Annotated in this window: 56 protein-coding genes (2 of these 56 cut by a window edge); 30 read left to right on the top strand and 26 right to left on the bottom strand. The window is 70.0% G+C overall.

Annotated elements, in window-relative coordinates; genetic code table 11:
- Positions 1–770, top strand: the 3' portion of a protein-coding gene (locus tag PCQ86_RS01320) for an ABC transporter ATP-binding protein (RefSeq protein ID WP_270174688.1). Its footprint begins 10 nt before the window's first position; only the last 770 of its 780 coding nucleotides appear in the window; the start codon falls outside the window, past its left edge; the stop codon is at positions 768–770.
- A 30-nt stretch (positions 771–800) separates the two neighbouring features.
- Here the strand turns inward: PCQ86_RS01320 and PCQ86_RS01325 are convergent, their stop codons facing one another.
- The gene (locus PCQ86_RS01325; RefSeq protein WP_196994608.1) at positions 801–1,718 is read right to left on the bottom strand and encodes a LysR family transcriptional regulator; all 918 of its coding nucleotides are present in this window, start codon (positions 1,716–1,718) and stop codon (positions 801–803) included.
- A 108-nt stretch (positions 1,719–1,826) separates the two neighbouring features.
- Here PCQ86_RS01325 and PCQ86_RS01330 point away from each other — a divergent pair, with 108 nt between their 5' ends.
- Complete coding sequence (locus PCQ86_RS01330; protein WP_270174689.1) at positions 1,827–2,636, top strand: SDR family NAD(P)-dependent oxidoreductase; 810 nt, start codon at positions 1,827–1,829, stop codon at positions 2,634–2,636.
- A 128-nt stretch (positions 2,637–2,764) separates the two neighbouring features.
- Here the strand turns inward: PCQ86_RS01330 and PCQ86_RS01335 are convergent, their stop codons facing one another.
- Together PCQ86_RS01335 and PCQ86_RS01340 are read right to left on the bottom strand one after the other, a co-directional pair.
- Positions 2,765–4,495 carry a methyl-accepting chemotaxis protein gene (locus PCQ86_RS01335; RefSeq protein WP_270174690.1) on the bottom strand — a complete coding sequence of 577 codons (1,731 nt, stop codon included), beginning with the start codon at positions 4,493–4,495 and terminating at the stop codon, positions 2,765–2,767.
- A 45-nt stretch (positions 4,496–4,540) separates the two neighbouring features.
- The gene (locus PCQ86_RS01340) at positions 4,541–6,079 is read right to left on the bottom strand and encodes a YifB family Mg chelatase-like AAA ATPase (protein WP_123675325.1); all 1,539 of its coding nucleotides are present in this window, start codon (positions 6,077–6,079) and stop codon (positions 4,541–4,543) included.
- Between the two features lie 218 nt (positions 6,080–6,297).
- On the opposite strand from PCQ86_RS01340, the gene PCQ86_RS01345 reads away from it, so the two are divergent.
- The 11 genes from PCQ86_RS01345 (at position 6,298) to PCQ86_RS01395 (ending at position 16,018) form a co-directional block, all read left to right on the top strand.
- Entirely contained in the window at positions 6,298–7,029 is a 732-nt protein-coding gene (locus PCQ86_RS01345; RefSeq protein ID WP_088887901.1) for a TorF family putative porin, read from the top strand.
- Between the two features lie 20 nt (positions 7,030–7,049).
- Positions 7,050–7,388, top strand: coding sequence for a P-II family nitrogen regulator (gene glnK, locus PCQ86_RS01350; protein ID WP_011803632.1), 339 nt, complete (start codon positions 7,050–7,052; stop codon positions 7,386–7,388).
- Between the two features lie 46 nt (positions 7,389–7,434).
- Complete coding sequence (locus PCQ86_RS01355; protein WP_270174691.1) at positions 7,435–8,862, top strand: ammonium transporter; 1,428 nt, start codon at positions 7,435–7,437, stop codon at positions 8,860–8,862.
- Positions 8,863–9,001: 139 nt separating this feature from the next.
- The gene (locus PCQ86_RS01360; RefSeq protein WP_270174692.1) at positions 9,002–9,952 is read left to right on the top strand and encodes an SMP-30/gluconolactonase/LRE family protein; all 951 of its coding nucleotides are present in this window, start codon (positions 9,002–9,004) and stop codon (positions 9,950–9,952) included.
- Positions 9,953–10,055: 103 nt separating this feature from the next.
- Complete coding sequence (glcE, locus tag PCQ86_RS01365) at positions 10,056–11,165, top strand: glycolate oxidase subunit GlcE (RefSeq protein WP_012655287.1); 1,110 nt, start codon at positions 10,056–10,058, stop codon at positions 11,163–11,165.
- Between the two features lie 2 nt (positions 11,166–11,167).
- The gene (locus PCQ86_RS01370) at positions 11,168–11,965 is read left to right on the top strand and encodes a YoaK family protein (protein WP_270174693.1); all 798 of its coding nucleotides are present in this window, start codon (positions 11,168–11,170) and stop codon (positions 11,963–11,965) included.
- A gap of 25 nt (positions 11,966–11,990) precedes the next feature.
- On the top strand, positions 11,991–13,229 hold the full coding sequence (gene glcF / locus PCQ86_RS01375) for a glycolate oxidase subunit GlcF (protein WP_270174694.1): 1,239 nt from the start codon (positions 11,991–11,993) through the stop codon (positions 13,227–13,229).
- Between the two features lie 61 nt (positions 13,230–13,290).
- On the top strand, positions 13,291–14,160 hold the full coding sequence (locus PCQ86_RS01380) for a ProQ/FINO family protein (protein WP_220638327.1): 870 nt from the start codon (positions 13,291–13,293) through the stop codon (positions 14,158–14,160).
- A gap of 99 nt (positions 14,161–14,259) precedes the next feature.
- Positions 14,260–14,649 (top strand): VOC family protein, encoded by a 390-nt coding sequence (locus tag PCQ86_RS01385; protein WP_270174695.1) that lies wholly within the window; start codon positions 14,260–14,262, stop codon positions 14,647–14,649.
- 92 nt (positions 14,650–14,741) lie between these two features.
- Positions 14,742–15,212 carry a GyrI-like domain-containing protein gene (locus PCQ86_RS01390; protein WP_270174696.1) on the top strand — a complete coding sequence of 157 codons (471 nt, stop codon included), beginning with the start codon at positions 14,742–14,744 and terminating at the stop codon, positions 15,210–15,212.
- Between the two features lie 77 nt (positions 15,213–15,289).
- Positions 15,290–16,018: a helix-turn-helix transcriptional regulator gene (locus PCQ86_RS01395; RefSeq protein WP_270174697.1), complete on the top strand. Its 729-nt coding sequence runs from the start codon at positions 15,290–15,292 to the stop codon at positions 16,016–16,018.
- 268 nt (positions 16,019–16,286) lie between these two features.
- Here PCQ86_RS01395 and PCQ86_RS01400 read toward each other — a convergent pair whose 3' ends face one another.
- The 3 genes from PCQ86_RS01400 to lplT form a co-directional block, all read right to left on the bottom strand.
- Positions 16,287–16,772 (bottom strand): glutathione peroxidase, encoded by a 486-nt coding sequence (locus PCQ86_RS01400; protein WP_103736854.1) that lies wholly within the window; start codon positions 16,770–16,772, stop codon positions 16,287–16,289.
- Positions 16,769–17,710 (bottom strand): DMT family transporter, encoded by a 942-nt coding sequence (locus tag PCQ86_RS01405; RefSeq protein ID WP_270174698.1) that lies wholly within the window; start codon positions 17,708–17,710, stop codon positions 16,769–16,771. Before PCQ86_RS01405 ends, PCQ86_RS01400 begins: the two co-directional genes overlap by 4 nt.
- Before the next feature lie 151 nt (positions 17,711–17,861).
- Complete coding sequence (gene lplT / locus PCQ86_RS01410; RefSeq protein WP_088887891.1) at positions 17,862–19,139, bottom strand: lysophospholipid transporter LplT; 1,278 nt, start codon at positions 19,137–19,139, stop codon at positions 17,862–17,864.
- Positions 19,140–19,279: 140 nt separating this feature from the next.
- Here lplT and alr point away from each other — a divergent pair, with 140 nt between their 5' ends.
- The 3 genes from alr to PCQ86_RS01425 all read left to right on the top strand — a co-directional run bounded on the left by alr (position 19,280) and on the right by PCQ86_RS01425 (position 22,476).
- Positions 19,280–20,377, top strand: a complete 1,098-nt coding sequence (gene alr / locus PCQ86_RS01415; RefSeq protein ID WP_103736852.1) for an alanine racemase — start codon at positions 19,280–19,282, stop codon at positions 20,375–20,377.
- 8 nt (positions 20,378–20,385) lie between these two features.
- Positions 20,386–21,219, top strand: a complete 834-nt coding sequence (locus PCQ86_RS01420) for a hypothetical protein (RefSeq protein WP_270174699.1) — start codon at positions 20,386–20,388, stop codon at positions 21,217–21,219.
- 237 nt (positions 21,220–21,456) lie between these two features.
- Complete coding sequence (locus PCQ86_RS01425) at positions 21,457–22,476, top strand: cytochrome-c peroxidase (RefSeq protein WP_270174700.1); 1,020 nt, start codon at positions 21,457–21,459, stop codon at positions 22,474–22,476.
- A gap of 95 nt (positions 22,477–22,571) precedes the next feature.
- Here the strand turns inward: PCQ86_RS01425 and PCQ86_RS01430 are convergent, their stop codons facing one another.
- Positions 22,572–23,186, bottom strand: coding sequence for a glutathione S-transferase family protein (locus PCQ86_RS01430; protein ID WP_270174701.1), 615 nt, complete (start codon positions 23,184–23,186; stop codon positions 22,572–22,574).
- Positions 23,187–23,334: 148 nt separating this feature from the next.
- On the bottom strand, positions 23,335–23,517 hold the full coding sequence (locus PCQ86_RS01435) for a hypothetical protein (protein WP_012655300.1): 183 nt from the start codon (positions 23,515–23,517) through the stop codon (positions 23,335–23,337).
- Between the two features lie 109 nt (positions 23,518–23,626).
- On the opposite strand from PCQ86_RS01435, the gene radA reads away from it, so the two are divergent.
- The 8 genes from radA to PCQ86_RS01475 all read left to right on the top strand — a co-directional run bounded on the left by radA (position 23,627) and on the right by PCQ86_RS01475 (position 31,363).
- On the top strand, positions 23,627–25,009 hold the full coding sequence (radA, locus tag PCQ86_RS01440; protein ID WP_011803649.1) for a DNA repair protein RadA: 1,383 nt from the start codon (positions 23,627–23,629) through the stop codon (positions 25,007–25,009).
- Positions 25,010–25,078: 69 nt separating this feature from the next.
- On the top strand, positions 25,079–25,519 hold the full coding sequence (locus PCQ86_RS01445; protein ID WP_270174702.1) for a glycerate kinase: 441 nt from the start codon (positions 25,079–25,081) through the stop codon (positions 25,517–25,519).
- A gap of 46 nt (positions 25,520–25,565) precedes the next feature.
- Complete coding sequence (locus PCQ86_RS01450; RefSeq protein WP_047350207.1) at positions 25,566–26,504, top strand: branched-chain amino acid transaminase; 939 nt, start codon at positions 25,566–25,568, stop codon at positions 26,502–26,504.
- A 4-nt stretch (positions 26,505–26,508) separates the two neighbouring features.
- Positions 26,509–26,715, top strand: a complete 207-nt coding sequence (locus PCQ86_RS01455; protein ID WP_123675308.1) for a zinc-finger domain-containing protein — start codon at positions 26,509–26,511, stop codon at positions 26,713–26,715.
- A gap of 108 nt (positions 26,716–26,823) precedes the next feature.
- Positions 26,824–28,131, top strand: a complete 1,308-nt coding sequence (locus PCQ86_RS01460; protein ID WP_270174703.1) for an O-antigen ligase family protein — start codon at positions 26,824–26,826, stop codon at positions 28,129–28,131.
- Positions 28,132–28,193: 62 nt separating this feature from the next.
- Positions 28,194–29,297 (top strand): glycosyltransferase, encoded by a 1,104-nt coding sequence (locus tag PCQ86_RS01465; protein ID WP_270174704.1) that lies wholly within the window; start codon positions 28,194–28,196, stop codon positions 29,295–29,297.
- A complete protein-coding gene (locus PCQ86_RS01470; protein ID WP_442874502.1) occupies positions 29,294–30,373 on the top strand; it encodes a glycosyltransferase family 2 protein in 1,080 nt (359 codons plus the stop codon). Before PCQ86_RS01465 ends, PCQ86_RS01470 begins: the two co-directional genes overlap by 4 nt.
- A 3-nt stretch (positions 30,374–30,376) precedes the next feature.
- Complete coding sequence (locus PCQ86_RS01475; RefSeq protein WP_270174705.1) at positions 30,377–31,363, top strand: glycosyltransferase family 32 protein; 987 nt, start codon at positions 30,377–30,379, stop codon at positions 31,361–31,363.
- Positions 31,364–31,431: 68 nt separating this feature from the next.
- Here PCQ86_RS01475 and PCQ86_RS01480 read toward each other — a convergent pair whose 3' ends face one another.
- Together PCQ86_RS01480 and PCQ86_RS01485 are read right to left on the bottom strand one after the other, a co-directional pair.
- Complete coding sequence (locus tag PCQ86_RS01480) at positions 31,432–32,496, bottom strand: NAD(P)H-dependent flavin oxidoreductase (protein ID WP_270174706.1); 1,065 nt, start codon at positions 32,494–32,496, stop codon at positions 31,432–31,434.
- Positions 32,497–32,500: 4 nt separating this feature from the next.
- On the bottom strand, positions 32,501–33,403 hold the full coding sequence (locus tag PCQ86_RS01485) for a LysR family transcriptional regulator (protein ID WP_270174707.1): 903 nt from the start codon (positions 33,401–33,403) through the stop codon (positions 32,501–32,503).
- Positions 33,404–33,482: 79 nt separating this feature from the next.
- On the opposite strand from PCQ86_RS01485, the gene PCQ86_RS01490 reads away from it, so the two are divergent.
- Positions 33,483–34,751: a YbfB/YjiJ family MFS transporter gene (locus PCQ86_RS01490; protein WP_270174708.1), complete on the top strand. Its 1,269-nt coding sequence runs from the start codon at positions 33,483–33,485 to the stop codon at positions 34,749–34,751.
- 7 nt (positions 34,752–34,758) lie between these two features.
- Here the strand turns inward: PCQ86_RS01490 and PCQ86_RS01495 are convergent, their stop codons facing one another.
- The 5 genes from PCQ86_RS01495 to PCQ86_RS01515 form a co-directional block, all read right to left on the bottom strand.
- On the bottom strand, positions 34,759–35,487 hold the full coding sequence (locus PCQ86_RS01495) for an MOSC domain-containing protein (protein WP_196994589.1): 729 nt from the start codon (positions 35,485–35,487) through the stop codon (positions 34,759–34,761).
- Positions 35,484–36,047, bottom strand: a complete 564-nt coding sequence (locus tag PCQ86_RS01500) for a redoxin domain-containing protein (RefSeq protein ID WP_270174709.1) — start codon at positions 36,045–36,047, stop codon at positions 35,484–35,486. Before PCQ86_RS01500 ends, PCQ86_RS01495 begins: the two co-directional genes overlap by 4 nt.
- Positions 36,048–36,131: 84 nt before the next feature.
- Positions 36,132–37,358 carry an ATP-binding protein gene (locus PCQ86_RS01505; protein ID WP_270174710.1) on the bottom strand — a complete coding sequence of 409 codons (1,227 nt, stop codon included), beginning with the start codon at positions 37,356–37,358 and terminating at the stop codon, positions 36,132–36,134.
- A gap of 28 nt (positions 37,359–37,386) precedes the next feature.
- Positions 37,387–38,103, bottom strand: a complete 717-nt coding sequence (locus tag PCQ86_RS01510) for a response regulator transcription factor (protein ID WP_047350236.1) — start codon at positions 38,101–38,103, stop codon at positions 37,387–37,389.
- Between the two features lie 120 nt (positions 38,104–38,223).
- Complete coding sequence (locus PCQ86_RS01515; RefSeq protein WP_270174711.1) at positions 38,224–39,558, bottom strand: AmpG family muropeptide MFS transporter; 1,335 nt, start codon at positions 39,556–39,558, stop codon at positions 38,224–38,226.
- A gap of 61 nt (positions 39,559–39,619) precedes the next feature.
- Between PCQ86_RS01515 and PCQ86_RS01520 the strand changes: the two genes are divergently transcribed.
- The 4 genes from PCQ86_RS01520 to PCQ86_RS01535 all read left to right on the top strand — a co-directional run bounded on the left by PCQ86_RS01520 (position 39,620) and on the right by PCQ86_RS01535 (position 42,735).
- Positions 39,620–40,297: a helix-turn-helix domain-containing protein gene (locus PCQ86_RS01520; protein WP_270174712.1), complete on the top strand. Its 678-nt coding sequence runs from the start codon at positions 39,620–39,622 to the stop codon at positions 40,295–40,297.
- 122 nt (positions 40,298–40,419) lie between these two features.
- The gene (locus PCQ86_RS01525) at positions 40,420–41,325 is read left to right on the top strand and encodes a DMT family transporter (protein ID WP_270174713.1); all 906 of its coding nucleotides are present in this window, start codon (positions 40,420–40,422) and stop codon (positions 41,323–41,325) included.
- A gap of 114 nt (positions 41,326–41,439) precedes the next feature.
- Positions 41,440–41,775 carry a hypothetical protein gene (locus PCQ86_RS01530; RefSeq protein ID WP_012655318.1) on the top strand — a complete coding sequence of 112 codons (336 nt, stop codon included), beginning with the start codon at positions 41,440–41,442 and terminating at the stop codon, positions 41,773–41,775.
- A gap of 84 nt (positions 41,776–41,859) precedes the next feature.
- Positions 41,860–42,735, top strand: coding sequence for a M48 family metallopeptidase (locus tag PCQ86_RS01535; RefSeq protein WP_270174714.1), 876 nt, complete (start codon positions 41,860–41,862; stop codon positions 42,733–42,735).
- Between the two features lie 54 nt (positions 42,736–42,789).
- Here the strand turns inward: PCQ86_RS01535 and PCQ86_RS01540 are convergent, their stop codons facing one another.
- The 9 genes from PCQ86_RS01540 to PCQ86_RS01580 form a co-directional block, all read right to left on the bottom strand.
- Positions 42,790–44,421 (bottom strand): PepSY-associated TM helix domain-containing protein, encoded by a 1,632-nt coding sequence (locus PCQ86_RS01540; protein ID WP_270174715.1) that lies wholly within the window; start codon positions 44,419–44,421, stop codon positions 42,790–42,792.
- Positions 44,418–44,717: a hypothetical protein gene (locus PCQ86_RS01545; RefSeq protein ID WP_252101675.1), complete on the bottom strand. Its 300-nt coding sequence runs from the start codon at positions 44,715–44,717 to the stop codon at positions 44,418–44,420. Before PCQ86_RS01545 ends, PCQ86_RS01540 begins: the two co-directional genes overlap by 4 nt.
- On the bottom strand, positions 44,698–44,970 hold the full coding sequence (locus tag PCQ86_RS01550) for a hypothetical protein (RefSeq protein WP_088887867.1): 273 nt from the start codon (positions 44,968–44,970) through the stop codon (positions 44,698–44,700). Before PCQ86_RS01550 ends, PCQ86_RS01545 begins: the two co-directional genes overlap by 20 nt.
- Positions 44,971–45,039: 69 nt before the next feature.
- Positions 45,040–47,190, bottom strand: coding sequence for a TonB-dependent receptor (locus PCQ86_RS01555; protein WP_270174716.1), 2,151 nt, complete (start codon positions 47,188–47,190; stop codon positions 45,040–45,042).
- Between the two features lie 45 nt (positions 47,191–47,235).
- Complete coding sequence (locus PCQ86_RS01560; RefSeq protein ID WP_270174717.1) at positions 47,236–47,544, bottom strand: DUF2218 domain-containing protein; 309 nt, start codon at positions 47,542–47,544, stop codon at positions 47,236–47,238.
- On the bottom strand, positions 47,541–48,350 hold the full coding sequence (locus PCQ86_RS01565; RefSeq protein WP_270174718.1) for an ABC transporter ATP-binding protein: 810 nt from the start codon (positions 48,348–48,350) through the stop codon (positions 47,541–47,543). The genes PCQ86_RS01560 and PCQ86_RS01565 overlap by 4 nt, the downstream gene beginning before the upstream one ends.
- The gene (locus tag PCQ86_RS01570; protein ID WP_088887863.1) at positions 48,347–49,384 is read right to left on the bottom strand and encodes a FecCD family ABC transporter permease; all 1,038 of its coding nucleotides are present in this window, start codon (positions 49,382–49,384) and stop codon (positions 48,347–48,349) included. The genes PCQ86_RS01565 and PCQ86_RS01570 overlap by 4 nt, the downstream gene beginning before the upstream one ends.
- A complete protein-coding gene (locus tag PCQ86_RS01575) occupies positions 49,381–50,349 on the bottom strand; it encodes an alpha/beta hydrolase (protein WP_270174719.1) in 969 nt (322 codons plus the stop codon). The genes PCQ86_RS01570 and PCQ86_RS01575 overlap by 4 nt, the downstream gene beginning before the upstream one ends.
- On the bottom strand, positions 50,346–51,491 hold the full coding sequence (locus tag PCQ86_RS01580; protein WP_442874506.1) for an ABC transporter substrate-binding protein: 1,146 nt from the start codon (positions 51,489–51,491) through the stop codon (positions 50,346–50,348). The genes PCQ86_RS01575 and PCQ86_RS01580 overlap by 4 nt, the downstream gene beginning before the upstream one ends.
- Positions 51,492–51,752: 261 nt before the next feature.
- Between PCQ86_RS01580 and PCQ86_RS01585 the strand changes: the two genes are divergently transcribed.
- A complete protein-coding gene (locus tag PCQ86_RS01585; RefSeq protein ID WP_270174720.1) occupies positions 51,753–52,658 on the top strand; it encodes a helix-turn-helix transcriptional regulator in 906 nt (301 codons plus the stop codon).
- Positions 52,659–52,819: 161 nt separating this feature from the next.
- Here PCQ86_RS01585 and PCQ86_RS01590 read toward each other — a convergent pair whose 3' ends face one another.
- Both PCQ86_RS01590 and PCQ86_RS01595 read right to left on the bottom strand, forming a co-directional pair.
- On the bottom strand, positions 52,820–53,458 hold the full coding sequence (locus tag PCQ86_RS01590) for an MBL fold metallo-hydrolase (protein ID WP_270174721.1): 639 nt from the start codon (positions 53,456–53,458) through the stop codon (positions 52,820–52,822).
- Between the two features lie 202 nt (positions 53,459–53,660).
- On the bottom strand, positions 53,661–54,178 hold the 3' portion of the coding sequence (locus PCQ86_RS01595; RefSeq protein WP_270174722.1) for a GntR family transcriptional regulator. Its footprint extends 184 nt past the window's final position; 518 of the gene's 702 nt are visible here — the last part of the coding sequence; its start codon lies beyond the right edge, outside the window; it ends in the stop codon at positions 53,661–53,663.

Genomic DNA, 54,178 nt, shown 5'->3' on the forward strand with positions numbered 1-54,178 from the left:
AAAACGATAGCGCCTTGCGCTTGCCCAGCAAGGCTTTGGCAGCAAAAACACCCTTGCTGGAGGTGGCAGACCTGCACGCCTGGTACGGCGCGGCCCACATCCTGCACGGCGTATCGCTGAGCGTGGGGCATGGCGAGGTGGTGGCCCTGATGGGGCGCAACGGCGCGGGCAAGTCCACCACGCTCAAGGGCATTGCCGGCCTGCTGGAGCGGCGCAGCGGGCGCATCGAGTTCCTGGGCCAGCGTATCGACCGCCAGCCGCCGCACGCCATCGCGCGGCGCGGCCTGGGCTACGTGCCGGAGGATCGGCGCATCTTCACCGACCTCACAGTGCTGGAGAACCTGGAGGTGGGCCGCCAAAAACCCCGCCACTGGCCGGACGGCACGCCCGCGCCGCTGTGGACGCCCGAGCGGCTGTTCACGCTGTTCCCCAACCTGGGCGAAATGCCCGACCGCCCCGGCGGGCGCATGAGCGGCGGAGAGCAGCAGATGCTGACCGTGGCGCGCACCCTCATGGGCCAGCCGCTGCTGGTGCTGCTGGACGAGCCCTCGGAGGGCGTGGCGCCGGTCATCGTGCAGCAGATGGCGCGCACCATCCGCGCGCTGAAGGCGCAGGGCATCGGCATCCTGCTGAGCGAACAGAACCTGCCCTTCGCCGAGGCCGTGGCCGACCGCGCCTGCGTGCTGGAGCAGGGCCGCATCGTGTACAGCGCCGGGATGGCGCAGCTGGCGGGCGACGCCGCGGCGCGGCGGCAGTACCTGGGCGTCTAGCGGCCCAGGGACACGTGGGGGCCAGGCCGTTCAGGCGGCGGCCACCTGCGCCAGATGCTCCGCCACCACCTGCGCCAGCCAGTCCATCACCGTGCGCACGCGCCGCGGCAGGTTGCGGCGGTTGGCGTACATCAGCGTGAGCGGCATCGGCGGGGCGGCCAGTTGCGGCAGCACTTCGACCAGATCGCCGCGCGCCAGCAGGTCCACCACGCCCAGATGCGGCACCTGGATCAGGCCCAGCCCCGCCAGGCAGCCGGCCATGTAGGCCTCGGCATTGTTCACCGTGAGGGCGCCCTGCATGGGGGTGAGCACGAGTGCGCCATCCACCACGGCCTCGAAGCCTGCAGAGCGGGCGCCCAGCGTGTTCACGAAATGCACCAGCCGGTGGCCCGGTAGGTCGGCGAGCGAGCGTGGCGTGCCATGCGCGCGCAGATAGGCCGGGCTGGCGCAGTTGACCAGCCGCGCCAGCCCCAGCGGGCGCGCGACCAGGCTGCTGTCCACCACGGCGCCCGTGCGCAGCACGCAGTCGAAGCCCTCGCGCACCACGTCCACGCGGCGCTCGGTGCTGCTCAGCTCCACCTCCAGACCGGGGTGGCGCGCCAGCAGTTCGGGCAGGCGGGGCACCACCACGTTGCGCGCCATGCCGGTGGACATGTCGATGCGCACGCGTCCTTTCAGGCCGGCGCCGTCGGCCTGCTGGAACATGGACTGCAGCTCGTCCACGTCGGCCAGCAGATCCTTGCACCGCTCGTAATAGGCCTGCCCGTCCTGCGTGAGCTGGACGCGCCGGGTGGTGCGGTGCAGCAGGCGCGTGCCAAGCTGGGTTTCGAGCTGCTGCACGGCGGTGGAGGCGCTGGCCTTGGGAATGCCCAGCGCTTCGGCGGCCTGCGTGAAGCTGGCCAGCTCGGCCACGCGGACGAAGATGTGCATGCGGTCAAACGGGCTCATTGTTCGTATCCAAAGAACGATGCGATCAATTTTCAGTGATTTATGGATGCAGCGCGGATCAATAGAGTCCGTTCACTGCTTCTCACTCCTCACTGAAAGGTCCCCGCCATGACCCACGCCGCATCTTCTTCCTCCTCTACGGCCACCGCCGGCATGGCCGCCCGTCCGGCCATCGCCCTCATCACCGGCGGCAGCCGGGGACTGGGCCGCAATGCCGCGTTGCATGTGGCGCGGTCCGGCACCGATGTGATCCTGACCTACCGCAACCAGGCCGCCGAGGCGCAGGCCGTCGTCGCCGAGATCGAGGCCCTCGGCCGCCGCGCCGTGGCGCTGCCCCTGGACGTGGCGGCCAGCGCCACCTTCACCGCTTTCGCAGGCCAGATGCGCGACGTGCTGGCGCGGCACTGGCAGCGCGAGCGTTTCGACTTCCTCGTGAACAACGCCGGCGTGGGCGTGTATGCCAGCTTCATGGAGACCACCGAGGCGCAGTTCGACGACATGGTCAACATCCACCTCAAGGGCGTGTTTTTCCTCACACAGAAGCTGCTGCCGCTGATGAACGACGGCGGGCGCATCCTGAACGTGTCGTCGGGCCTGGCGCGGTTCGCGCTACCGGGCTACGCGGCCTATGCGGCGATGAAGGGCGGGGTGGAGGTGCTGACGCGCTACCTGGCCAAGGAACTGGGCGCGCGCGGCATTGCCGTGAACGTGGTGGCGCCTGGCGCGATCGAGACGGATTTTGGCGGCGGCGCCGTGCGCGACAACGCGCAGCTCAACGCCTTCATCGCCGGCCAGACCGCGCTGGGCCGCGTGGGCCTGCCGGACGACATCGGTGGCGTGATCGCTGCGCTGCTGCAGCCGGGCACGGGCTGGGTGAACGCACAGCGCATCGAGGCATCGGGCGGCATGTTCGTTTGACGCCCGGCAGCGGGGCTGCGCCTGTTTGCTTTACTGCATTTTTGGGCTGTAGCGCTTGTTAAATCAGCGCTAACAGCTATAAATAACGTAGCAAAACGCGGCGGGTGAGGCATTCCCGCCCGGGGCGCTCAGAAGGCTTCCCAATCGTCGTCGCTGTGGCGCGCGGCGGCCGGGGCCGCCTTGGCCGCTGCCGGCGGGCGGGCGGGCGCCGCCAGCGTGCGCGCTGCTACGGGGGGCTTGGTCGTTGTGGCCGGTGCGGGCCGGCGGAAGGGGGCGGGCGCTGCCGCTGCCGCTGCCGTTGCCGTCTGGGCGGCCTGCAGGCCTTCCACGCGGAACACGCTCACTGCCTGGGCCAACTGGCCAGCCTGGGCCTTGAGCGAGCCCGTGGCGGCGGTGGCTTCCTCCACCAGTGCGGCGTTCTGCTGCGTGACCTGGTCCATCTGCGTGATGGCCTGGTGCACCTGCTCGATGCCCGCGCTCTGCTCTTGACTCGCGGCGGTGATCTCGGCCACCAGGTCGCTCACGCGCTGCACGCTCTGCACGATGGCGTCCATGGTGCGGCCGGCTTCCTCGACCTGGTGGGAGCCTTCCTCTACTTTGGCGACCGAGTCGCCGATCAGGCCCTTGATGTCCTTGGCGGCAGCCGCGCTGCGCTGTGCCAGTGCGCGCACCTCGCCGGCCACCACGGCAAAGCCGCGACCCTGCTCGCCGGCGCGCGCGGCCTCCACCGCGGCGTTCAGCGCCAGGATGTTGGTCTGGAAGGCGATCGAGTCGATCACGCCGATGATGTCGCTGATCTTGCGGCTGCTGGCGTTGATGGCGCCCATGGTCTGCACCACGCCGGCCACCACCTGGCCGCCCTGCGTGGCCGTCTGCGCGGCGGAGGAGGCCAACTGGTTGGCCTGACGCGCGTTGTCGGCGTTCTGGCGCACGGTGCTGGTCAGCTGCTCCATCGAGGCGGCGGTTTCCTGCAGCGAGCTGGCCTGCTCCTCGGTGCGCGAGGACAGGTCTTGGTTGCCTGCGTCGAGCTGGCTGGACGCCGTGGCGATGCCGTCGGTGCCCGAGCGCACGCGCGCCACCACCTGCGACAGGCTGGCGTTCATCTCCTGCAGCGCCTGCAGCAGCTGGCCGGTCTCGTCGCGCGAGTCGACCTGCACGCGGCTGGTGAGGTCGTTGGCCGCCACGGCGCGCGCCACCTGCACGGCCTGCGCCAGCGGCCGCGTGATGCCGCGTGTGAGCCACCATGCGCACAGGGCGCCTGCGCCCAGGCCGAGCACGCCCAGCACGATCAGCCACAGCCGGCTTTGCCCATAGGTGACATTGATCCCCTGCGCCGTGGCGTCGATGCGGGCGCGTTGCATGTCCAGCAGGCGCTGGATCAGCGCCACGTACTGGTCGGTGGCGGGCAGGTACACCTGGGTGAGCAGGCGTTCGGCCTCCTCCAGCTGGCCCTCGGCCTTGGCCTTCACGGCCTGGTCGCGCGAGGACAGGTAGGTCACGCGCGCCTTCTGGATGTCGGCCCACAGGGCCTTTTCCTCGTCGCTGGTGAGCAGTGTTTCGATACGCTTTTGCAGCTCGGCCGATTCGCGCGTGGAGGTGGCGGTGTCCGCCGCGAAGAACTGGCCGAGCGAGGGGTCCGTGCTCTTGACGATGGCCGAGGTACGGCGTGCCGCGCTGTACACGTAGCGGTACCAGTCGCTGATCATGCGCTCTACCGCCAAGGGTTGCTGCGTCATCTCGTTGGTGGCTTGCGCCACGGTCTGCAGGCGCCATACGCCAAAGGCCGTCATCAGGGCCATCAGCAGCAGGACAAGGGCGAAGCCGCCTCCCAGGCGGGTGCCGATGCTGAGGTTTTTCATAGGATCTTCAGGAGGATTCAAACAAGGAAGGGCAGCGGTGGAGCGTCACGCCGGTGCGCGCAGGGCGCGCCGGTATTGCACGGCTTCGGCCACATGGGCGGCGCCCACGGTCCCGCAGCCCGATAGATCGGCAATAGTACGTGCAACCTTGAGGGCCCGGTGCGTGCTGCGCGCCGACCACGCCAGACGCGCCGCCGCAGCCTGCAGGAACCGCGCGGCCGCGGTGTCCAGCGCCGCCATCTGTTCCAGCTCCTGGCCCTGCAATGCCTGGTTGGCCTTGCCCTGGCGCTGGAGCGCTCGTTCGTGCGCGCGGGCCACGCGTTCGCGCACGGCGCCGCTGGGTTCGCCGGGCGGGGCGCCCAGCAGTTCCTCGGGCGGCAGCGCGGGCACCTCCACATGCAGGTCGATGCGGTCCAGCAGCGGGCCGCTGAGCTTGCCCTGGTAGCGCGCGATCTGGTCGGGTGTGCAGCGGCAGGCGCGCTGGTGCGAGCCCGCAAAACCACAGGGGCAGGGGTTCATGGCCGCCACGAGCTGAAAGCGCGCCGGGAACTCGGCGCGCTGCGCCGCCCGGGCAATGGTGATGCGCCCGCTTTCCAGCGGCTCGCGCAGCGCTTCCAGGGCGCTGCGGGCGAATTCGGGGAATTCATCGAGGAAGAGCACGCCTTCGTGCGCGAGCGAGATCTCGCCCGGGCGCGGCGGCGAGCCCCCGCCCACCAGCGCGATCGCGCTGCAGCTGTGGTGCGGGCTGGCCGTGGTGCGCTGCATCCACTGCGCGGGGCTGAAGCGCCCGGCCAGGCTGGCAATGGCCGCGCTCTCCAGCGCTTGCTCCACCCCCATCGGGGGCAGCAGCCCGGCAAAACGCTGGGCCAGCATGGATTTGCCCGAGCCCGGGGGCCCCACGAGCAGCAGCCCGTGCCCGCCTGCGGCAGCGATCTCCAGTGCGCGCTTGGCCGCGGCCTGCCCCTTCACGTCGGCCAGGTCCGGGCCATCGGTGGCCGGGGCCGGCGGCGCGGGTTGCAGCCGCTGCCAACCGCCGTCGTCCGCGCCATCATCGTTCGGCGGGGGCACGGGCACGAACTGGCGTACCACGTCCAACAGGTGGTGCGCGCGGTAGATCTCGGTGCCCGGCACCAGCGCAGCTTCTTCGGCGCTGCCGGGGGGAAGCACCGTGCGTACGGGCTGCGCCAGCGCGCGCAGCGCCAAGCTGGTCGCCAGGGCGCCGCGCACCGGGCGCAGCAGGCCCGACAGCGATAGCTCGCCGGCGAACTCCCAGCCGTCCAACCGGGCCGCGTCGATCTGCCCGCTCGCGGCCAGGATGCCCAGCGCGATCGGCAGGTCGAAGCGGCCGGAGTCTTTGGGCAGATCGGCCGGCGCCAGGTTCACGGTGATCTTCTTGTTGGCCGGGAATTCCAGCCCGGCGTTCTGCAGCGCGGAGCGCACGCGCTCGCGCGCCTCCTTGACCTCGACATCGGCCAGGCCCACCAGCGCGAAGCTGGGCAACCCGTTGGCCAGGTGTACTTCCACCGTAACGGCGGGCGCGTGCAGGCCCAGCAGGGCGCGGCTTTGCACCAAAGCAAGACTCATCGCAACGGATCTCCCCAGGCATGTGCGTGCAACCATGGCGACGGATGCGCCAGGGGGCCGCCCTGCACCAGGCTGGTGCGAAATGCGCCGGGCTGCAACCCCTGTGACTGCACGTATGCCTCAGGATGGTACCCGGCAGGCCGTCGCGGGGCGGATTTCGGGGTGGCACGGTCCATGCATTGAGGGGGTGTCAACCGTCGCCCAACACTGGAGGAACCATGCACCGCTTTTCCCTCAAGACCCTGGCCCTCGCTTTTGCGGCCGTCGCCGTACCGGGCCTTGCCAGCGCCCAGCTCACTGCCAATGTGTCGCTGACCAGCAACTACAAGTTCCGCGGCCAGGACCAGGACGTGAACCGCATCAAGGCCGTGAACCCGGCCATCCAGGGCGGGTTCGACTACAGCTTTGGCGACAGTGGCTTCTACGTGGGCAACTGGAACTCCAGCGTGGACTGGCTGTCCGGCAACTCCATCGAGGCCGACTTCTACGGTGGCTACAAATTCAAGGCCGGCGAGGTGGACCTGGATGTGGGCGCGCTCACGTATGTGTACCCAGGCAACACCAACGGCAACACCACCGAGCTGTACGGCGCGGCCACGTACGGCCCGTTCACGGCCAAGTACTCGCACACCGTGTCCAAGGATTACTTCGGCTGGGCGGGCGCCAAGACCTCCAGCAACCGTGGGCGCAACACGGGCTACCTGAACCTGGCGTTTGCGCAGGAGGTTGCGCCCAGCGTCACGCTGAAGGCGTCCGTGGGCTACACGCGCTTTGCCAGCGACATCAAGGACCTGGGCGTGCCCAACTACGTGGACTACAGCGTGGGCGGCGCCTACGACTTCGGCGCCGGCCTGTCGTTGTCCGCGGCGGTTGCCGGAGCCAACAAGAAGGGCTTCTTCGGCGATGCCAACAAGGCCCGCCTGATCGTCTCCCTCACCAAGACCCTCTAACTCTCGACAAGGAACCGATCATGAAAATGGTCACCGCCATCATCAAACCCTTCAAGCTCGACGAGGTGCGCGAGTCCCTGTCGGACATCGGCGTGCAGGGCATCACCGTGACCGAGGTGAAGGGCTTTGGCCGCCAGAAGGGCCATACCGAGCTGTACCGCGGCGCCGAGTACGTCGTGGACTTCCTGCCCAAGGTGAAGATCGAGGCCGCCGTGGCCGACGAGCTGGTGGAACGCGTCATCGAGGCCATCGAAGGCGCGGCCCGCACCGGCAAGATCGGCGACGGCAAGATCTTCGTGGCGCACCTGGAGCAGGTGGTGCGTATCCGCACCGGCGAGACCGGCCAGGAAGCCCTGTGAGCGCGCGTCGCACAGGCATTCGTCCCTCCCGACCCAGAGATCTGCCATGAAAAAACTATTTGCTTCCCTATTGATCGGTGCAAGCCTGCTGGCCGGTGGCGCCGGCGCGCTGGCCCAGGCACCCGACGCGGCCGCGGCGGCTTCGGAACCCGTGGCCGTCGCCCCCGCGCCCGCTGCCGAGCCCGTCGCAGCACCTGCTGCGGCACCCGCACCCGCACCCGCCCCCGCGGCAGAGGCGCCCGCCGCGCCCAAGGTGGACTCGGGCGACACCGCTTGGATGCTGACCTCCACGCTGCTCGTGATCCTGATGATCATCCCGGGCCTGGCCCTGTTCTACGGGGGGCTGGGCCGCACCAAGAACATGCTGTCCGTGCTGATGCAGGTGTTCGTGATCTTTGCCCTGGTGTCGCTGCTGTGGTCCATCTATGGCTACAGCCTCGCGTTCTCCGGCGAGGGCCAATTCGTGGGCGACCTGTCCAAGCTTTTCCTGAAGGGCGTGAGCCAGGAAACCTTTGGTGCGCTGTCGACCATTCCCGAATACGTGTTCATCGCCTTCCAGGGCACGTTCGCGGCCATCACCGTGGCGCTGATCGTGGGCTCCTTTGCGGAACGCATGCGTTTTGCGGCCGTGCTCATCTTCGCGCTGCTGTGGTTCACCTTCAGCTATGTGCCCATGGCCCACATCGTGTGGGGTGGCGGCCTGCTGGCGGCCGACGGCGCGCTCGATTTTGCGGGCGGCACCGTGGTGCACATCAACGCCGGTATCGCGGGCCTGGTGGGTGCCTACATGGTGGGCAAGCGCATCGGCTTCGGCAAAGAGGCCTTCACCCCGCACAGCCTGACGCTGACCATGGTGGGCGCGTCGCTGCTGTGGGTGGGCTGGTTCGGCTTCAACGCCGGCTCGGCCGGTGCCGCCAACGCCGTTGCGGGCCTGGCCTTCGTGAACACGGTGCTGGCCACCTCGGCCGCCACGCTGTCGTGGATTGCCGGCGAAGCGCTGCACAAGGGCAAGGCCTCCATGCTGGGCGCGGCCTCGGGCGCGGTGGCCGGCCTGGTGGCGGTCACGCCCGCCGCGGGCTTCGTGGGCCCCATGGGCTCCATCGCGATCGGCCTGATCGCCGGCCTGGTCTGCCTGTGGGGCGTGGGCGGCCTGAAGAAGATGCTGAACGTGGACGATGCCTTTGACGTGTTTGGCGTGCATGGCGTGGGCGGCATCGTGGGCGCCATCCTCACCGGCGTGTTCGCGGCCCAGGGCCTGGGCGGCACCGGCGGCCTGACGCCTGACACCTTCAGCATGGGCGCGCAGGTGTGGGTGCAGGTCAAGAGCGTGCTGTTCACCATCGTGTGGTCGGGCGTGGTGTCCTTCATCGCCTACAAGGTCGCCGACCTGCTGGTGGGCCTGCGCGTGAGCGAGGAAGCCGAGCGCGAGGGCCTGGACATCACCTCCCACGGCGAGACGGCCTACCACCGCTGAGCGGCGTTGAACGGCGGGCGCCGCGTGGTGGCGCGGCGCCCCCGATGACAAGCGAGCAACTCCCTGTCCCTTTTTTGGGCCCGCCCTTGGCGGGCCTTTTCTTTGGGTGGCGCGCAGGCCCGGGGCCAATAATGCCTGCATGAACACTGCCTGGACGCCCCTGGCCGCCGCGCCCGCGCAACTCGGCGAATCTCCTTTCTGGCACCCCCTGGAGTCCCGTCTGTACTGGGTGGACATCGCTGGCCGCGCGCTGTGGCGCAGCGGCGTGCACGGGAGCGATGCGCAATGCTGGCCCCTGCCGGCCGAGCCCGGCTGCATCGCGCCGGCGCGCCAAGGGGGCACACCCGCAGGCCTGGTAGTGGCGCTGCGCGACCGCATCTGCCACGCGCCGCGCTGGGGCGGGCCGCTCCTCACGCTGGCGCACTTGCCCATCGACCCGGCGACCGAGCGTGCCAACGACGGCAAGTGCGACGCGCTCGGGCGCCTGTGGGTGGGCACGGTGCATGAGCCCGCCCAGGGCCCGCGCCAGCCCGTCGCTGCGCTGTACTGCATCGACCTGCGCGGCGGGGACCAGGGCGGCCCCGATGCTCCCACGGTGCGCCGCATGCTGGACGGCGTGGCCACCGCCAACGGCCTGGCTTGGTCGCCGGATGGGCGCACGCTGTATTGGAGCGACACGCCCTCGCACACCATCCGCGCCTGGGACTGCAACGCGCAGTTGGAGCCCATCGGGGCGCCGCGTGTGTTGCACCGCTTTGCGGCGCGCGATGAGGCAGTCCCCTATGGCGGCCGCCCAGACGGTGCCGCCGTGGATGCCGAAGGCGCCTACTGGTGCGCGCTGTACGAGGGCGCGCGCGTGCTGCGCTTGTCGCCGCGCGGCGAGGTGCTGGCCGAGCTGCCCACGCCGCTGTCCTGCCCCACTATGCCCTGTGTGGGTGGGCCTGACGGGCACACGCTGTTCGTCACCTCTGCACGCAAGGGCCGCAGTGCCGATGAGCTGGCGCGCTGGCCCCAGTCGGGGCAGGTGCTGTCCACCCGAGTGGCCGTGGCGGGGTTGCCCGTGGCCTGGTGCGAGATCGGCCAGCCTTGACCCCTGCGGCGCGCATGGCTGCCAGCGCCATTCACGCCGCGCGTTCAAAAAAATCAAACCTGCGCCACGGCCGGCCGAAAGGGCAGGGCAGTACCATCGCCGGATGGACGCAGCCCTTCGCCAGATCATCGACCGCGTGCGCGACAGCGCAGACCGCCGCAGCGCCGTGCGCATCTGCGGCGGAGGCACCAAAGACTTCCATGGCCCGGGCGCGCCGCAGCATGCCGGCGAGCCGCTGGACATGCGGCCCCTGGCCGGCATCGTGAGCTACGAGCCCAGCGAACTGGTGGTGACCGCGCTGGCCGGCACGCCGCTGGCGGAGCTGGAGGCGCTGCTCGCGCGCCATGGCCAGAGCCTGCCGTTCGAGCCGCCACGCTTTGCCGAAGGCGGCACCGTGGGGGGCATGGTGGCGGCCGGCCTGTCGGGCCCGGCGCGCGCCAGCGTGGGCGCGGTGCGCGACTACGTGCTGGGCGTGGAGATCATCAACGGGCGCGGCGAGCTGCTGCGCTTTGGCGGGCAGGTGATGAAGAACGTGGCGGGCTATGACGTCTCGCGCCTCATGGCCGGGGCCTGGGGGCAGCTCGGCGTGATCACCGAGGTCAGCCTGAAGGTGCTGCCGGTGCCGCCGGCCGAGGCCACGCTGCGCTTTGACTGCGACCAGGCCGAGGCGCTGCGCCGCCTCAACGCCTGGGGCGGCCAGCCGCTGCCGCTCAACGCCAGCTGCTGGGTCGAGGATGCGGGCCGCGGCCAGCTCTACGTGCGCCTGCGTGGCGCGCAGGCGGCGGTGCAGGCCGCCTGCCGCAGCATGGGAGGTGAGTTGCAAGACGCTCCCACCGTGCCGGACGACTGGCAGGCTTGCCGCGACCAGCGCCTGCCCTGGTTCGCCGCGCGTGCGGCGGACCATGCGCTGTGGCGCCTGTCGGTTCCCCAGACCGCGCCCGTGCTGGCATTGCCCGCGGGCGTGGCGCCCCCGCTGGTGGAGTGGCACGGCGGTCTGCGCTGGGTGCAGGCGCTGCCGCAGCACGGCGATGCGCTGCATGCACTGGCCGCCGAGGTGGGGGGTAGTGCTTCTCTATTCATAGCTGCTAGCGCAGATGGGATAAGCGCTAGAGCCATTTTTGATGCAAATTCTGCGGCGCTCGCTGCGATCCACCAGCGGCTCAAGCAGGCGTTCGACCCGGCCGGCATCTTCAACCCCGGGCGCCTCGTCTAGCCATGCGCCTGCTGCGCCACCTGACCGGGCGGCACCGCACCACGGTCACCAACCGCACGCTGGGCCTGCTGCTGGCGTTCAACGCGGGGGCGATCAACGCGGGGGGCTTTCTGGTCGTGAACATGTATACCTCGCACATGACGGGCTTCCTTTCGCTGGTGGCCGACAACCTGGTGCTGGGCAACATGACGCTGGTGCTCAGCGCCATTGGCACGCTGTGGGCGTTCATGTCGGGCGCGGGCTCCACGGCGATCCTCGTCAATTGGGCGCGCCACCAGCACCTGCGCAGCGGCTTTGCGCTGCCGCTCTTGCTGGAGGCGGTGCTGATGCTGCTGTTCGGCCTGATGGGGGCCATCACGCTGGGCTGGCGCACGCCGTTCGCCGTGCCGCTCACGGTGCTGCTGCTGGCCTACATCATGGGGCTGCAGAACGCGGTGGTGACCAAGATGTCTTCGGCCCAGATCCGCACCACGCACATGACGGGCATCGTCACCGACCTCGGCATCGAGATGGGCAAGGCCCTCTATTGGAACCGCAGCGGGACGCCGCGCGAGTCGCAGGTGCATGCCAACAAGACGCGCCTGCGCATGTTCGCCAGCCTGCTGGGCATGTTCACCGCCGGCGGCGTGGTCGGCGCGGCGGGCTTCAAGTACGTGGGCTTCATCTGGGTGGTGCCGCTGGCGTCCATCCTGCTGGCGCTGTCGCTGCCCCCCCTCGCCGCCGACCGCCAGCGCCTGGCCCAGCTGTGGCGCGCGCGCCGCACTCCCGCACCCGCCGAAGACGCCCCCGCGCGCCGCTAACCCTCCACGATCTCCACGACACACCATGCAGACCCAGCTCGCACCCCAGTACCAGGGCACGCCCGAAGGGCAGGAGGCCGAGGCCATCCTGCGCAAATGCGTGCATTGCGGCTTTTGCACTGCCACCTGCCCCACCTACCAGTTGCTGGGCGATGAGCTGGACGGCCCGCGCGGGCGCATCTACCTCATCAAGCAGGTGCTGGAAGGGGCCGAGCCCACGCGCAAGACGCAGTTGCACCTGGACCGGTGCCTGACCTGCCGCAACTGCGAGAGCACCTGCCCGAGCGGCGTGCAGTACGGGCATCTGGTGGACATCGGCCGGCGCATCGTCGAGGAAAAGGTGCCGCGCCCGCGCGGCGAGGCGGCGGCCCGCTGGATGCTCAAGGAAGGCTTGCCATCGCCGCTCTTTGCCCCGGCAATGAAGGTGGGCCAGGCCGTGCGCGGCCTGCTGCCCGAGCGCCTGCGCGCCAAGGTGCCGCCGCGCCAGGATGCCGGCGCCTGGCCCACGCGCAGCCATGCGCGCAAGGTGCTGCTGCTGGAGGGCTGCGTGCAGCCGTCCATGGCGCCCAACATCAACAATGCCACGGCGCGCGTGCTGGATGCTGCAGGCATACAGACCGTGGTGGCGCGCGAGGCGGGCTGCTGCGGCGCGGTCAAGTTCCACCTGAACGATCAGGAAGGGGGCCTCGCCCAGATGCGCGCCAACATCGACGCCTGGTGGCCCTACGTGGAACGCGGCGAGGTGGAGGCCATCGTCATGAATGCCTCGGGCTGCGGCGTCACCGTGAAGGAATACGGCCACCTGCTGCGCAACGACGCGCAGTACGCCGAGAAGGCGGCGCGGGTGAGCGCCCTCACGCGCGATCTGTCGGAACTGCTGCCCGATCTGGTGGAGCGTCTGCGCGGGCGCATCCAGCCTCCCGCGGCGCCGCTGGCCTACCACCCGCCCTGCACCCTGCAACACGGGCAGAAGCTGCGCGGCGGCGTGGAGCGGCACCTGGCGGCGCTGGGCTTCGAGCTGCGCGTGGCGCGCACCGAGTCGCACCTGTGCTGCGGCTCGGCCGGCACCTACTCGTTGCTCAACCCGGAACTGTCGTATCAGCTGCGCGACCGCAAGCTGGGCGCGCTGGGCGAGGCCTTCACCGAGCAGCCGCCTGCGGCCATCCTCTCGGCCAACATGGGCTGCATCACCCACCTGCAAAGCGGCACGGGCATTCCCGTGAAGCACTGGGTGGAGGTGCTGGACGCTGCATTGCTGGCATGATGGCGGGTTTTGACCGCCGCGCGGGGCGGGCTTTCGGGGCCCGGCCGCGCGCTTTCGAGCCATGAACGACACCGTGAACGCACCCGCTCCGATCCACGAAGAAGGCGTGCCACCCATCGCCGCTGCGGTCCCCGCGGCCGAAGGCCATGCGACACCGGAGAGCCCCGCGTCGGCCAGCCCGGCACCCGCCGCTGACAGCGGCGCCGCACGCGCGCCCAGGGCCAATCGCCGCGGCGGCCGTGGCCGCGCGGGGGGGCGGCGTGAGCCGGGAGCGCAGGCCGCAGGCGATGCGCCCCAGGCCGGCGCCAAGGGCGGCCCCGCGGCGGGTGCACCCCGCCGTACGCATCCGCTGCTGGAGCAGTTGGCGGGCTGGTATCCGCACTTGTTCGGCGCGCAGTTCCTGCCGCTCAAGCGCGGCATCTTCCAGGACCTGCTGGCCGCGCATGGCGAAGCCATCGACAAGGACGCGCTCAAGCTCGCCCTCTCCATCCACACGCGGTCCACGCGCTACCTGAATGCCGTGGCCCAGGGCATGAAGCGCCACGACCTGCAGGGCCAGCCCGTGGAGGACATGGCGCCCGAGCATGTGCACCACGCGCTGTTGGAGGTGTTCCGCCGGCGCAAGCCGCAGGACGGCGAGGACCTGACGGCCAAGCTGCGCCGGCGCATTGCCCAGGCGTTCGAGGCCAGCGGCCTCACGCGCGAGGCCTATGACGCGCTGGTGCGCGGCCGCGACGAGAAGGCCAACGCCCTGCTCGATGAAGCCTTTGCCGAGGTGGCCGAGCGCGATGCCAAGGCCGAGGCGCTGCTGCGTGCCTTCGAGGCCAGCGGCCAGACCCCCGAGGCCTTTGCCGATATGTACGGCCTGCCCGCTCGGCAGGCGGCGCAGATGCTCGAGCGGGCACGCCAGCGCCGCGCACCGGGCGCCTGAGCGCGGCGCGAGGGGCGGTGACAGGCTGCTGACACGACGCTGTCAGCAGCTTCCCCGCAGCATGGAGGCCTTCGCAACTTGCTTTCAAGGAGCCCCTCCATGACCATCCCCTCATCCAGCCAGGCCATCAACTGGTTCGAGATTCCGTGCGCCGATCTCGGCCGTGCGCAGTCCTTTTACGAGCGCATGCTGGACCGGCCCATGCGCCGCGAAGACTTCGGCAGCGAACCCATGGCCCTGTTCTCCAAGGACGATCCCACGACGGGCGGCTGCCTGGTGGCGGGCCCGCAGCGCCGCGCGGCGCCTGACGCGGGCGTGCGCATCTACCTGGACTGCGAGCCCAGCGTGGAGGCGGCTTTGGCCCGTGTAGTGCCTGCCGGTGGCCAGGTCGTGGATGCCTGCACGCAGCTGCCCCAGGGCATGGGGTACATCGCCCACGTGCGCGATACCGAGGGCAACACCATCGGCCTGCACGCCATGGCGCGCTGAGGCGCCGGCTCGCACACCCTGCTGACACCCCGTTGTCAGCAGGGTGGCGGCAGCATCGGCGCGTTCTTGGATTCCGTTCAGGAGAGATTTCCATGATCCCAATCACCGTCCAGGTGCCGGCGTTCAGCGTGGCGGGCGTTGCCGTGCGCACCTGCAACCGAGACGAGGCCCAGCCCGAACGGGCGCGCATAGGCGCACTGTGGGACCAGTTCTTCACCGAAAGCTGGGCGCGCCAGTTGCCCGGCCCCGGGGCCGACGGGCGCCTCTACGGCGTCTACAGTGCCTATGAGTCCGATCAGCATGGCGCCTTCGACGTGACGGCCGGCGTGTCGGCCGCCGTGCAGGCCGATCCGCCGGTGGGCGCGGCCCGCATCGAGGTGCAGCCGGGCAGCTATCTGGTGTTCCACTGCGAGGGACCCATGCCGCAGATAGTGCTCGACGCCAGGGCCGCCGCGTGGCGCTACTTCGAGGAACATCCCGAGGTGCGGCGCCGCTTCGACACCGACTTCGAATGCTACGAGGGGCCGGAGTGCGTCGCCCTGCACATCGGCGTGCTGCTCTGAGTGCAGGCCCGGGCGCTGTCCTGCCTGGCACCCGGCACCGTACCATGCGGACCATTCCTTCCGTGGCCTGAGATTCCATGCGCCGTGCCGACCGCCTGTTCCAGATCGTCCAGCTCATCCGGGGCCGGCGCCTGTCCACGGCCGCCTTTCTCGCCGGGCGGCTGGAAGTGTCGCTGCGCACCATTTACCGCGACGTGGCCGACCTGCAGCACCAGGGCATACCCATTGAAGGCGAGGCCGGCGTGGGCTACCGCCTGGGCGCGGGATTCGAGCTGCCGCCGCTGATGTTCAGCCAGGGCGAGGCCAACGCCCTCGTGGCCGCCGCGCGGCTTGCGCAGACCTGGGTCGATGGCGGCATGGCGCGCGAGATCGAGGGTGCGCTTGGCAAGATCCTCTCGGTGCTGCCGCCCGCCGCGCGCGCGGCGGCCGAGGCGCAAGCGCTCTACGCGCCGGGCTCGGGGCTGGATACGCGCGCCCAGGCCGCGCTGCAGGCGCTGCGCGAGGCCGTGCAGTCCTGCCACGTGGTGCGGCTTGACTACGCCGACGTGCAGGGCCGGCCCAGCCTGCGGCGCGTGCGGCCGCTGGGCTGCTTCTACTGGGGCAAGGTGTGGACGCTGTCGGCCTGGTGCGAACTGCGCGATGACTTCCGGGGCTTTCGCATCGACTGCATCGCGGCCTTCGAGGTGCTGGACGAGCGCTTTCCCCAGGAGCCCGGCAAGACCCTGGCCGACCTGCTGCGCCAGGTCGAGGCCCGGATGCGTCACTGCCCGGCCGAGGGGCTGGACGGCGCCGCGTTCTCCTCCTGACCTTTTTTGCTCCTCCGCTGCGGGGATGGATTGCCATGGGCCGTCCTGACCGCCGGCCGCAGTCCAGCGCCGGGCCTGCGCGCGCGCTGCAAACCTGTCCCCCCACGGCGTACCCACGCAGCATGGCACGGTGAGAGCCGCGGGCCGTAGCCCTCTCGCTGCCTTGGCTGGTCTTGGCTGGCCCGGAGGCCGGTATCGGGGCTGTACTTGCCGCGGCCTTTGTGGAACGTGTATGTCGCGCCGGATCGCTTGTGAAAACCGCTTGGCCTCAGGCCGCCAGCGCTGCCTCGATGTCGACCGTGAGCTTCTCGGGAGCCTCCTGCGGCGCGTAGCGGCGGATCACCTGGCCGTCCCGGCCGACCAGGAACTTGGTGAAGTTCCACTTGATCGCCTTGGTGCCCAGCACGCCGGGCGCTTCGGCGGTGAGCCAGCGGTACAGCGGGTGCGCGTCGCTGCCGTTGACGTCGATCTTGGACATCATGGGAAACTGCACGCCATAGTTGCGCTGGCAAAAGCCCGCGATGGCGTCGTTGCTGCCCGGGTCCTGGTGGCCGAACTGGTTGCACGGAAAGCCGAGCACTACCAGCCCGCGCGGCCCGTAGCGTTCATGCAGCGCCTGCAAGCCGGTGAACTGCGGCGTGAAGCCGCAGGCGCTGGCGGTGTTGACGATGAGCAGCACCTGACCGCGGAAGTCGCTCAGTGGCTGGGGTGCGCCGTCGATGCGTGTCGCGTCGAAGTCATACGCAGTGGTCATGGGGCCTCCGGTCGTGTGTCCGTCACCTTATCACTGGGGGCGCGGGGTGTGCCTGCTGCATGCACCCGCGGCCGCCAGACCGACCAGCCGGCCGCCAGCAGGATCAGCGCGCCGCCGGCGAGGGTCCCGCCCGTCAGCTGTGCAGCGCCCAGCAGCGTCGAGGAGCCGCTGGCGAACACCACCTCCGACAGCATGATGATCGCCGTCGTCCCTGCCGCCAGGCGCGCGGCGCCAAATTGCAGCGCCCAGTTGCCGATCAGCAGCACGACCGCCAGAAGCGCCGCCACCCAGGCCCAGGTGGCGTTCAGCGGTGGAAAGGGCGGCACCAGGCCCAGGGATCGGCCCAGCTGGGCCGCCAGCAGCGCCATGAGCATGCAGCCGCCGAACATGGCGACCATGCGCGCCTGGCCCGGGACGGCGTGCAGGCGGCGCAGGGTGACGTTGGTCACGGCAAACGTGAAGCCGCCGAGGATCGCGAGCAGATCGGCCAGCGTCAGGGCGGCGAGCAGGCGCGGCAGGCCGCCCTCGGCGGGCCACAGCACCAGCAGCACGCCGCTGAAGGCCAGCAGCAGCCGCGCCAGCGCCTGCGGCGTGGGCCGCTCGCCCAGGAAGCGCCAGGCCAGCAGCACGCTCCAGGCTGGCATCAGATAGAACAGCAGGATCACGCGGACCACGTCGCCAATGGTGATGGCCCAGTTGAAGGCCACGTTGTTCAGGCCCGAGCACAGCGCCAGCAACCACAGGGCCCGGTGCTGCCGCAGCTGCGCGGAAATGCCCGGCCGCAGCGCCAGCAGCACAAGGAGGATGGCCCCATACATGAGCGCCGTGGCCCACAGCGGGTGCAGTCCCGCGCCGTGCATCTGCCGGAACGGCCACCAGGACAGTCCCCAGATGAAGGCGTTGAACAGCAAGGCCAGGGCGGGAAGCGGAGATTGCATGCAAAAAGTGGCCGTAGCGCTTATCTGGCAAGCGCAAACAGCTATCAAAAACAGAGTGGTGAAGGCGCGAAGACGCCCAGCCTTTGCGGCGCATTGTGCCGGCGCGACGGCGGGCGCGCGGGGCTGCGCAGGGGTAGCCCCACGCACCGGTTCAGTGGTGGTCGTGCCGGGCGATGGAGAGCAGGTGCTCCACTTCCTCGGGATGGCTGCGCACGTTGTGCGCGTGCCAGCGGCCGATCAGCCACATCACGCCCGCCACCAGCATGCCGAAGGCCGTGATGGCACCGAAGGCCGACAGCCCGAACTTGGTGGACAGGCTGTAGAACGCGCCCATGCCCAGGATGGCGGCCTGCTCGTTGAAGTTCTGCACGGCAATGGAGCGGCCCGCGCCCATCAGGTTATGGCCGCGGTGCTGCAGCAGCGCGTTCATGGGCACGACCAGGAAGCCCCCCAGCCCGCCCAGCAGGATCAGGAACGGAATGGCCAGCCAGATGTTGCTGATGACATTCATCAGGATCACCAGCAGGCCCATGGCGATGCCCATCGGGATCACGCGCGTAGCCATGTCCAGGCGCATGTGCAGGGACGCCGCCACCGCGCCCGCGGCCGTGCCGATGGCCACCACGCCCACGAGGGCCGAGGCCTGCGTGGTGCTGTAGCCCAGGGCCGCGGCGCTCCAGGCCAGCACGATGTAGCGCAGGTTGCCCGACACCCCCCAGAACAGCGTGGTGGTGGACAGCGAGATCTGCCCGAGCTTGTCGCGCCACAGGCGCCCGTTGCAGGTCCAGAAGTCGGGCAGCAGCGCCAGCGGGTTGGGTGGCAGGGGGCGCATCTCCACGCCCGTGTGCGGGATGCGCAGGTTGAACCACGCCGCCAGCATGTACACCGGCACCAGCGCCAGGATGGCGGCTTCGGCCGCGAGGTCGATGCCCAGATCGATGCCCGGCATGTCCAGCGCCAGCAGATGGCCGGCGATGTGGGGTGCGACCAATTGGCCGCCCACGAGCACGCCCAGGATGATGGAGGCGATGGTCAGCCCCTCGATCCAGCCGTTGGCTTTCACGAGTTGGGATGCGGGCAGCAGCTCGGTGAGGATGCCGTACTTGGCCGGCGAATACGCCGCCGCGCCCAGGCCCACCACAGCGTAGGCCAGCAGCGGGTGGTGGCCGAACAGCATCATCAGGCAGCCCACCACCTTGATGGCATTGCTGATGAACATCACCCGCCCCTTGGGCATGGAGTCGGCGAATGCGCCCACCCACGGCGCCAGCACCACGTAGAACAGCGCGAACATGGGCACCAGCGCCGCGCGCTGCCACTCCGGCGCGCCGCTCGTACGCAGCAGTTCCACCGCGGTCACGAACAATGCGTTGTCGGCCAGCGAGCTGAAAAACTGCGCCGACATGATGGTGTAGAAACCGCGCTTCATCGGGTGGCTGGTGGCTCCATCAGCGGGAATGATGGCCTGTGAAAATTCGAAACACTCCGAGGAGCGACGGGCGGTTATATCACGCGACCCTGCGCGCCCAGTGCCAGAATGGCCCCCGTCCAGTCCGTAGAAACACCCCCATGCCGCGCCCCATTCTTGCGACCATCCACCCCGCAGCCGTGCACCACAACCTGGAGCGCGCGCGGCGTGCCGCGCCCGATGCGCGCGTGTGGGCGGTGGTCAAGGCCAACGCCTACGGCCACGGCATCGAGCGCGTGTTCGAAGGCCTGCGCGCCGCCGACGGTTTCGCTTTGCTGGACCTGGCCGAGGCCGAGCGCGTGCGCGCTCTCGGCTGGCGCGGCCCGATCCTGCTGCTGGAGGGCGTGTTCGAGCCGCGCGACCTGGAGCTGTGCTCGCGCCTGGGCCTGTGGCATGCCGTGCACTGCGATGCGCAGATCGACTGGCTGGCTGCGCACAAGACGCAGGTGCCGCACCGCGTGTTCCTCAAGATGAACTCCGGCATGAACCGCCTGGGCTTCACGCCCGAGCGCTACCGCAGCGCCTGGGCGCGCCTGAACGCGCTGCCCCAGGTGGATGAGATCTCGTGCATGACCCACTTCAGCGACGCCGACGGCTCGCGCGGCATCGCGCACCAGGTGCAGGCGTTCCAGGCCGCCACGCAGGACCTGCCGGGCGAGCGTTGCATTGCCAACAGCGCCGCGCTGCTGCGCCACGGCGGTGATGCGCAGGTGCGGCTGGACTGGGTGCGCGCGGGCATCGTGCTGTACGGCAGCGCGCCCGACCATCCCGAGCGCCGCGCGGCCGACTGGGACCTGCAGCCCACCATGACGCTGGCTTCGCGCATCATCGGCGTGCAGCAGCTGCAGGCGGGCGACACCGTGGGCTACGGCTCGCGCTTCACGGCGCAGGGGCCGCTGGGCATCGGTGTCGTGGCCTGCGGCTATGCCGACGGTTATCCACGCCACTGCGATACCGGCACGCCCGTGCTGGTGAACGGGGTGCGCACGCGCACCATCGGGCGCGTGAGCATGGACATGCTGGCCGTGGACCTCACGCCCGTGCCCGGAGCGGGGCTGGGGGCCGAGGTCACGCTCTGGGGCCGCGCCGCCAACGGCGCCGTGCTGCCCATCGACGAGGTAGCGCAAGCGGGCGGCACCATCGGCTACGAGCTGATGTGCGCGCTGGCACCGCGCGTGCCCGTGGTGGTGCAGGACTGATTCCCTCCATGGTCCGGGTGCGCGGCCGCACGGGCGCCTCGTGGCGCGGCATGCGCCTGCCGCAGCGGCTGCAGGAGGGCCTGCGCCAGCGCCATGCCCTGCGGCTGCACGGCTGGTGCATCGGCAGTCTGATCCTGGGTGTGATGTGGGCGGTGTCCCATGCGCAGATGGCGCTGGGCATGCCGTCGCTGGCGCTGCGCTACCTGGTCACGCTGGGCGTGGGATATGGGGTCTATCTGCTGGTGCTGCGCCTGTGGGCCGCATGGCTGCTGCGCCGGCGCAGCGATGCGGGTGATGCGCCCGACGGGCTGGACCTTCTACCCGATGCCGGCTGGCCCGCCGGCCCCGGGCCGCAGGGCCCCGCACCACCTTTGCACGGCGGTGGCGGCGACTTTGGCGGGGCGGGCGCGACCGGGCAGTGGGACGCGCCGGCCGCAGATGGCGCTGGCGGCACCGGATGGGGCGGTGATCTGGGCGACGCGGCCTCGGGCGCGCTGGAGGCCGCGGGAAGCGCCGACGAAGCCGCCGTGGTGGTCGTGCCGGTGGTGGCGATCTTCGTGGTGGGCGTGGCGCTGCTGGGGGGTGCGGGTGCGCTGGCGTGGCTGTACTTTGGCAGCGAGGTGCTGCTGGCCGTGGCCGTCGAACTGGCGTTCTCCGTGGCCTCGGCACGGGCGCTGATGGGCGCGGAGCGTGCGGGCTGGTTGGGCGCGGCCTGGCGCCTGACGGGCAAGCCCTTGCTTGGCGCCCTGCTGTGCGCGGTGGCCCTGGGCGCGGCGCTGGACCATTGGCTGCCGCAGGCGCGCTCGCTGCCACACGCGGTGCAACTGCTGCGGGGCCGTTGACCTTGCCTCTGGCGGGGCCCTGCGGCCCATGCGGCATGCCTTGGTGATGGCGCTGGGTTGCTGAAAGACCATTTTGCTGAAAATGTTTTTGGCTTTGTTTTGCATCAAGCCATTACTCAGGGTCTTCCCGAAGAATGACTCTCACAGCGAACACCTGCTGTGCGGCCCGCAGGGGCGCCCCGGGTGCTCGGGCGTGCAGCGCTTTGAACGTTCGCTGAACAAGAAGTGGAGTCCCCTATGCAAAGCCAGTCCCCCTCCTCCCGTCCCGCCGCGCGGTTCTTCCTGGGCATCGTCTCGGCTGCGGCCCTGCTGTCCATGGGCAGCGCCGGCGCACAGGAGCCCGTGCAGCCCATCGCGCCCCACAAGGTGACCAACCCCGCCCAGGTCACGCTGGGCAAGAAGCTGTGGTTCGATCCGCGCCTGTCGCGCTCGGGCTTCATCTCGTGCAACTCGTGCCACAACCTGAGCATGGGGGGCTCGGACAACCTCAAGACCTCCATCGGCGACAAGTGGCAGAAAGGCCCGATCAACTCGCCCACGGTGTTGAACTCCAGTCTCAACCTGGCCCAGTTCTGGGACGGCCGCGCGAAGGACCTGAAAGAGCAGGCGGGCGGTCCCATCGCCAACCCGGGCGAGATGGCCTTCTCGCATGACCTCGCGGTAGACATGCTGCGCTCCATTCCCCAGTACGTGGCGGAGTTCAAGCGGGTCTTCGGGCATGACAAGCTCACCATCGATGAGGTGACGGCCGCCATTGCCGCGTTCGAGGAAACGCTGGTGACTCCCAACGCGCGCTTCGACCAATGGCTCAAGGGCGACAAGAAGGCCATCACGGGGCAGGAACTGCGCGGCTACCAGCTCTTCAAGACCAGCGGCTGCGTGGCCTGCCACAACGGCCCCAACCTGGGCGGCAACTCCTTCCAGAAGATGGGCCTGGTCGAGGCATACAAGACGGACAACCCTGCCGAGGGCCGCTCCGCCGTCACGGGCAACGATGCCGAGCGCTTCAACTTCAAGGTGCCCACGCTGCGCAACGTGGAACTGACCTACCCCTACTTCCACGACGGCGCTGCCGACACGCTGGCCGAGGCCGTGGACACCATGGGCCGCATCCAGTTGGGCAAGAAGTTCACCGCGCAGGAGAACGCCGACATCGTGGCCTTCCTCAAGACGCTCACGGGCGATCAGCCGCGGATCGCCCTGCCGATCCTGCCGCCCTCCAGCGATGCGACCAAGCGCCCACAGCCCTTCGACTGATGCGCCGTCACGGATGAAAGCCGGCCCGCTTGCGGGCCTTTACAGGCCGGGGCCTCGCAAGGGGCGCCGGCCTTTTTTGGGGGGGGGCCTGGGCGTCAGGCCAGGGCGCGCTGCACCGCGGGGCGCTGCGCCATGCGCTGGGAGTGCGCGTGCACCTTGGGAAACTGCGCGATGTCCACGCCGTCGCTCTTGAGCCAGCCCGCAACGGTGAAGAGGTAGCCGTCGGCCACCGAGTACTGCTCGCCCAGCACCCACGGGCCGTCGCCCAGGTTGTGGCGCTCGATCAGCGTGAAGCACTCGGTCATGTTGGCGGGCACCTTGCGCTGCATGGCGGCCTGGGCCTCGGGCTCGTCGGCCCAGCGGCTGGCGCGCGGGCGGTGGGCGTGAGCGATGTGCACGGTGGAGGCCAGGTAGCTGTGGAATTCCTGCATGCGCGCGAAGCCGAAGGGGTCGGCGGGCGCCAGGCGCGCATCCGCGAAGCGCTGCGCCACGTAGGCCAGCAGGGCGGGGGTCTCGGTGAGCGTTCCGTGCTCGGTCACCAGCGCGGGCACGCGGCCCTTGGGATTGACCGCGAGGTACTCGGGCGAGCGCTGCTGCTGGCTGGCGAAGTCCACGCGGACCAGGGTATAGGGTGCTTGCGCTTCCTCCAGCGCGATGCGCACGGCCTGTGCGCAGGTACCGGGGGTGAAGTAGAGGGTGAGAGAGGTCATGGACGGCGGGCGTGATGGAGGATGGATGATCGTATCTATAAAAAGAGGAGCGGCTTGCGCTCAATCCCAGGCCATTTCGATGCAATAAGTACCTGAATGTGGCTTGTGGCAAGCGCTGGCAGCTCCTTTTTTTGATGCGCCAGGAAACTCAGGAGCCCACGCTGGCCGGCTGCGCGCCGGGCAGGGGCGCGGCGGGCGCCGAGGGCTTGGGCACGGCGGGTACCGAGGGCAGGTGCGGCGGATCGGCGGGCTTCTTGTCGCACGCGGCCAGCGCCAGTGCGCAGGCGGTCAGCAGCGGCGCGGCCAGGGGGCGAAGTGTCGGCAGGGGCATGGCGGGTCCTTCCTGAGTCGGTGTTCGCCCGGCGGGGCGGCACTGCCCGTTAGGATAGGACAGATCCCCCGCGCCGGCCCACCGCCGGCCTACGCTGCGTCCTGCCACCATGGCCAAAGAAAAAACCATCTTCTCCTGCACCGAATGCGGTGGCACCAGTCCGCGCTGGCTGGGCAAATGCCCCTCCTGCGGTGCGTGGAACACCCTGATCGAATCCGTGCCCGACGCTGGACCGGGCAAGAACCGCCTGAGCGGGGCCGGCCAGTACGCGGGCCTGGCCCAGGCGCAGGCGGTGATGCCGCTGGCCGCCATCGAGGCGACCGAGGTGGCGCGCACGGCGAGCGGCATCGAGGAACTGGACCGCGTGCTGGGCGGTGGCGTGGTCGAGGGCGGGGTGGTGCTCATCGGCGGCGACCCGGGCATCGGCAAGTCCACGCTGCTCTTGCAGGCGATGGACGCGCTGCAGCGCGCGGGCCTGCCCACGCTGTACGTGACGGGCGAGGAGAGCGGCGCCCAGGTGGCGTTGCGTTCGCGCCGGCTGGGGCTGGATGCGAGCCAGGTGAACGTGTTGGCCGAGATCCAACTCGAAAAAATCCTCGCCACCGTGGAGGCCACGCAGCCCGCGGTGTGCGTCATCGACTCCATCCAGACCGTCTATTCCGACCAGCTCACCAGCGCCCCGGGCTCGGTGGCCCAGGTGCGCGAGTGCGCGGCCCATCTCACGCGCATGGCCAAGGCCACGGGCATCGCCGTCATCCTGGTGGGCCACGTGACCAAGGAGGGTGCGCTGGCCGGCCCGCGCGTGCTGGAGCACATGGTGGACACGGTGCTGTACTTCGAGGGCGACACGCACAGCAGCTTCCGTCTGGTGCGCGCCATCAAGAACCGCTTTGGCGCCGTGAACGAGATCGGCGTGTTCGCCATGACCGAGAAGGGCCTCAAGGGCGTGGCGAACCCGAGTGCCATTTTTTTGAGCCAGCACAGCGAGCCGGTGCCCGGCAGCTGCGTGCTGGTCACGCTGGAGGGCACACGGCCCATGCTGGTGGAGATCCAGGCGCTGGTGGACGGCGGGGGGCCCAGCCCGCGGCGCCTGTCGGTGGGGCTGGAGCGCGACCGCCTGGCCATGCTGCTGGCCGTGCTGCACCGCCACGCGGGCGTGGCCTGCGCCGACCAGGACGTGTTCGTCAACGCCGTAGGGGGCGTGCGCATCAGCGAACCCGCGGCCGACCTGGCCGTGATGCTGGCCATCACCAGCAGCCTGCGCGGCAAGGCGTTGCCCAAGGGCTTCATCGCGTTTGGCGAGGTGGGCCTGGCTGGCGAGGTGCGCCCCGCGCCGCGTGGCCAGGAGCGCCTGAAGGAAGCCGCCAAACTGGGCTTCACGGTGGCCGTGGTGCCCAAAGCCAATGCGCCCAAGAAGCCGATCGCCGGGCTGGAGATCCACGCAGTGGAGCGCGTGGACGAGGCCATGACTGCCGTGCGCGGGCTGGACTGACGCGTCGTGTCGCTGGGGCTACGCAGCTTCCACAGCGGCGCCGGTGGTGCTGCGTAGGACAATGCGGCCATGAATCTGCGCAAGATATTGATCCCAGCGGGCATCGTCGTCCTGGTCATTGCCGCCTATCGCGCCTATGGCCCGCAGGGCATCCTCACCGTGAGCGGAGGGCTGGTCATGTGGGGGCTGCTGCATTACACGCGGCTCATGAACGTGATGCAGAAGGCGCGTAACCACCCGATCGGCTACGTGGGCAGCGCGGTAATGCTCAATGCCAAGCTGAAAGCCGGTGTGAACCTGCTGCACGTGGTCGCCATGACGCGCGCCCTGGGCCAGCAGCTGTCGGCGGACGGCCAGCAGCCCGAGCTCTACCGCTGGACCGACGGCACGCAGTCGCACGTGACCTGCGAGTTCGTCAACGGTCGCCTGGTGCGCTGGGAGTTGGTGCGACCCGCCCCGCAGGAGGATGCCGGCCCCCCTGCCACCGCCAACCCGGCGGACGAATCGTAGAATTGCCTGCTTTGCGACCCACGCAGTTCTCTCGAAAAGGATCTCCATGAGCCCCGTTGTTCCCTCCATGGCCGACCGTGACGGCAAGATCTGGATGGATGGCCAGATGGTGGATTGGCGCGACGCCAAGATCCACGTGCTGACCCATTCGCTGCACTACGGCTGCGGCGCCTTCGAAGGCGTGCGCGCCTACAAGACGGAGCAGGGCACGGCCATCTTCCGCCTGGAAGAGCACACCAACCGCCTGTTCAACAGCGCCAAGATCCTGCGCATGACGATCCCCTTCACCAAGGACGAGGTGAATGAGGCACAGAAGGCCGTGGTGCGCGAAAACCAGCTCGAATCCTGCTACCTGCGTCCGCTGACGTGGATCGGCTCGGAAAAACTGGGCGTCTCGCCCAAGGGCAACAAGATTCACCTGATCGTCGCCGCCTGGGCCTGGGGCGCGTACCTGGGCGAGGAAGGCATGCAGCGCGGCATCCGCGTGAAGACCAGCAGCTTCACGCGCCACCACGTCAACATCACCATGACGCAGGCCAAGGCGTCGAGCAACTACACCAACTCCATTCTGGCCAACATGGAGGCCACCGACGATGGCTACGACGAAGCCCTGCTGCTGGACAGCGCCGGCTTCGTGTCCGAAGGCTCGGGCGAGAACGTGTTCATCATCAAGGACGGCGTGGTGTACACCCCCGACCTGTCGGCCGGCGCGCTCAACGGCATCACGCGCAACACCGTGTTCCACATCTGCAAGGACCTGGGGCTGGAGCTGGTGCAAAAGCGCATCACGCGCGACGAGGTGTACATCGCCGACGAGGCCTTCTTCAGCGGCACGGCCGCCGAGATCACCCCGATCCGCGAACTGGACCGCGTGCAGATCGGCAGCGGCAGCCGCGGCCCGCTGACCGAGAAGATCCAATCGGCCTTCTTCGACATCGTGAACGGCCGCAATCCCAAGTACGCCCACTGGCTCACCAAGGTCTGAACCCATGTCACAAGCCATCGTTGAACTGCTGGCCAAGGATCTCAACCTCCAGGGCGGCGTGTATTGCCCCAGCCCCAAGGCCGGCATGAAGCTCTGGAACAGCCACCCCAAGGTCTACCTGGACGTGGCCCACACGGGCGAGGCCAAGTGCCCCTACTGCGGCACCGTGTACCGCCTGAAGGCGGGCGAGGTTGTCCACGCCGGGCATTGATGCGGCGTTCGCGCCTCGGGCGAGGCTCGAGCGTGCTGGCACCATTGCTGCCTCGGCTGCGGTGCGTTGATATTTGCATGGCCAATTAGCCAGGGCTGCGTACTGTTCATGACGATTGATAATCTTCTGGGCCCTGGGCCCTGGCCTCGTCGGGTTGCGACCGCGGCCGTATTTCTGGTACCCGCGCTGGCGCTGACGGTGCAGTCAGGCTATTCGTATGGTGCGGCGCTGCTGTTGGTCTGCGCTCTGTGCTCCCTGCACCGCTGGCCTCGCCTGCCGCAGGATCGCTGGACCTGGGGCTTTGCGGCCGCCATGTCCTGTATCGGAGTTCTGTGGCTGGTGCTGGCCAATCCGCTGGAAGGTTTAGGGGGTTGGGATCGTCCTTCCAAATTCGCCTTCGGCGTTGTCTGCCTGTTATTCGTGAGTACTGCGGCTCCCAAGCCCCGGGCGCAGTTCTGGGGACTGCTTGCCGGGTGTGCGGGTGCAGGTGTCGTGGCGCTGTGGCAGGTGTACGTGGAGAACTCCCCGCGTGCATCGGGCTTCCCCACGGGAAGGACTAATGCCATCCAGTGGGGCAATCTGGCACTGCTGATGGGCACCATGCTTGCCGTGCAAACGTTGGCTTTGCGAGAACACTTGAGTCGTAGGGCTGTGGCGATGGCCTGCGTTGGAGGGCTGTTGGCGCTGAATGCATCTGTGCTTTCGCAATCGCGGGGGGGATGGCTGGCGTTGCTGATGGCCACCCCGGTAGGCTTGTATTTCCTGTGGCACTTCTATCGCCGCGAGTTGTGGCGCATGCTGGCGGGGACGACCATTGCATTGATCGTGCTGGGTGCCGCCAACCATAAGGTGTTGGCCGAGCGCTGGAACGTGATGGAGAAAGAAGTGCTGATCTACGGCACCGAACGTGCGGCCGACACCTCCGTAGGTCAGCGGCTGGAGCACTGGCGCTTTGCCTGGGAGGTGGGCCTGGAGAAGCCTCTCCTCGGTTGGGGCATGCGCGGCTATCTGGCCGAAAAGGAAAAGCGGGTGGCGGCGGGGCAGTACGAGCCCTCCATCCTTGAATACATCTACACCCACAACGAACCCCTGGATATGTTTATCAAGGCGGGCCTTGTGGGCGTGCTGTTGCTGCTGCTGTTCTATGCGGTGCCGCTGGGCATGTTCTGGCCCACCCGCGCGCGCATGGCCGCCTACGCGGGGCAAGCGGCCGAGGTGCGTGCGCAGGTGCTGGCGCTGCGCATGGCGGGCGTGTGCATTCCGTTGCTGTATGCGGGATTCGGGATGACGCAGGTCTTCTTTGCACACAACAGCGGGATCATGTTCTACCTGTTCATGGTGATGACCACCTGGTCGGCGGTGCGCGGCATGGATGCGCTGTACGCGGGCAAGGGGTCCGCGACGGCTGCTGCATAAGGCCAGCCATGGTGTCTGCGGCGTCTGCCCCTGGCCTTCCCGGCGCGGCCGGCGCCCCGGCCATGCGCCGACCGCGGGTGCTGCATTTCGTGACGGGCGGGTTTTCCGGCGCCACGCAGGTGGCCGTGGATCTGGTACGAGCGCACGCGGCTTCGGGCCGCTGCGAGGCCTTGCTGGTGCTGCGCCGCAAGCGGCACACGCGCAACGAACGCGTGCAGGCCCTGCGGGACCAGGGGCTGGCTGTGGAAACCGTGGCTGGCTGGGCGCACGTGGCCACCATCTGGCAGCTGGTCGCGCTCTGCCGGCGTTTCCAACCCGATGTGCTGGTGGCCCATGGGTTCAGCGAGCATTTATGGGGCCGCTATGCCGGATTGATCGCTGGCGTGCCCCACCTGGTGCATGTAGAGCACAACTCCCGCGAGCGCTACACCGCCTGGCGGCTGCGCCAAGCGCTGTGGCTGGCTGAGCGCACCGACCTCATCGTGGGCGTCTCCGAAGGCGTGCGCCAGAGCCTGCTCGCGCGTGGCTTTCCCGCCGCCAAGACCGTGGCCATTCCCAATGGCATCGCGCTGGGGCCGTATGAGCTGGCGCGCCATCCCGCTTGGGCCGACCGTGTGCCGGGCATCGTCATGGCCGCGCGCTTTGCGCGCCAGAAGGACCATGCCACGCTGCTGCGCGCCGTCGCGCTGCTGCGCGATCGCGGCCTCACGCCGCCCGTCAAGCTGGCCGGCGGCGGCAAGGCGGCGGCGCAGCGGGCTGCGCGCAAGCTGTGCACGGCCCTAGGGTTGGACGGGCAGGTGGAATTCCTGGGCCATTGCGGTGATGTGCCGGGACTGCTCATGGGCCACCGCATCTGCGTGCTGGCCACGCACTACGAGGGCATGCCGCTGTCGCTGATCGAGGGCATGGCCGCAGGCTGTGCGGTGGTGGGCAGCCGTGTGGTGGGCGTGCAGGAAATCATCGATGACGGCCGCAATGGCCTGCTGGCCGCGCATGCCGATCCCGCATCGCTGGCCGACGCACTGGAGCGGCTGCTAGTGCGCGATGACGAGGCGCAGCGCATGGCCCAGGCCGCGCAGGAAGACGCCCGCCACCTGTACAGCCTGCAGACCATGACGAAGCGGTACGAGGACCTGCTGCTGCGGGGGCTGGAGGTTGCTCAGTGAGCGGCGCCGTGCGCGCGCCGGCTGCGCCCTGGCTCAGCATCCTGGTGCCGGTCTACAACGTGCAGGACTATCTGCAAGCGTGTCTCGCCTCCGTGGTGGAGCAGGTGGCGCAACTGCCGCTTGCCGGGGAGGGGGGGGCGGGCGTGGAGGTGCTGGTGCTCGACGACTGTTCCACCGATGGCTCGCGTGCACTGATGCAGCAATTGGCGCAGCGCTGGTCCGGCCGGCTGACCCTGATGCGCCACGCGGTCAACCAGGGCCTGAGCGCCGCGCGCAACACCATGATCGACGCCGCCCGCGGTGAATACCTCTGGTTCCTGGACTCCGACGACAAGCTGCTGCCCGGCGCGCTGGCCGGTTTGCAGGCCACCGTGCAGCGCCATGCCCCGGATGCGGTGCTGTGCGACTTCACGGTGTGGCGCGAGCGTACGCAACTCAAGCACCGGCTGCGCGGCGAGGGCCATCGCGCCACCTTTGCCGGCCCGGCAGGGGGGCTTCAGCGCGACCGCGCTGCGCTGCTGACGGGCGTGTTGATGACCGGGCAGTTGCATGCCTGGTCCAAGGTCACGCGGCGCGCGCTGTGGGGCGCAGACCTGCGCTTTCCCGCGGGCCGCTACTTCGAGGACATGGCCGCCATGCCGCTGGCCCTGCTGCGCGCGCGCAGCTATTGCTACGTGCCTCAGCCCTGGGTGGCCTACCGCCAGCGCGGCAGCAGCATCCTGGCGACGATGACCTTGCCCAAGGCGCTCGATCAGTCACGGGCATTGGGCGCGTTTGCCCATGCGCTGCGCACGGCCGAGGCCGAAGGGGCCTTGCCTGCCAGCGCGGCGCTGCATTTCGCCCTGGCACACCAGAGTGCGCGCAACCTTGCCGGCGCGGCGCGCTTCCTGGAGCGGGCCGATCTGCCCGTGGCCGAACGCCGAGCCGCAGCGCAGCGATTGCGTGACGACTTCGCTGCGGCATCGCCGTTGTCGGCGCAGGCCTTGCTGCGCGCCTACGTGCGGCGCGGCTGGTGGCTGCGCGCTCTGCGGCTGCGCCGTGCCTGGGGTGTCGTGGCGGTCGAAGCAAAGGGCTGACCCATGTCGCATGCGCCATCCTCCACCCACTGGAAGCACCGGGGCGAACTGTGGCTGGCGGGCTGGCTGAAGCGCTGGTACCGCCTGCGCCCGCGCGACCTGGAGCCCGCCCCGGCACCCGTGTTCACGCTGCACGCCACGGGCACCGCAGCCGCAGCGCCGGCCGCGCGCACGGCCATTCCCCGCATTCTCTGGAGCTACTGGCAGGGCGGCACACCGCCGCTGCTGGTGCAGCGCTGCTTCGACCACTGGCGGCGCCTGCATCCGCATTTCGAGATCCGCATCCTGGACGAGCGTGGCGTGCTGCGGTACCTGCCGGCCATCCCTGCTGCCCTCGACGGCGCATCGGCGGCCAAGCGTGCCGACTGGATCCGCCTGGAGCTGCTGCGCCGCCACGGCGGCATCTGGCTGGACGCGAGCACCATCCTCACCCAGCCGCTGGACTGGGTTCTGCAGGAGCAGGCGCGCACGCGTGCCGACTTCGTGGGCTACTACCTGCAGCAGTACACCAGCGTCCCCCAGCGCCCGGTGGTGGAGAACTGGTTCATGGCCGCGCCGCCCGGCAGCCCCTTCATCGAGGATCTGCAGCGCGAGTTCACGGAGGAGGTCATCGCCCGCACCGGCGAGCAGTACATCGCCCACCTGCAGGCCCAGGGCCTGTACACGCAGGCGCTGCAGCGCATCGACATGCCCGCCTACCTGACCATGCACCTGGCGCTGCAGGTGATCCTGCTGCGCGGCGGCAGCTACCGACTGGGCCTGTCCCCGGCGGAGTCAGGGCCGTACTTCCTGCACGTGCAGGGCCGCTGGCGCCGCGCTGCGCTCAAGCTGCGGCTGCTGTTCATGCGTGCGCGCGGGCCGCTGCCGCCGCTGATCAAACTGCGTTCGCCCGACCGCCGGCGGCTGGACGACTACCTGGCCCAGGGCATGTACCTGCCGGACAGCGTGGCGGGGCAGTGGCTGGATGGGGATCGCCCCGCCCTCCGATAATTCTCTGCTTTGCTATATATTGAATAGCTGCTGGCGCTTGATGGTAAAGCGCTAGAGCCCCAAAAGACTTAAACCTTCAGGCGCTGCAGTGCGGCCTGCCATTCCTGCGCCAGCAGCGCCACCAGCTGTTGTGCCGGCAGCGCGCGCGCGGCGGCAACGCCCTGGCCTGCCCACAGGGACAGGTAGTCCGCGCGTCCCTGGCTGGCGGCGGCCTTGCGCAGCGGGCCGGTCAGCGCGTTCTGCACCGGGTACGCCGGCACGGTGGCCTCGTGCGGTGCCAGCCGCTGCATCAGCGTGTTGACGATGCCGCGGGCGGGCCGGCCGGAGTAGATGCGCGTGACGCGCGTGTCCGTGGCCTGTGCGCGGGCCATGGCGGCGCGCTGCGCAGGGCCGATGGCGGACTCGGGGCAGGCGAGGAAGGCCGTACCCAACTGCACCCCCTGCGCGCCCAGCGCCTGGGCAGCCGCAATGCCGCGCCCGTCCATGATGCCGCCGGCGGCAATCACCGGGATGGAGAGCGTATCCACGCACTGCGGCACCAGCGCCAGGGTGCCGACCATGCTGGCCTCGAAGTCGCCCAGAAAGGTGCCACGGTGGCCGCCGGCCTCCATGCCGCTGGCGACCACGGCGTCCGCGCCCACGGCGGCCCATGCCTGCGCCTCGGCCAGCGTGGTGGCGGTGCCGATCACGTAGCAGCCAGCCTCGTCCTGGAGGCGGCGCACCTGCGCGGCGCTCAGGATGCCGAAGGTGAAGCTGGCCACGGCGGGGCGGGCCTCCAGCAGCGCCTCGAACTGGGCGTGGAAGTCCTCGCACCAGCGTGCCGGCGCCTCTGGCGGGGGCAGGCCCAGGTCGGCGTACAGCGGCGCCAATCGGTCGATGGCGGCCTGCACCGTGGCCGCATCGGGCGTGGGCTGCTCCAGCACGAACAGGTTCATGCCGAAGGGCTTGGCGGTGGCCGCGCGCACGGCCGCCGCGGCCTCGCGCATGGCCTGGGGCGAACGCATGCCGCAGCCCAGAAAGCCCAGGCCGCCGGCCTGGGAGACGGCGGCGGCCAACTGGGGCGTGTCCGAGCCCGTCATGGGCCCCTGGAAGAGGGGCAGGTCGATCTGCAGCCGTTGCAGCAAGGCATTCATGGGGTCAGCTCCGTAAAGAAGAATCGGGGGCGAGGACAGAGGGGGTGTCCTGGGCGCCGTGCAGCGCTGCTTGCAGCGCGGCCAGCGCGGGCGTGGCGTAGCCCGTGCGGTGCACCAGCACCGTGTCGCAGGGGCCCAGCGGCACCCAGCGCAGCGCTGGCGGTGTGTGCAGCAGATCGACCACCGCCTCAGGCACCACGCCGGCGCAACGGCCCCCGGCCACGCAGGCCAGGATGGCCGGGTAGGACGCGAGCTCCAGCACCTGCGGCGCCTGGCCCGTGGCCTGGCGCATCCAGTCTTCGCCGATGCGGCGGTAGGTGCAGCCGTGCGCAAACGCGGCCAGGGTGTGCACGCGCAGGTCGGCAGGTGTTTCGGCGGGCGGGTGGCTGGCCGGCAGGGCCAGCAGCAGCGATTCCGTCCAGACGGGCGTGCGCTGCACCGGGGCCTCCTCGTCCAGGCCCGGCGGCGGCCAGGCCACCAGGGCGCAGTCGAGTTCGTGGGCCAGAACCTGCTCCACGAGTTGGCGCGACGGGGCGGTGCGCAGCTCCAGCACCAGCGCGGGCCAGCGCGCGTGCAGTTGCGCCAGGGGCGCGGGCAGGCGCGCGGCGGCCGTGCTTTCCATGGCGCCGATGCGCAGGTGGCCGGCGGGAGTGCCCGGGTGCAGGGCCTGCCGCGCCTCCTCGGCCAGCGCCAGCAGGCGCTCGGCATAACTTTGCAGCGTGGCGCCTGCGGGCGTGAGCACCATGCGCCGCCCCTCGCGCAGGAACAGGGCGGCGCCCAGTTGTTCCTCCAGCTGCTGCACGCGCGTGGTCACGTTGGATTGGGCGCGGCCCAGCCGCTCGGCCGCCCGCGTCACGCTGCCCTCATGGGCCACCGTGCGAAAAATCTCCAGTGCCACCAGGTCCATGGATATGTTTGTGAGATGATTTGTCAAAAAATCATCTTAAAAAAAGATTGATGGCGATCATACCGCCGGAGACCGCGCCATGGAACCACAAGCCACCCCGTCGATTGATGTGCCCGCGCCCCGCGGGCCCGCCCTGCACTGGAGCGAGCGGCCCCATGCCGTGGCCCTGGCAGGCATGCTGGCGCTGGCGGTGGCCATGGGCGTGGGGCGGTTCGCGTTCACCCCGCTGTTGCCCATGATGCTGCACGACGGGGTGCTGACCCTCACCGAGGGCAGCTGGCTGGCCACGGCCAATTACGTGGGCTACCTGCTCGGCGCGCTGGCCTGCATGGCACTGCCGTGGGTGGCACCGGGCTTCTATGCGCGCTGGCATCCGGCGCGGCTGGCGCGTGCCGGGCTGGTGGCCACGGTGCTGCTCACGCTGGCGATGGCGCTGCCCGTGGCCGCCGCGTGGCCGGCGCTGCGCTTTGCGGCCGGGGCCGCCAGCGCCTTCGTGCTGCTGAACGTGGCGGCCTGGTGCATGGTGCGCCTGGCGGTGCTGGGCCGCCCGGCCATGGGCGGGCTGATCTTCTGCGGGCCGGGCGTGGGCATTGTGCTCACGGGGCTGGCCGCCAGCGCGATGGTGGCGGCGCAGTGGCGTGCGGCCTCGGGCTGGGTGGTCTTCGGGGTGCTCTCGGTGCTGCTGTGCGTGGGCGTGTGGCCCGTGGTGCGCGGCCGCGCGGTCAAGGCCGACGCCGGCGCCCAGCCCCGCGCGGCCGCGCAGGCGGGAAACGCCGGCACCCTGGCGGCGCGCGGCGTGCACGCCGTGGCGTACGGCCTGGCGGGGCTGGGCTACATCGTGACCGCCACCTTCCTGCCCGTGATTGCGCGTGCCGCGCTGCCCTCCGGTTCACCCTGGCCCGACCTTTTCTGGCCGATGTTCGGCGCGGGCGTGGCCGTGGGCGCGGCGCTCAGCACGCGCGCGCCCAGCGCCTGGGACCGGCGCTGGCTGCTGCTGGCGGCGTATGCGCTGCAGGCGCTGGGCATCGTGCTGGGGCTGGTCTGGCCCACGCCGGCGGGCTTTGCACTCAGCAGCGCGTTGGTGGGTCTGCCGTTCACGGCCATCACCTTCTACGGCCTGCAGGAAGCGCGGCGCCTGTGGCCGCAGTCTGCCGACAGCTTTGCGAGCCTGGTCACGGCCGTCTACGGCCTGGGCCAGATCGCGGGTCCGCCGCTGGTGGCGTGGCTGCTCGCGCACGCCGATGCCGGACAGGGTTTTGCCCGCGGGCTGGCGCTGGCGGCGGGGGCACTGGTGGCCGGCGCGGCGATGTACGGCTGGTCGGCCTGGCGCTGGCCGCAGCGCGCCTGACAGGCCGTCAGTGCTGCCCTTGCAGGCGCGCGTCCCAGGCCTCGCTCTGTCCGCTGTCCAGGCGCCGCTGGAACAGCCGCTGCCATGACGGCGGCAGCGGCAGCGCGAGGATTTCGCGCAGCGTGGCGGGTGTGCAGTCGCGCCGGTCGATCACCTCCAGCAGCCGTGCGATGGGCCACGCAGGCTGCGGCCGCGCGAGCAGCCAGACGGTGTCGCCCGCCTGCACCGTCCCGGGTTGCAGAACACGCAGATACCAACCCGCCCGCAGGCTGCGTTGCACGCGCAGCGCCATGCCGGGCACTTGGAAGCGGTCGTTCAGCTTCCAGCAGGGCTGGCGGCCCTGGCTGACCTCGAAAACGGCGCTGCCGATGCGCCACTGGTCCGCAATGCACACCTGGGCCTCCTGCACGCCGTCCAGGCTGAAATTCTCGCCAAAGGCACCGGGCTGCGCGAGCAGCGCCTGCGCCGTGGCGTGGCCCGCCAGCTCCTCGCGCCAGGGCGTGTACTGCGGCCATGCATAGCAGTGCACGGCCTTGTCGGGGCCGCCGTGCACGCGCAGGTCGCCCTGCTCGTCACCGTCCAGTCCCTCCGCGCCTACGGCGACGGGGCCGCTGCGTGCCTGCTTGGCAATGGCGCTGCGGCTGCCGGGGCGGGTGTAGGGTTGCGCGCGACCGGTGAGCACGGCGCGCAGCGTGCCCAGGGCCGTGGGTTGGGAAGGCAAGGGGGTCATGTTCATGGGCGGGGCTGATCGGGCAGTGGGCAGCCGCCATCGTCGCAGCCCGTGGCGGGCACGGCCGCCGGGGCGGCTGGCGTGGGTTCCGCCAGCAGCCGGCCCAGCAGCGCGCCCAGCCGCAGATCGTCCAGATGGCCGAAGTGGTGCAGGCGCACGCGGCCCTGCGGGTCCAGCACCACCAGGCTGGGCGTTCCGCTGAGCGACAGGCTCTGCATGGTCCGTGGAATGCTGCGCGGCGCATCGGGCTGGTCCAGGCCGATGGGAAAGCGCAGCCGGTATTCGTGGATGAAGGCCTGCAGCGCCTCTGGCGTGCCCTGCACGGCGTGGTGCTCAAACACCGTGTGCAGTCCGATCACGACGAGTTGATCCGGCGCAAACGCCTCATGCACGCGCCGCGCCTGCGGGATGCCGTGCTCCACGCAGCCAGGGCACAGCATCTGAAAAGCGTGCAGCACCACCACACGCCCGCGCAGGCTGTCCAGCGTGAGCGGCGCGGGGGTGTTGAACCAGTGCGCCACCTGTAGCGGCGGCGCAGGCGCAAAGAAGGGCGCGGCGGCGGTCATGGGCAGGCCTTGCGGAACGGGAAAAGCGCCACCCTACAACATGGGCGAATGTGCCTGCTGGGGCAAGGGCGTGTGCGCCGACGCTCAGCGCGTGACCGGCAGGCGCAGCGTGAAGCAGGCGCCTGCCGCGCCATCGGGCCGGTCCTCGCACACCACGCTCCCCCCATGGCGCCCCGCGATGGAGCGCACGAGCGCCAGGCCCAGGCCCACACCGCCCGAGCGTTCGCTGGCGCCCGGCAGGCGGTAGAAGGGCTCGAAGATGCGCTCACGCTGCTCCGGCGGCACGCCCGGACCGTGGTCGCACACGCGCAGCACGGCGTCGTACCCTTCGCGCGTGAGGGTGAGGGTGATCTCGCCCTGGCTGTAGCGCCGCGCGTTCTCCAGCAGGTTGCGCACGGCGCGGCGCAGCAGCTTGGACACGCCCGGCACCTCGACGGGGGCTGTCATAGCGTCTGCACCATCGCCGGAGCCTACGTGCAGTTCGGCGTCCACGCGCACGCATTCCTCCACGGCCAGGCCCACCAGGTCCACGGGCTCGACCGTGCCCACATCGGCGGCGCCGGAATCCAGGCGGCTGGCCAGCAGGATCTCGTCCACCAACTGGTCCAGTTCGGCGATGTTGCGTTCAATCTCGGCGCGGAATGCAGGGGAGGGCGTGCCGCCCTGCATCAGCTCCAGCCCCATGCGGATGCGCGTGAGCGGCGAGCGCAACTCGTGCGAGGCATTCGCCAGCAGCGATTTGTGCGACTGCACCAGCGTCTCGATGCGCGCGGCGGCGGCGTTGAACTGGCGCGCCAGCGCCGCCACCTCGTCATGGCCCTGCTCGGCCACGCGCACCGACAAGTCGCCCTCGCCAAAGCGCTGCACGCTGCGCTGCAGCTGCTCCAGCCGCTGCAGCAGCCGCCGGATGATGGGGAACACCCCCACGGTCACGGCAATGCCCACCAGCGCGAGCATCCACAGAAAGCCGAAGGGCGGGCGGAACCACGCGGCGGGACCGCGCTCGTCGGGGCGCGGGCGGGGCGGGCGCGGAGACAAGTGCATCTCATACACCTCACCTGTGGCGCTCTCGATGCGGTAGAGCACGCCTTCGCTGGGGTCGCGCCGCTGGCGCAGGCCCACGCCATCCACCAGCGTGCGGCCCGCGGCGTCCGTGATGCGGATCTCGCGCGAGGGCGGCTGCTGCTGGTTCTGCTCGGCCGCCCAGCGCCAGGCCATGCCCACGGCGAAGGCGAACACCAGCACGCCCCCGACCACGGCCAGCCAGATGCGCAGGTACAGGCGGCGGGAGAAGGGGCTGATGAGGGACATGCGTGCGGGGCTTTTCAAAAGAGGCAGGTCAGTCCTGCTGCTTGGCGAAGACATAGCCCACACCGCGCACGGTGAGAATGCGGCGCGGGTTCTTGGGGTCGGCCTCGATGGCCGCGCGGATGCGGCCCATGTGCACGTCGATGGAGCGGTCGAACGCCTCCAGCTCGCGCCCGCGCACGGCCTCCATGATCTGGTCGCGCGTGAGCACGCGGCCCGCGCGCTCGGCCATGGTCACCAGCAGGTCGAACTGGTAAGAGGTCAGCTCCGCCGGCTGGCCGTGCACGCTCACCGTGCGCGCATCGCGGTCGATCTCCAGCGAGCCGAAGCGCAGCACCTGCGTGGCCGGCTGGGCACCGCTTTCACGCCGGCGCAGGATGGCACGGATGCGCGCCAGCAGCTCGCGCGGCTCGAAGGGCTTGGGCAGGTAGTCGTCGGCGCCGATCTCCAGGCCGATCACGCGGTCCATGGGGTCGCCCTTGGCTGTGAGCATCAGCACTGGCACCTGGGCGGCGGCGCCCGGCAGCGCGCGGATGCGCCGGCACACCTCCAGGCCGTCGATGTCGGGCAGCATCAGGTCCAGGATCACCAGGTCGGGCAGCTGGCCGCCCTCGGGCGCCTGCAGCCGCGCCAGGCCGCTGGCGCCGTCGGCCATGTGCGTGACCTGCAATCCGGACTGGCCGAGGTACTCGCCCACCATCTGCGCGAGGCGGTGGTCGTCTTCGATCATCAGCAGTTGCGAACTCATGGGTGGGTGGGCCTTTCTGGACTGCCATGTTCCCCGCGCGGCATCTCGCAGGGTTGTCGGCCGGGTAAAGTTAGGTAAACCGGTGTAGGTATCGTTTTGATAGCTGCCAGCGCTTGTCCCTCAAGCGCTGGAGGCTGATTGGGCTCTGGATGCCAGCGCCACCAGCAGCAGCACCGGCAGGCCCAGCAGGGCCGTGCCTGTGAAGAACGCGCTGTAGCCCTGCGCGTCCACGAACTGGCCGGAGAAGCCCGCGAGCCATTTGGGCAGCAACAGCATCATGGAGCTGAACAGCGCGTACTGCGTGGCCGAATACTGCACGTTGGTCAGGCTGGACAGATAGGCGATGAACGCGGCCGAGGCGATGCCGCCCGCGAGGTTGTCGGCCGAGACCACCAGCACCAGGCCCGTGAGGTCGTGCCCGCGCTGGCCCAGCCAGGCGAACAGCAGGTTGGACAGCGCCGAGAGCACCGCGCCCAGCATCAGCACGCGCATCACGCCCAGGCGCATGGACAGCACGCCGCCCACGAAGGCGCCGGCCAGCGTCATCACCACGCCGAAGACCTTGGTCACGGCGGCCACCTCGTCCTTGGTGTAGCCCATGTCCACGTAGAACGGGTTGGCCATGATGCCCATGACCACGTCGCTGATGCGGTACACGGCGATCAGCGCGAGGATCAGCGCCGCCTGCCAGCGGTAGCGCCGGATGAAGTCGGCAAACGGCGCCACCACCGCGCCATGCAGCCACTCGCCCAGGTTGCGCGCGGGCGGCAGTGGGCGCGGCGTGGGCTCGGGCGACAGCAGCACCGTCATCACGCCCACCAGCATGGATGCGGCCATGACGAGGTAGGCCGTGGTCCAGGCGCCGGCCTGGTAGCCGCTCAGGCTGGCGTCCTCCGCGCGTGCAGCCACCCACAGCACGCCCGCGCCGGCCCAGATCATGGCCAGGCGGTAGCCCGTCTGGTAAGTGGCGGCCAGCGCGGCCTGGTGGTCGGTGTCGGCGGACTCGATGCGGAACGCATCCAGCGCAATGTCCTGCGTAGCCGAGCCAATGGCCACCAGCAGTGCGCACCACACTATGGCGTCCAGCCCCTGGCGCGGGTCGGCCAGCGCCATACCGACGAGGCCCGCGGCCACCACACCTTGCGCCAGCAGCAGCCAGCTGCGCCGCCGCCCCAGCCAGCGCGTGAGCAGCGGCAGCGGCAGGCGGTCCACCAGCGGCGACCAGACCCACTTGAACGCATAGGCCAGCCCCACCCACGACAGGTAGCCGATGGTCGTGCGGTCGATGCCCGCCTCGCGCAGCCGAAAGCTCAGCGTGCCCAGTACCAGCAGCAGCGGCAGCCCGGCTGAAAAGCCCAGGGCCAGCATGCGCAGGCTCGCGGGCTCCAGGTAGACGAGCCAGGCCTGGCGCCAGGAGCGGCGGGCGGCGGCGGATGCGGGGGCGTCAGGCGGCATGGATGCGGAAAAGAGGCGCGGTCGTGAAAAAGCGAGTGCGGCGTTGCCCTAGTATTTGAGCATGGCCCGTTCCGCATCCGCGTTGCTGCACCCCGTCGCTTCGGTGCGCCACTATGGTGGCGAGCACCAGGCCCATGCGCACGCCCATGCGCAGGTGCTGTATGCGCTGCACGGGCGCATGGAGCTGGAGGTGGCCGGCCGCGCCGCCTTCGTGGACACGGCCTGCGGCATGGTGGTGCCTGCGGGCACCGAGCATGGCTACCTGGCCCGCCCGGACACGCGCATCCTGGTGATCGACGTGCCGGCGCAGGCCGCGTTGGACTGTGTGCGCCGCTTCGCCGTGCCCGCGGCGGCGCGCACCGTGCCCGAGCCCGGCGGCGCGGCCGCGCGCCTGGCGCTGCTGCTGCAGGCCCCGCGCGTGCTGGCGCGCCGCGGGCTGGACCTGGCCGCCCTGTGTGCCGCCGTGGACGCGGCCCTGCACGAGGACTGGCCCACCGCCCGCATGGCGCGGCTGTTCCACCTGAGCGCGGCGCGCTTTCACGCGCGGCTGCTGGAGCTGACGGGCGACACGCCCCAGCAGTGGCTGCGCGCGCGGCGGCTGGACCTGGCCGAGCGCGCCCTGGCACGCGGCCAGTCGCTGGAGGCCACGGCCCTGCGCTGCGGCTACGCCAGCGCCAGCGCCCTGGCCTATGCGCTGCGGCGCGAGCGGGGCCTGGGGGCGCGAGCGCTGCGAATATAAGCCAAAACAGCCTCCAGCGCTTGATGGATCAGCGCAAACAGCTATCAATAATGAAGTAAAGCGCGCGGCACCACGCGCGTTGCTCGATAGTTGCCCTGCGGCGTGCGGGCACCATCGCAGGCATGAACACCGCATCGATTCGCAGCATCGCCATGGTGCTGCTGGCCGCCATGCTCTGGGGCACCACCGGCACGGCGCAAAGCCTGGCACCCGCGGGGCTGTCGCCCTACTGGGTGGGCGCTTTGCGTCTGGTGATCGCCAGCGCCTTCTTCGCCCTGCTGGCCTGGCCCGCCTGGCGTGCGCGCCGCGGCGGCGGCCTGCGCTGGGGGCCGGTGCTGCTGGCGGGCGCCTGCGTGGCCACGTACAACCTGAGCTTCTTTGCGGGCGTGAAGTCTGCCGGCGTGGCCCTGGGCACGGCCCTGGCCATCGGCAGCGGCCCGATCTGGGCGGGCCTGCTGCAGACCGTGGCGCAGCGGCGGCTGCCGGCCGCCGTATGGTGGCTGGGCACGCTGCTGGGCGTGGCGGGCGGCGCTGCCATGGCGCTGGACGGCGGCAGCACGGTGCGCGCCCCCTGGACCGGCATCGCCCTGTGCCTGCTGGCTGGGCTGGCGTACGCCATGTATGCGCTGACCAACAAGCGCCTGGTGGCGCAGGCCGGCGCGGCCGTCGTGAACCTGGCCGTGTTCGGCATGGCGGGCCTGCTGTCGCTGCCCGTGGCGTTGCTGCTGGGCGGCGCGCCCACGGTGGCGCCGGGCGCGCTGGGCATCGTGCTGTACCTGGGCCTGGTGGCCACGGGCGTGGCCTACCTGCTGTTCAGCACGGCGCTGCGCCACATCAGCGGTGCCACCGGCGTGACGCTGGCGCTGGCCGAGCCGGTGACCGCCTTTGCGCTGGCCGTGGCGGTGGTGGGCGAGTCACCTTCCGCCATGGCCTATGGCGGGCTGGCGGCGGTGCTGGCGGGCCTGTTGTTGGTGATCTGGGCGGAACTGCGCACAACCCGGCCTGCTGCGGGCGCCGCCGCTGCCTGAGCTTGCACTTGCTGGCGTTTGTTACAGCCGGCGGTCAACCTGGCCGGGCGGGCTGCCGTTGCTGAAAGGCCAGGGCCGGCGCATCCGCGCCGGCCAGTGCGCAAAGGACAACCTATGAACCATCGCCAGCGCGCGGTCGCGGCCCTCCTGGGCCTGGCGGCCGCCTGTGCCCAAGCCGAAGTGAACGTGAGCGTGGGCATCGGCCTTCCTGGCCCCATCTATGCCGAGCCGGCCCCGGTGTATGTGGCGCCGCCACCCGCCTACGTCGTGCCCCGCCCCGTCTATGCGCCGCGCCCAGTGATGGTCGTGCCACAGCCCGTGTACGCGCCCCACTGGCGCGACGATGACGATGACCACGACGAATGGAAGAAGTGGCGCAAACGCCATCACAAGGAGCAGAAGAAGGCATACAAGCGCTGGCGCCGCGAATGGGAAGACAACGACGATTGAATCGCGCATGTTCCCGCTGCCGTCGTGGCGCAGTGCCTGCCCGCCTACATGCAGGCGGTGACGCGCGCCGCTAGACTGCTGCCCATGAACAGCCCCACCGTCTCTGTGCCCCCGTTGCCCGTGGATGCGGGCTGCCGTTGCTGCGCCGCGCGAGGCGGCACCTGGCAGGCGCGCCGCGCCTTCGTGCTGACGGCGGCTGGCACGCTCGTGCTGCCGGCCGCGGCGCAGGTGGAGGTGGGGTCGGCCTCGGGCATGCGCCGGCTGGTGCCGGCCGAGGCGCTGGAAGACTCCGCTGTCCAGCAGTACAGCCAGTTGCTGGCGCAGGCCAAGGCCAAGCGCGCACTGGCGCCGGACAACCACCCCCAGCTGCTCAAGCTGCGCGCGATCGCGCGGCAGATCATTCCGTACGCCGCGCAGTGGAACAGCCGCGCCGCGCAGTGGCGCTGGGAGGTTAACCTGATCGGCAGCAAGCAGATCAACGCCTTCTGCATGCCCGGCGGCAAGATCGCGTTCTACACGGGCATCCTGGACCAGCTCAAGCTGACCGACGACGAGATCGCCATGGTCATGGGCCATGAGATGGCCCACGCGCTGCGCGAGCATGCGCGCTCGCGCTTGGCCAAGAGCCAGGCCACCAGCATCGGCCTGTCGCTGGGCGCGCAGCTGCTGGGCCTGGGCGACCTGGGCAATGCAGCCGCCAACCTGGGGACGCAGCTGCTCACGCTCAAGTTCAGCCGCTCCGACGAGACCGACGCGGACCTGGTCGGCCTGGAGCTGGCCGCCCGCGCGGGCTACAACCCCCAGGCCGCCGTGAGCCTGTGGCGCAAGATGGGCGAGGCCACGGGCAACGGCGGCATCGCGTTCCTGTCCACCCACCCGTCGGGGCCCGACCGTATCCGCGAGCTGGAGCAGAACGTGCCCAAGGTGCAGGGGCTGTACCAGGCATCGCGACGCGGGTAATGCTATTGAAAATATAGCTGTTAGCGCTTATGGAATAAGCGCTGGAGCTTGTTTTTATTCGGATTCTTTCCTGCGCACGGGCGCGGACCAGACGCTGTCTCTTGGCCCGCTGCGCACGCGCCGCGCCGTGGCGCGCGCCATCCACGCCAGCGCCAGTGCCCCCGCGAGCGCAGTGAGGTCCACGCCCAGCAGCGCGCCATCCGCCCAGGCACCGGCGCCTGGTGCCAACCAGCCCAACAGGCTGGAGGCGGGGATGGCCAGCGTGCAGGCCACCGCCAGCCACAGCAGCGGCGCGGCCGCGCGCGCCGCGCCACGAAAGAAGGCCCAGACCACGCTGGCGAAAAACACCGCGTAATAAATGCCCACGTGCCAGGCGGCCATGTCCTGCACGCGCCCCGGCAGCCACTTGGCCGCGGCCAGGGTCAGCGACAGGCCGGCCACGCAGCCGATGCACACGCCCACCGTGGCGGCGGCCATCAGGGCCGTGTCGCGCCGCTGCTCGGGCAGGGCGCCGCCGGTGCCCACGCCCTTGCGCTGGGCCTTGCGCCGTGTCTCGACCCACAGCAGATTGCCGCTGTAGAACAGCCATGCGCCCGTCAGCCCCAGCAGGAAGTACAGCCACAGCACGGCCGTGCCACCGAACGAGGCCATGTGCAGCGCAAAGAAGCTGCTGATGAGCAGGTTGGGCGTACTCTGCGCGCCCGGGAGGTAGTCGGCCGACAGGAGCTTGCCGCTGTACGGATCGATCGCGGCAAACCCGCCCATGGCGCGCGGCGCGATGTCCTGGGGGTGTTTGCCCCACACACGCACCAGGGGCCGCGGGCCCGTCACTTGCGCGTAGTGCAGGGCGGTGGGCTCGAAGCCCGGCGCCGCTTGCCTGGCGATACGCACGAGCTGCGATGGCAGGAGCATGTCGGCGGGGTCGCGCGCGGACGCGGCGCCGGGCAGCGCCGGGGGCCTGGCGGAGGACTGCGACCACCGGCCCTGATGCAGCAGCCCGTCCTGCAGGGCATAGATCTGGTCGTGGTAGGCGAACACCACGGCGCTCAGTGCCATGACCATGTGAAACGGCAGGCTGACGATGCCCACCACGTTGTGCGCGTCCAGCCACATGCGCTTGGTGTTCTTGCCCACGCGCAGTGCGAAGAAATCCTTGGCCAGCGAGGGCAGCAGCACCACGACGCCGGAGACCAGCGCCACGAAGTACAGCGCCGAGACCGCCCCCATGACCCAGCGGTTCGGGTCCGAATCCACGGGCAGTCCGACGACGCGGTGCAGCACGTCGATGAACTCCACCAGCCGTGATGGCGGTTGTTCGCGCACCTGCACGCTGCCGTCCGCGCCCAGCGTGGCGGAGTAGTGGCGGGCGGCGCCCTCGTCGTGGTCGTCGGCGCCGGGCGCGCGTACCTGCCATTCCAGGCGCGGAATAGCGCCATCGCCCCGCAGCGTGAGCACCGTGGCGCGCACGGAGGGGGGCACGGTGGCCAGGGCTTGCGCGATGAGCGGCTGTGCCTCGTCCATCGGCACGGGCTGTATGCCGGCCGCGGGCGGCGTGGACCATTGGCGCAAGGGCTCCTTGAACACCGTGAGCGCCCCGGCGTAGAACGCGATGAACAGCGCCAGGCCGCTCAGGATGCCCGTCCAGGTATGAACGGACTTGTAGATGCGAACGTGGTCGGCCCTCATGCCGCACCCCCTTGCCGCAACAGCCACCACAGGCCCAGGCCCACGGCATTGGCGCCCAGCAGCCAGGCCCAGGCGTGCCGGCCGCTTCTGAAGAAATACACGCCGGACAGCACGCCCAGCCACACCGGGGGCACCAGCCACATGGCGAGCTGCCCGCCCACCGCAAGCGGCATGCCGCGCAGTTGCGTCATCAGCAGGGCTGAGGCGGTGAGGGCCAGGCAAAGGCCCAGCACCAAGCCGGCCAGGGTTTTGGAGACCCAGTCGGGCCGGATGGGGTCATGGCGTGCGGCGGGCATGGATCAGTGCTCCTGCATAGGGCAGTACGGCGAGCGCCAGCATCAGCGTGGTGCCCAGGACGAAGGCGGCGGCCAGGCGGTGCAGGTCCTGCACCAGCGCCAGCCAGGCGAGCAGCAGCAGCGCCGCGCCCGCGATGCGTGCGGGCCGGCGAGGCCAGGGCGCCGCCCACAGGCGCTGGTGGGGCGAGGCCGCGTAGAGGCACAGGCAGGCCAGCGTGCTGGTGGCCAGGCCGAGGAGGGTGAAGACGGGCATGGCGTGCGTCGGGCATTGGGCAGCGGTCCTGGCCGCATGCATGCGGCCGGCGGGGCGCGCTGAGCCTCGTCAGAACGAGACCGTTGCGGACACCTTGAAGGTGCGTGGTGCGCCAGGCATCACGAAGCCATCGCCGAACGTGCCGATCCAGTAGTTCTTGTCGGTCACGTTCTCCACGCTGGCGTTGAAGCGCACGGGGGTGGCGCCGAAAGTGGCGGCGTAGCTGGCGTTCAGGTCCAGGCGGTTCCACGACGGTACGCGGATGCGGTTGCCGGAGTCGGCCCATTGTGAGCCGGTGTGGATCACGCGGCCCCCCACCTTCAGGCCCTGCACAGGGGTCTGCCAGTCGGCGCCGATGCGCAGCCGCCATTCCGGCACGCCAAAGGTTTCCCGGCCGGTGTTGCGCTGCTCGGACTCGATGCGCGTGATACCGCCCAGCAGCGACAGGTTCTCGGTCAGCATGCCGTACAGGCTCCACTCCAGACCGCGCAGGCGCTGCTCGCCGTCCTCCACCAGGGCGGCGGGGGCAACGCCGGTGAACGAGGGGCGCTTGATCTGGTAGGCGCTGAAGGTGTGCGTCAGCGCACCCGTTTGCAGCTTCACGCCGAGCTCCGCCTGCTTGGTGACGCGAGGGGCGAGCGATTCGCCCGCGTTGGCATAGCCCACGCCCACGGTCTGGCCGGGCTCCAGCCCCTCGGTGTAGTTGCCGAACAGGGCAATATCGTCACCCCAGGGGCGCACGACGGCGGCCACCATGGGCGAGAAGCGGCTCTTGCTGTAGTCGCTGGCCACGCCGTTCACCAGCGGCGTCTTCACCGTCTGGTGGCGCCCGCCCACGGTCAGCAGCACCTTCTCGCCGGCGAAGGCGAGGGTGTCGGCCACGGCCAGCGAGCGGAACTCGGTCTCGGTGGTGTAGCCCTTCCACACCGGCGCCGCCGGGAAGTTGGGCACCACCGGCTCGTACATGTTCGTGGTGTAGCAGTAGTTGCAGGCCGTGTTCACGCTCCCTTCCTTGTGCTTGAGGAGATTGGCGGACAACTGCAAGCGGTGGCGGACAGCGCCCGTCTCGAACTTGCCGATCACCCCGGCCTCGGCCGTGCGGCGCTCGGACTGGGTGTGCACGCGGTAGATCGCGCCGCGTGTGGTGCCGTCCGCGCCGGTGACGAAGGCGCGGGTGCCGAACAGCAAGCCCTTGCCCTCGGCTTCGGAGCCGCCCAGCGCGAAGTAACCCTGCCAGTCCTGTGTGAAGTCGAACTCCGCGCGGGCCAGCGCGCCGCTGTTGTCGTACTTGCCATGGGTGCCACGGAACATGTTGGTGTCACCGGAGGGCGCCTCCAGCAGGTAGCCGACGCCGCGGATCGACGCATTGCCCAGGAAGTTGAAGATGCCGGGGCTGCCGTTGTCGATCTTGTTGACACTGTTGTACAGGTCCAGCGAGAAGCGGGAGCGGTCGCCCAGGTAGTCCAGTCCCAGCGCGCCGACGCGGCGGGTCTGGCTCTCGTCCTTGGCGCCCATCTCGCCATCGCCGTAAACACCATTGAAGCGCACGCCCAGGCGCTTTTCATCACCGAAGCGTTTGCCCACGTCGGCGTGGGCCTGGAAGTAGGAGTGCGTGCCATAAGTCAGCGTCAGGTCCGCAATGGGTTGGGCCAGCGCACGCTTGGTCACCATGTTCACGGTGCCTGCCACGCTGGACAGGGGCGGCATGCCGGAGAGCAGCACGTTCGGGCCGCGCAGTACCTCCACGCGCTCGAACATCTCGATCGGCACCGAGTTGGCCGGCGCGATGCCGTACAGGCCGTTGGTGGCGATGTCCATCGCGTTCATGTCCAGGCCGCGCAGGTTGAAGTTCTGCAGCATGTGGTTCTTGTTGGTGGTGAAGACCACGGCCGCATCGTTCTCCAGCACGTCCTGCAACGTGAGGGCCGACCAGTCCTCGGCGAGTTCGCGGGTGTAGGCGTTGACGTGCACGGGCGCCTCCATGATGGAGGTAGCGCCCAGAATGCCCAGGCGCGCGCCCGAGGCGGCCTTGTGGCCGGGCGCGCGCACGGGCAGGTCCTCGCGCTCGTACTTGCTGCGCACGGTGACCTGCGGCAGGGCGGCTGCCTCGCCCGCGGCGGGCGCGGCCGTCTGGGCCAGGGCCGCCGAGCCGGCGCCGGTTGCCAGCAGCGCCAGCGCGATGGAATGGAGCCGCGGTTGGCGGATCGAAGGGTTCTGCATGGTTCTATCCTCAAGCACAAAAAAACGGTGTCCGGAGAAAGGGAGCTACTGCGCGCCGTCCGCAGCGGGTGCGCATGCATGCCACTGCACCGCCAGCGGGTGCTTGCGCGAGAACAGCTTCACGTGCTCGTCGATGGCGAAGCGCACGCGCGCCAGCTGCTGCGCGTCCTGCGCGCGGCACGCGAAGTGCAGCGCGGTGTCGTCGGCGCGCATGTCGCACAGGCCCCAGGGGAATTCGGCGTGGCCCTCGTGCTCGTCATAGCGCACGGCGATCTTTCGACTGAAGTGGTGGCACAGGCGCTGCAGCCAGCGGCTGGCCTCGGGGGTGCGCACATGGCCGCGGGCGTGGATCATGGGACGTCGTGTGTGGGGGAGATCGCTTCGTCGGCCAGCACCAGGGGGTGGCCCAGGCTGCAGCGTTCCACGCGCGCGCGCACGCCGTAGGCGGCTTGCAGCAGCGGGGGCGTGAGGACCTCGGCCGGGCGGCCGGCGGCGAGGAGGCGGTTGTGCGGGTGGCCCTGGCCCAGCACCACGATGTGGTCGCAAAAACGCAAGGCCAGGTTCAGGTCGTGCACTGCGATCACGGCGAGCGTTCGCCCTTCGGCAACCAGGGCGCGCACGGCGTGCAGCACCCTTAGTTGCCAACGCAGGTCGAGCGCGCTGGTGGGCTCGTCCAGCAGCATCAGGCGCGGCGCACGCACCAGCACCTGGGCCAGACCGACCATCTGACGCTGCCCGCCGGAGAGTTCGGCCAGGGGGCGCAGGGCCAGCGCATCGAGTTCCAGAGCGGCGAACACGCCGGCGATGGCGGCCTCGGCTGGTTCGCGGCCCAGTTCGGGGCGGCTCGCGCGCAGCGCGCTCAGCATGGCCTCGTAGGCCACGAGCGAGGTGGCCTGGGGCAGTGCCTGGGGCAGGTAGCCCACGCGGCGCAGGCGTGCGCGCGGGGGCAGGGTGGCGAGGTCGGTGCCGTCCAGCAGCACCTGCCCGCGTGCCGGCCGCAGCCCGGCGATCGCCTTGAGCAGCGTGGACTTGCCCACGGCGTTCGGGCCGACGAGCGCCACGAGCGCGCCTGGGGCGACGCATTCCAGGTCCAGCCCTTCGAATACGGGCCGGCGCGGGTAGCCCACGCTCAGGCGGCGCAGCTCCAGCCCCGCGCTCATGCGCCCCTCCGGCGGCCCAGCACCAGGGCCAGGAACATGGGCACGCCCACCAGCGCGGTGATGATGCCGATGGGCAGGACCACGCCGGGCACCAGCACCTTGCTGAGGATGGAGGCGCCCGAGAGCATGAGCGCGCCCGCAAGTGCAGCCCCCGGCAGGTAGTAGCGGTGGTCCTCGCCCAGCAGCAACCGCGCGATGTGCGGCCCCACCAGGCCCACGAAGCCAATCGTTCCCACGAACGAGAGCGCCGTGGCTGCGAGCAGGCTCACGCGCAACAACGTGATGAGGCGCAGCCGCTCGACCGCGATGCCGAAGCTGCGGGCCTGGTCCTCGCCAGCGCGCAGCGCGGTGAGCGGCCAGGCATTCCTGGCGGACCAGACCGCGCACAGCAACAGCACGGCGGCCACGAGGGCGATCTTGTTCCAGGTGGCGCGCGCGAGACTGCCCATGGTCCAGAAAACGATCTGCTGCAGCGCATTGCTGTCGGCGATGAACTGCATGAGCCACAGCAGTGCCTCGAAGCTGAACAGCAGTGCGATGCCGAACAGCACCACCGTGTCCACCGTGGCGCCGTAGCGCCACGCGAGCAGCTGGATCAGCAGCGTGGCCGCCGCCGCGCAGACGAAGGCCGAGAGCGGGACGGCCAGGTTCTCGCCGAAGGCCATGAGTGTGAAGCCGCCCACGACGGCGATGGATGCGCCGACGGCCGCTGCTGCCGACAGGCCCAGCGTGAAGGGGCTGGCCAGCGGGTTGTTGAGTGCGGTCTGCATCTCAGCGCCCGCCAGGCCCAGGGACGCGCCCACTAGCAATGCCATCACCGCGTAGGGCAGGCGCACCTCCCAGAGGATTACGCGCTGCTCCAGGGACAGGCTGCCGGGTTGCAGCAGCCCGGCCGCTACGTCGGTGAACGGCAGGCCGGAAGGGCCGGTGGCGAGATCGAGCGCGAGCGTGAGGCAGAGCACCACGGCCATGGCGGCCAGCAGCCACAGGCGCAGCGCGGCAAAGCGGCGATAGCGCGCGGCCAGCGCGGTCATGCGCCGTCTCCGATGGCGAGCGCCAGCGCCTGCTGCACGGCGGGCGCCATGCTGTCCCCATGGCCGGCGCCGGGGAAAGACAGGAAGCGCCAGTCCAGTCCCGGCGTACCGCGCAGGCCGTCGAGCAGCGTGTGCAGGTGCTCGGCGCTGCGCCGCTCGCGTGCGATGGCGGCGCGGGCGGGGTCGGCGGGCCGCTGTGCCTCGCGCTCGCCCAGGGTGACGAGCAGGCGCACAGGGGCCGCATCGCCGCGGCGTGCGGCGCGAAAGCCTGCCTGTTCCTGCAGGATGAAGCCGTCGCGCCACCACACGGACGGGCTTGCGGCCACGTAGTTCTGAAAGCCACCGGGCCGTGTGAACAGCGCGTGCAACACGCACAGGCCACCATAGGAATGGCCGAAGAGGGTCTGCCGTGCCATGTCAGTGCGCACGGCCCGCTCCACCTGCGGACGCACCGTGGCGTGGATGAAATCGAGGAAGGTGTCGGCTCCGCCCTCGCGGCGCCCGCGCCCGTCCGTGGCAGGGCCGGGTGCGGATGGCGTGTAGTCGTAGGTGCGCGCGTCCAGGTCCAGCACCCGGTCGCCGGCATAACCCAGGCCCACCACCACGGCGCCCTGCGCCGGGGTGCCGGGGCCGCGCGCGAAGCGATTGCGCATGAGTTGCGCGGCAAGCGCGAACACCAGGTCGCCATCCAGCACGTAGAGCACGGGCCAACCCTGCGGGGGCGCAGCCGCAGGCGGCACCGCCAGCATGATGCGGTGCGTATGGCCGCCGGAGGCGACGTCGATGCGGCGCGTGCCCGGCAGCGCGACGGGGGGCGCCTGCTCCAGCGTCAGCCGTGCGCAGCCGGGTAGGACCGACAGGGCGCCCAGGCCCAGCAGGGTGCGGCGGGTGTAGGTGGGCGAGACGGACGCACTTGCGCCCGGGGCTGTGGCGTGCGTTTCTGGGAGCTGCGCGGCAAGGCTCATGGCGTGAGCTCCGTCCAGTAGACGCCTTCCAGTGCAATCGGCTGGAAACGCGCGTACATCGTCTGCAGCGTGGCACGCGGGTCGAGGTCGGCGAACAGCGTGGGGTGCAGCCACTGGGCGAACACCTGCACGGCCACCACGTTGAACGGCGAGTTGTAGAAGTGGTGCCACATGGCGTAAGCGCGGCCTTCCCGGACGGCCTGCAACTGCGCGATGCCGCGGCGCTGCACTGCGCGCGCGAGCGAGGCACGCGCTGCCTCGGGCGTGGCGTCGGCGCCGAGTACGACGCGCAGCGGCGTTTGCCGGGCCGCGGCCAACGTGCCGATGCCCGTGCCGATGTACACGCGCGGCTGTCGCGCGATCAGGAACTCGGGGTTCAACGTGCCGAATTCTCCCGGCACCAGTCCGCGGGCTACGTTGTGTGCGCCGGTCGCGTCCAGCAGCTTGCCGACCAGGCCCACCATGGTGTCGCAGCAGCCTTCGGACAGGCCCACGCGGTTTTCCAGGAACACCGTGGGGGCAGTGGGACGTGCCTGGGCGAGGCGGTCGGTGACCACCGCGAGCTGTGTGCGCCAGAATTGCACGAACGCTTCGGCCTCGCGCTTGTTGCCCAGCACTTCGCCCAGCAGCAGCATGCTGCGTGGTGTGTTGGCAAGGGGCTCGTGACGCAGGTCGATGAACACCACCGCGATACCCGCGGCTTCCAGGCGCGCCAGGGTCTCGCGGTCGCGCTCGCTGGGGCCGTGGCCGCCCGCGAGCCCCAAGATCGCCACCTGCGGCCGCAGCGCGATGGCTTGCTCGTCGCTGAAACTGCCGCTGCTCGTGCGGCCCACGCGGGGTACCTGGTCGATCTGCGGGAAGCGGCGCTTCCATTGCGCGTAGCCGGCCTCGTCAAGCTTCTCGAACTCCCCCATCATGCCGACCAGCCGACGCAGGGGATCGTCCTTGTCGAATACGGCCAGTGCTGGCAGCAGGCGCCCTTCGCCGAGCAGAATGCGCTCGACCTTGGCGGGTATGCGCACCGTGCGGCCCGCAAGGTCGGTCACCGTCAAGGTGCTCTGAGCATGGGCCGCGAAGAGAGCGCACAGCGAAATCAATGCGCTGGTGAGCATCCAGCGCAGGCAGCGGAAAGGGGAAGGCATGTTGCGGAGATCCAAGGCAGCGATCAGCAGTGCTGCGGGTTGCGAATCGCTAATTTTATTGAGAATGATTTGCATTGCCTAATTGCGGCTGCTAGCATCCCACATGCCGCCGTTGCCTTTGTTTGTCGCGCCAACAAAGATGTTTGCGTGCCCTGGGGTTCGTTGCGCTTTACCGTCGTCTTTTTCCTTCGAGGCTCGCAGTTCGCCATGCACGGCCATTTCCCATGCTCACCGTCCGCCAGCGCCTCCCCTTGCTGCGTTGTGACGCCTGGCAATCCGCCCGCCGAGCCTGCGCTGCGCGATCACCTGGCGCGCCTGCGCGAGTTGCGGCCAGGCCTGCTGCTGCACTGGGAGGATGCGCCGGAGGCGGGGGATCTCACTGTGCAGGCCGAGATCGAAGCGGGTCTGCGCATCGTGCTGCTGCTCGAAGGCGCGGTGGATGTCTCCTATGGCGCCCAACGCGTGGCGCTGGCCAGCGCACGCGGCGGGGCCAGCGCCGTGCTGGTAGCGGTGGCCGAGCAGGAGCAGCTCACGCGCCGCACGCGACGGGGCGTGTATTCGCGCCGGGTCAATCTGGGCCTGGGGCATAACTGGCTGGCGCAATGCGGCGCGTTTCCAGGCGTGCTGGACGACTTCATGCACCGGCATCTCGAGATGCGGCCCTGGCAGGTGTCCCCGCGCGCCGTGGCGATCGCCGAGCAGATCGTGCATCCGCCGCAGTTGGAGCCGCTGTTGCAGAGCATCTACCTGGAGAGCCGCGCGCTGGAACTGGCGGGCGAGGCGCTGGGCACGCTCCATCAGCACCCCACTGCACCGCCGGCGCCTGCACCGGCCGCGCTGCGTCCGCGCGAACACCAGCGCCTGCGCGAACTGCATGCATTCCTGGGCTCGGGCCAGGCCGACGGCCTGTCGCTCGACGAGATTGCGCGCCACGCGGGCGTGAACGCCAACACGCTGCAGCGACAGTTCCGCGCCGTCTACGGCACCACCGTGTTCGACCATCTGCGCGATTGCCGCCTGCAGCGCGCACGCCATGCGCTGGAGCATGAGGGTCTCACCGTGGGGCAGGCGGCGGGGGTGGCGGGCTACACCAGTGCGGCCAACTTCGCCACCGCGTACCGGCGGCGCTTTGGCCACCCTCCTAAGCTGGCCCGTTCGCGGGTGTAGCCAACGGGCGCCATCACGACACCAGCGCCTGCTTGGCGCCGCTGGTGGAGGTCCGTAGATCCAGCGGGCCGCTCGACGCCAAGGAGCAGGTTAACTATGAGTCACAAGTGCTTGCAAAGCTTATTGGGAAAGCGCTATCAGCTACAAAATAGATAGCCAAATCACGTATTGCCCACATAAGGATTGCTGCGGCGCTCGCGCCCGAAGGTGCTCTCCGGCCCGTGCCCAGGGATGAACACCGTCTGGTCGCCCATGGGCCACAGGCGCTGGGTGATGCTGTCGATCAGTTGCTGGTGGTTGCCGCCAGGAAAGTCCGTGCGGCCGATGCTGCCCGCGAACAACACGTCGCCCACGAAGGCGCGGTCGATCTGCGGTGCATGGAACACCACGTGGCCGGGCGTGTGGCCGGGGCAGTGGCGCACGTGCAATGTTTCGCGGCCGATGGTGACCGTGTCGCCGTCCTGCAGCCAGCGCGTGGGCGTGAACTGCCGCGCGGGCGGAAAGCCGAACATGGCGCTTTGCTGCGGCAAAGCATCGATCCAGTACTGGTCGCCCGTATGCGGTCCGATGATGGGCAGGGACAGCCGCTCGGCCAACTCGCCCGTACCACCGGCGTGGTCGATGTGCGCGTGCGTAAGCCAGATGGCCTTCAGTTGCAGGCCCAGACGCTGCACTTCTGCCACCAGGGCATCCAGGTCGCCCCCGGGGTCGATGACCGCGGCGTCCATCGTTTCATCGCACCAGACGATGGAGCTGTTTTGCTGGAACGCGGTGACGGGGAGGGTGCGGTAGTGAAGCATCCGTCCATTGTCGCGGCATGCCGCTGGGGTCAACAAAAAGTGCCCCGCACAAAGCGGGGCACACTTGCTTGTGGTTGGGACGGCGCGCGGTGCTTAAAGCACCGATGAACAAGTCCCGCACGTGGCGCGCATCTCTGTCGGGGCGCGGGCTGCCGCTGCCTGCTACCGGCCCGCTTGATGGTGGGAGCGGGAGGTGGCCGCTTCAGTCGGCGGCCAGTCCCACCGCGCCCAGGCGGCGCGCAATGGCCTCGCGCACGTTGCGCACGTGCTGCATGCCGGCTGCGTCGGCCGCGGCGGCGTCGCCCGCCAGGACGGCGTCGCACATCGCCTGGTAGTCGCGCATGCGCACCTGCTGCAGCGTGGCGGGGCGGTGCTGTGCGTACACGATCGGCATGTGGATGGAGGGCAGCAGGCGGCGTAGCTCGCGGCTGCCGCTGGCGGCCAGCAGCGCGCGGTACATGCCGCGGCGCGCGCTGGCGAAGGCGTCGGCGTCCTGGCTGCGGTCGGCCTCATGCAGCTGCGCCAGGGCTGCCTGGATGGGCGCTGTGGGTGCACCGTGGGCGATGCCGCGCGCCGCGCTGCGCGCGAGCAGGCCGGTCATGCGCTCGGCCACGTCCAGCACCTCCAGCGTTTCCTGGGGCGAGAGAGTGCGTATGGCAGCCCCCTTGTTGCGAAACAGGTCCACCAGTCCCTGGGCCGCCAGGCGCTGGAGCGCCTCGC

The sequence above is a fragment of the Diaphorobacter sp. ED-3 genome (assembly GCF_027625375.1).
In the GTDB taxonomy this organism is placed as follows: Bacteria; Pseudomonadota; Gammaproteobacteria; order Burkholderiales; family Burkholderiaceae_C; genus Diaphorobacter; species Diaphorobacter nitroreducens.

Bases quoted from the DNA above. Each gene is read 5' to 3' on its own strand.
- PCQ86_RS01325 (WP_196994608.1), bottom strand. From the start codon at position 1,718: ATGAGCCCGTTTGACCGCATGCACATCTTCGTCCGCGTGGCCGAGCTG.
- PCQ86_RS01330 (WP_270174689.1), top strand. From the start codon at position 1,827: ATGACCCACGCCGCATCTTCTTCCTCCTCTACGGCCACCGCCGGCATG.
- PCQ86_RS01335 (WP_270174690.1), bottom strand. From the start codon at position 4,495: ATGAAAAACCTCAGCATCGGCACCCGCCTGGGAGGCGGCTTCGCCCTT.
- PCQ86_RS01340 (WP_123675325.1), bottom strand. From the start codon at position 6,079: ATGAGTCTTGCTTTGGTGCAAAGCCGCGCCCTGCTGGGCCTGCACGCG.
- PCQ86_RS01345 (WP_088887901.1), top strand. From the start codon at position 6,298: ATGCACCGCTTTTCCCTCAAGACCCTGGCCCTCGCTTTTGCGGCCGTC.
- glnK (WP_011803632.1), top strand. From the start codon at position 7,050: ATGAAAATGGTCACCGCCATCATCAAACCCTTCAAGCTCGACGAGGTG.
- PCQ86_RS01355 (WP_270174691.1), top strand. From the start codon at position 7,435: ATGAAAAAACTATTTGCTTCCCTATTGATCGGTGCAAGCCTGCTGGCC.
- PCQ86_RS01360 (WP_270174692.1), top strand. From the start codon at position 9,002: ATGAACACTGCCTGGACGCCCCTGGCCGCCGCGCCCGCGCAACTCGGC.
- glcE (WP_012655287.1), top strand. From the start codon at position 10,056: ATGGACGCAGCCCTTCGCCAGATCATCGACCGCGTGCGCGACAGCGCA.
- PCQ86_RS01370 (WP_270174693.1), top strand. From the start codon at position 11,168: ATGCGCCTGCTGCGCCACCTGACCGGGCGGCACCGCACCACGGTCACC.
- glcF (WP_270174694.1), top strand. From the start codon at position 11,991: ATGCAGACCCAGCTCGCACCCCAGTACCAGGGCACGCCCGAAGGGCAG.
- PCQ86_RS01380 (WP_220638327.1), top strand. From the start codon at position 13,291: ATGAACGACACCGTGAACGCACCCGCTCCGATCCACGAAGAAGGCGTG.
- PCQ86_RS01385 (WP_270174695.1), top strand. From the start codon at position 14,260: ATGACCATCCCCTCATCCAGCCAGGCCATCAACTGGTTCGAGATTCCG.
- PCQ86_RS01390 (WP_270174696.1), top strand. From the start codon at position 14,742: ATGATCCCAATCACCGTCCAGGTGCCGGCGTTCAGCGTGGCGGGCGTT.
- PCQ86_RS01395 (WP_270174697.1), top strand. From the start codon at position 15,290: ATGCGCCGTGCCGACCGCCTGTTCCAGATCGTCCAGCTCATCCGGGGC.
- PCQ86_RS01400 (WP_103736854.1), bottom strand. From the start codon at position 16,772: ATGACCACTGCGTATGACTTCGACGCGACACGCATCGACGGCGCACCC.
- PCQ86_RS01405 (WP_270174698.1), bottom strand. From the start codon at position 17,710: ATGCAATCTCCGCTTCCCGCCCTGGCCTTGCTGTTCAACGCCTTCATC.
- lplT (WP_088887891.1), bottom strand. From the start codon at position 19,139: ATGAAGCGCGGTTTCTACACCATCATGTCGGCGCAGTTTTTCAGCTCG.
- alr (WP_103736852.1), top strand. From the start codon at position 19,280: ATGCCGCGCCCCATTCTTGCGACCATCCACCCCGCAGCCGTGCACCAC.
- PCQ86_RS01420 (WP_270174699.1), top strand. From the start codon at position 20,386: ATGGTCCGGGTGCGCGGCCGCACGGGCGCCTCGTGGCGCGGCATGCGC.
- PCQ86_RS01425 (WP_270174700.1), top strand. From the start codon at position 21,457: ATGCAAAGCCAGTCCCCCTCCTCCCGTCCCGCCGCGCGGTTCTTCCTG.
- PCQ86_RS01430 (WP_270174701.1), bottom strand. From the start codon at position 23,186: ATGACCTCTCTCACCCTCTACTTCACCCCCGGTACCTGCGCACAGGCC.
- PCQ86_RS01435 (WP_012655300.1), bottom strand. From the start codon at position 23,517: ATGCCCCTGCCGACACTTCGCCCCCTGGCCGCGCCGCTGCTGACCGCC.
- radA (WP_011803649.1), top strand. From the start codon at position 23,627: ATGGCCAAAGAAAAAACCATCTTCTCCTGCACCGAATGCGGTGGCACC.
- PCQ86_RS01445 (WP_270174702.1), top strand. From the start codon at position 25,079: ATGAATCTGCGCAAGATATTGATCCCAGCGGGCATCGTCGTCCTGGTC.
- PCQ86_RS01450 (WP_047350207.1), top strand. From the start codon at position 25,566: ATGAGCCCCGTTGTTCCCTCCATGGCCGACCGTGACGGCAAGATCTGG.
- PCQ86_RS01455 (WP_123675308.1), top strand. From the start codon at position 26,509: ATGTCACAAGCCATCGTTGAACTGCTGGCCAAGGATCTCAACCTCCAG.
- PCQ86_RS01460 (WP_270174703.1), top strand. From the start codon at position 26,824: ATGACGATTGATAATCTTCTGGGCCCTGGGCCCTGGCCTCGTCGGGTT.
- PCQ86_RS01465 (WP_270174704.1), top strand. From the start codon at position 28,194: ATGCGCCGACCGCGGGTGCTGCATTTCGTGACGGGCGGGTTTTCCGGC.
- PCQ86_RS01475 (WP_270174705.1), top strand. From the start codon at position 30,377: ATGTCGCATGCGCCATCCTCCACCCACTGGAAGCACCGGGGCGAACTG.
- PCQ86_RS01480 (WP_270174706.1), bottom strand. From the start codon at position 32,496: ATGAATGCCTTGCTGCAACGGCTGCAGATCGACCTGCCCCTCTTCCAG.
- PCQ86_RS01485 (WP_270174707.1), bottom strand. From the start codon at position 33,403: ATGGACCTGGTGGCACTGGAGATTTTTCGCACGGTGGCCCATGAGGGC.
- PCQ86_RS01490 (WP_270174708.1), top strand. From the start codon at position 33,483: ATGGAACCACAAGCCACCCCGTCGATTGATGTGCCCGCGCCCCGCGGG.
- PCQ86_RS01495 (WP_196994589.1), bottom strand. From the start codon at position 35,487: ATGAACATGACCCCCTTGCCTTCCCAACCCACGGCCCTGGGCACGCTG.
- PCQ86_RS01500 (WP_270174709.1), bottom strand. From the start codon at position 36,047: ATGACCGCCGCCGCGCCCTTCTTTGCGCCTGCGCCGCCGCTACAGGTG.
- PCQ86_RS01505 (WP_270174710.1), bottom strand. From the start codon at position 37,358: ATGTCCCTCATCAGCCCCTTCTCCCGCCGCCTGTACCTGCGCATCTGG.
- PCQ86_RS01510 (WP_047350236.1), bottom strand. From the start codon at position 38,103: ATGAGTTCGCAACTGCTGATGATCGAAGACGACCACCGCCTCGCGCAG.
- PCQ86_RS01515 (WP_270174711.1), bottom strand. From the start codon at position 39,558: ATGCCGCCTGACGCCCCCGCATCCGCCGCCGCCCGCCGCTCCTGGCGC.
- PCQ86_RS01520 (WP_270174712.1), top strand. From the start codon at position 39,620: ATGGCCCGTTCCGCATCCGCGTTGCTGCACCCCGTCGCTTCGGTGCGC.
- PCQ86_RS01525 (WP_270174713.1), top strand. From the start codon at position 40,420: ATGAACACCGCATCGATTCGCAGCATCGCCATGGTGCTGCTGGCCGCC.
- PCQ86_RS01530 (WP_012655318.1), top strand. From the start codon at position 41,440: ATGAACCATCGCCAGCGCGCGGTCGCGGCCCTCCTGGGCCTGGCGGCC.
- PCQ86_RS01535 (WP_270174714.1), top strand. From the start codon at position 41,860: ATGAACAGCCCCACCGTCTCTGTGCCCCCGTTGCCCGTGGATGCGGGC.
- PCQ86_RS01540 (WP_270174715.1), bottom strand. From the start codon at position 44,421: ATGAGGGCCGACCACGTTCGCATCTACAAGTCCGTTCATACCTGGACG.
- PCQ86_RS01545 (WP_252101675.1), bottom strand. From the start codon at position 44,717: ATGCCCGCCGCACGCCATGACCCCATCCGGCCCGACTGGGTCTCCAAA.
- PCQ86_RS01550 (WP_088887867.1), bottom strand. From the start codon at position 44,970: ATGCCCGTCTTCACCCTCCTCGGCCTGGCCACCAGCACGCTGGCCTGC.
- PCQ86_RS01555 (WP_270174716.1), bottom strand. From the start codon at position 47,190: ATGCAGAACCCTTCGATCCGCCAACCGCGGCTCCATTCCATCGCGCTG.
- PCQ86_RS01560 (WP_270174717.1), bottom strand. From the start codon at position 47,544: ATGATCCACGCCCGCGGCCATGTGCGCACCCCCGAGGCCAGCCGCTGG.
- PCQ86_RS01565 (WP_270174718.1), bottom strand. From the start codon at position 48,350: ATGAGCGCGGGGCTGGAGCTGCGCCGCCTGAGCGTGGGCTACCCGCGC.
- PCQ86_RS01570 (WP_088887863.1), bottom strand. From the start codon at position 49,384: ATGACCGCGCTGGCCGCGCGCTATCGCCGCTTTGCCGCGCTGCGCCTG.
- PCQ86_RS01575 (WP_270174719.1), bottom strand. From the start codon at position 50,349: ATGAGCCTTGCCGCGCAGCTCCCAGAAACGCACGCCACAGCCCCGGGC.
- PCQ86_RS01580 (WP_442874506.1), bottom strand. From the start codon at position 51,491: ATGCCTTCCCCTTTCCGCTGCCTGCGCTGGATGCTCACCAGCGCATTG.
- PCQ86_RS01590 (WP_270174721.1), bottom strand. From the start codon at position 53,458: ATGCTTCACTACCGCACCCTCCCCGTCACCGCGTTCCAGCAAAACAGC.